Annotated in this window: 38 protein-coding genes and 1 pseudogene; 16 read left to right on the top strand and 23 right to left on the bottom strand. The window is 57.5% G+C overall.

Features of this window, described 5'->3' with window-relative positions; all coding sequences use genetic code 11:
- The 4 genes from P0D96_RS40585 to P0D96_RS40570 form a co-directional block, all read left to right on the top strand.
- A partial coding sequence (locus P0D96_RS40585; RefSeq protein ID WP_408319484.1) for a tyrosine-type recombinase/integrase occupies window positions 1–468 on the top strand: 468 nt, incomplete at its 5' end.
- Window positions 469–487: 19 nt separating this feature from the next.
- Complete coding sequence (locus P0D96_RS40580; protein WP_408319482.1) at window positions 488–1,657, top strand: IS91 family transposase; 1,170 nt, start codon at window positions 488–490, stop codon at window positions 1,655–1,657.
- A 660-nt stretch (window positions 1,658–2,317) separates the two neighbouring features.
- On the top strand, window positions 2,318–3,601 hold the full coding sequence (locus P0D96_RS40575; protein ID WP_408319480.1) for a hypothetical protein: 1,284 nt from the start codon (window positions 2,318–2,320) through the stop codon (window positions 3,599–3,601).
- A 914-nt stretch (window positions 3,602–4,515) separates the two neighbouring features.
- A complete protein-coding gene (locus tag P0D96_RS40570) occupies window positions 4,516–5,280 on the top strand; it encodes a response regulator (RefSeq protein ID WP_408319478.1) in 765 nt (254 codons plus the stop codon).
- A gap of 1,597 nt (window positions 5,281–6,877) precedes the next feature.
- On the opposite strand, the gene P0D96_RS40565 is transcribed toward P0D96_RS40570, so the two are convergent.
- Window positions 6,878–7,069 carry a hypothetical protein gene (locus P0D96_RS40565; protein WP_408319476.1) on the bottom strand — a complete coding sequence of 64 codons (192 nt, stop codon included), beginning with the start codon at window positions 7,067–7,069 and terminating at the stop codon, window positions 6,878–6,880.
- Window positions 7,070–7,441: 372 nt separating this feature from the next.
- Between P0D96_RS40565 and P0D96_RS40560 the strand changes: the two genes are divergently transcribed.
- From P0D96_RS40560 to P0D96_RS40545, 4 genes and pseudogenes are all read left to right on the top strand, one after another.
- Window positions 7,442–7,813: a hypothetical protein gene (locus P0D96_RS40560; RefSeq protein WP_408319474.1), complete on the top strand. Its 372-nt coding sequence runs from the start codon at window positions 7,442–7,444 to the stop codon at window positions 7,811–7,813.
- A gap of 305 nt (window positions 7,814–8,118) precedes the next feature.
- Entirely contained in the window at window positions 8,119–8,304 is a 186-nt protein-coding gene (locus P0D96_RS40555; protein ID WP_408319472.1) for a hypothetical protein, read from the top strand.
- Between the two features lie 173 nt (window positions 8,305–8,477).
- On the top strand, window positions 8,478–11,330 hold the full coding sequence (locus tag P0D96_RS40550; protein ID WP_408319470.1) for an AAA family ATPase: 2,853 nt from the start codon (window positions 8,478–8,480) through the stop codon (window positions 11,328–11,330).
- 197 nt (window positions 11,331–11,527) lie between these two features.
- Window positions 11,528–11,782: pseudogene (locus tag P0D96_RS40545) on the top strand (integrase core domain-containing protein); the annotation flags it as partial.
- Between the two features lie 421 nt (window positions 11,783–12,203).
- On the opposite strand, the gene P0D96_RS40540 reads toward P0D96_RS40545, so the two are convergent.
- The 12 genes from P0D96_RS40540 to P0D96_RS40485 all read right to left on the bottom strand — a co-directional run bounded on the left by P0D96_RS40540 (window position 12,204) and on the right by P0D96_RS40485 (window position 27,357).
- A complete protein-coding gene (locus P0D96_RS40540) occupies window positions 12,204–14,690 on the bottom strand; it encodes a phospholipase C/P1 nuclease family protein (RefSeq protein ID WP_408319468.1) in 2,487 nt (828 codons plus the stop codon).
- Between the two features lie 642 nt (window positions 14,691–15,332).
- Window positions 15,333–15,986, bottom strand: coding sequence for a hypothetical protein (locus P0D96_RS40535; RefSeq protein ID WP_408319466.1), 654 nt, complete (start codon window positions 15,984–15,986; stop codon window positions 15,333–15,335).
- A 1,199-nt stretch (window positions 15,987–17,185) separates the two neighbouring features.
- The gene (locus tag P0D96_RS40530) at window positions 17,186–18,394 is read right to left on the bottom strand and encodes a radical SAM protein (RefSeq protein WP_408319464.1); all 1,209 of its coding nucleotides are present in this window, start codon (window positions 18,392–18,394) and stop codon (window positions 17,186–17,188) included.
- Window positions 18,391–19,323: a glycosyltransferase family 2 protein gene (locus tag P0D96_RS40525; protein ID WP_408319462.1), complete on the bottom strand. Its 933-nt coding sequence runs from the start codon at window positions 19,321–19,323 to the stop codon at window positions 18,391–18,393. The genes P0D96_RS40530 and P0D96_RS40525 overlap by 4 nt, the downstream gene beginning before the upstream one ends.
- Window positions 19,316–20,884 carry a carbamoyltransferase C-terminal domain-containing protein gene (locus tag P0D96_RS40520; RefSeq protein ID WP_408319460.1) on the bottom strand — a complete coding sequence of 523 codons (1,569 nt, stop codon included), beginning with the start codon at window positions 20,882–20,884 and terminating at the stop codon, window positions 19,316–19,318. Before P0D96_RS40520 ends, P0D96_RS40525 begins: the two co-directional genes overlap by 8 nt.
- Complete coding sequence (locus P0D96_RS40515; protein WP_408319458.1) at window positions 20,881–21,546, bottom strand: hypothetical protein; 666 nt, start codon at window positions 21,544–21,546, stop codon at window positions 20,881–20,883. The genes P0D96_RS40520 and P0D96_RS40515 overlap by 4 nt, the downstream gene beginning before the upstream one ends.
- A complete protein-coding gene (locus P0D96_RS40510; RefSeq protein WP_408319456.1) occupies window positions 21,533–22,660 on the bottom strand; it encodes an ATP-grasp domain-containing protein in 1,128 nt (375 codons plus the stop codon). Before P0D96_RS40510 ends, P0D96_RS40515 begins: the two co-directional genes overlap by 14 nt.
- The gene (locus P0D96_RS40505) at window positions 22,653–23,681 is read right to left on the bottom strand and encodes an NAD-dependent epimerase/dehydratase family protein (RefSeq protein WP_408319454.1); all 1,029 of its coding nucleotides are present in this window, start codon (window positions 23,679–23,681) and stop codon (window positions 22,653–22,655) included. The genes P0D96_RS40510 and P0D96_RS40505 overlap by 8 nt, the downstream gene beginning before the upstream one ends.
- 71 nt (window positions 23,682–23,752) lie before the next feature.
- On the bottom strand, window positions 23,753–25,075 hold the full coding sequence (locus P0D96_RS40500; protein ID WP_408319452.1) for a hypothetical protein: 1,323 nt from the start codon (window positions 25,073–25,075) through the stop codon (window positions 23,753–23,755).
- A 24-nt stretch (window positions 25,076–25,099) separates the two neighbouring features.
- A complete protein-coding gene (locus tag P0D96_RS40495) occupies window positions 25,100–25,273 on the bottom strand; it encodes a hypothetical protein (protein ID WP_408319450.1) in 174 nt (57 codons plus the stop codon).
- A gap of 13 nt (window positions 25,274–25,286) precedes the next feature.
- Entirely contained in the window at window positions 25,287–25,424 is a 138-nt protein-coding gene (locus P0D96_RS40490; RefSeq protein ID WP_408319448.1) for a hypothetical protein, read from the bottom strand.
- Between the two features lie 889 nt (window positions 25,425–26,313).
- On the bottom strand, window positions 26,314–27,357 hold the full coding sequence (locus P0D96_RS40485) for a transposase (RefSeq protein WP_408319446.1): 1,044 nt from the start codon (window positions 27,355–27,357) through the stop codon (window positions 26,314–26,316).
- Between the two features lie 288 nt (window positions 27,358–27,645).
- On the opposite strand from P0D96_RS40485, the gene P0D96_RS40480 reads away from it, so the two are divergent.
- Complete coding sequence (locus P0D96_RS40480) at window positions 27,646–28,542, top strand: GIY-YIG nuclease family protein (RefSeq protein ID WP_408319443.1); 897 nt, start codon at window positions 27,646–27,648, stop codon at window positions 28,540–28,542.
- 319 nt (window positions 28,543–28,861) lie between these two features.
- On the opposite strand, the gene dcm is transcribed toward P0D96_RS40480, so the two are convergent.
- Complete coding sequence (gene dcm / locus P0D96_RS40475; protein ID WP_408319441.1) at window positions 28,862–30,196, bottom strand: DNA (cytosine-5-)-methyltransferase; 1,335 nt, start codon at window positions 30,194–30,196, stop codon at window positions 28,862–28,864.
- A gap of 183 nt (window positions 30,197–30,379) precedes the next feature.
- Here dcm and P0D96_RS40470 point away from each other — a divergent pair, with 183 nt between their 5' ends.
- Both P0D96_RS40470 and P0D96_RS40465 read left to right on the top strand, forming a co-directional pair.
- On the top strand, window positions 30,380–31,231 hold the full coding sequence (locus P0D96_RS40470) for a DNA adenine methylase (protein ID WP_408319439.1): 852 nt from the start codon (window positions 30,380–30,382) through the stop codon (window positions 31,229–31,231).
- 109 nt (window positions 31,232–31,340) lie between these two features.
- Window positions 31,341–31,616 (top strand): HU family DNA-binding protein, encoded by a 276-nt coding sequence (locus P0D96_RS40465; protein WP_408319437.1) that lies wholly within the window; start codon window positions 31,341–31,343, stop codon window positions 31,614–31,616.
- 172 nt (window positions 31,617–31,788) lie between these two features.
- On the opposite strand, the gene P0D96_RS40460 is transcribed toward P0D96_RS40465, so the two are convergent.
- Window positions 31,789–32,214: a hypothetical protein gene (locus P0D96_RS40460; protein ID WP_408319435.1), complete on the bottom strand. Its 426-nt coding sequence runs from the start codon at window positions 32,212–32,214 to the stop codon at window positions 31,789–31,791.
- 211 nt (window positions 32,215–32,425) lie between these two features.
- Window positions 32,426–33,520, bottom strand: coding sequence for a hypothetical protein (locus tag P0D96_RS40455; protein WP_408319433.1), 1,095 nt, complete (start codon window positions 33,518–33,520; stop codon window positions 32,426–32,428).
- 658 nt (window positions 33,521–34,178) lie between these two features.
- Here P0D96_RS40455 and P0D96_RS40450 point away from each other — a divergent pair.
- Window positions 34,179–34,688 (top strand): GNAT family N-acetyltransferase, encoded by a 510-nt coding sequence (locus P0D96_RS40450; RefSeq protein ID WP_408319431.1) that lies wholly within the window; start codon window positions 34,179–34,181, stop codon window positions 34,686–34,688.
- Window positions 34,689–34,820: 132 nt separating this feature from the next.
- The gene (locus P0D96_RS40445) at window positions 34,821–35,291 is read left to right on the top strand and encodes an ASCH domain-containing protein (RefSeq protein ID WP_408319429.1); all 471 of its coding nucleotides are present in this window, start codon (window positions 34,821–34,823) and stop codon (window positions 35,289–35,291) included.
- Between the two features lie 197 nt (window positions 35,292–35,488).
- On the opposite strand, the gene P0D96_RS40440 is transcribed toward P0D96_RS40445, so the two are convergent.
- Together P0D96_RS40440 and P0D96_RS40435 are read right to left on the bottom strand one after the other, a co-directional pair.
- Complete coding sequence (locus P0D96_RS40440) at window positions 35,489–36,214, bottom strand: SDR family NAD(P)-dependent oxidoreductase (RefSeq protein ID WP_408319427.1); 726 nt, start codon at window positions 36,212–36,214, stop codon at window positions 35,489–35,491.
- Between the two features lie 625 nt (window positions 36,215–36,839).
- On the bottom strand, window positions 36,840–37,082 hold the full coding sequence (locus P0D96_RS40435; protein WP_408177956.1) for a hypothetical protein: 243 nt from the start codon (window positions 37,080–37,082) through the stop codon (window positions 36,840–36,842).
- 226 nt (window positions 37,083–37,308) lie between these two features.
- Here P0D96_RS40435 and P0D96_RS40430 point away from each other — a divergent pair, with 226 nt between their 5' ends.
- Both P0D96_RS40430 and P0D96_RS40425 read left to right on the top strand, forming a co-directional pair.
- Window positions 37,309–37,695: a response regulator transcription factor gene (locus P0D96_RS40430; protein ID WP_408319425.1), complete on the top strand. Its 387-nt coding sequence runs from the start codon at window positions 37,309–37,311 to the stop codon at window positions 37,693–37,695.
- A gap of 565 nt (window positions 37,696–38,260) precedes the next feature.
- A complete protein-coding gene (locus P0D96_RS40425) occupies window positions 38,261–40,117 on the top strand; it encodes a SagB/ThcOx family dehydrogenase (RefSeq protein WP_408319423.1) in 1,857 nt (618 codons plus the stop codon).
- Between the two features lie 357 nt (window positions 40,118–40,474).
- Here P0D96_RS40425 and P0D96_RS40420 read toward each other — a convergent pair whose 3' ends face one another.
- From P0D96_RS40420 to P0D96_RS40405, 4 genes are all read right to left on the bottom strand, one after another.
- Window positions 40,475–40,846, bottom strand: a complete 372-nt coding sequence (locus tag P0D96_RS40420; protein WP_408319421.1) for a YciI family protein — start codon at window positions 40,844–40,846, stop codon at window positions 40,475–40,477.
- A gap of 670 nt (window positions 40,847–41,516) precedes the next feature.
- The gene (locus P0D96_RS40415; RefSeq protein ID WP_408319419.1) at window positions 41,517–42,608 is read right to left on the bottom strand and encodes a hypothetical protein; all 1,092 of its coding nucleotides are present in this window, start codon (window positions 42,606–42,608) and stop codon (window positions 41,517–41,519) included.
- A gap of 550 nt (window positions 42,609–43,158) precedes the next feature.
- Complete coding sequence (locus tag P0D96_RS40410; protein ID WP_408319417.1) at window positions 43,159–44,148, bottom strand: fucose-binding lectin II; 990 nt, start codon at window positions 44,146–44,148, stop codon at window positions 43,159–43,161.
- Window positions 44,149–44,322: 174 nt separating this feature from the next.
- Entirely contained in the window at window positions 44,323–45,099 is a 777-nt protein-coding gene (locus P0D96_RS40405; RefSeq protein ID WP_408319415.1) for a fucose-binding lectin II, read from the bottom strand.
- Between the two features lie 645 nt (window positions 45,100–45,744).
- Here P0D96_RS40405 and P0D96_RS40400 point away from each other — a divergent pair.
- Complete coding sequence (locus P0D96_RS40400) at window positions 45,745–46,929, top strand: hypothetical protein (protein WP_408319413.1); 1,185 nt, start codon at window positions 45,745–45,747, stop codon at window positions 46,927–46,929.
- 421 nt (window positions 46,930–47,350) lie between these two features.
- On the opposite strand, the gene P0D96_RS40395 is transcribed toward P0D96_RS40400, so the two are convergent.
- A partial coding sequence (locus tag P0D96_RS40395) for an alpha/beta hydrolase family protein (protein ID WP_408319411.1) occupies window positions 47,351–47,826 on the bottom strand: 476 nt, incomplete at its 5' end.

Here is a 47,826-nt window from a genome sequence, read left to right as displayed (position 1 = left end):
GGGCTACGCGCCAGCGAAGTGGCCGCGCTGAAGGTCACCGACGTCGACAGCGAACGCATGACATTGCGTATCAAGCAGGGCAAGGGTCGCCGTGACCGCTACGCAATGCTCTCGCCGGTGCTGCTCGAGCGTCTGCGTGTGTGGTGGCGCGTGGCCCGTGCGCAGGGCAAGATGCCCGAGGGTGGGTGGCTGTTTCCCGGGCTCGATCCACTCGATCAGCTGAGCACGCGGCAACTGAACCGCGCCATTCATGCCGCCGCCGAAGCCGCGCACATCGACAAGCGTGTGTCGATGCACACGCTGCGTCACAGTTTCGCGACGTACCTGCTCGAACAGAAGGTGGACATCCGCGTGATCCAGGTGCTGCTCGGCCATGCGAAGCTCGAGAACACTGCGCTCTACGTCCAGGTGGCCACCGACCTGCTGCACGAGGTCACCAGTCCGCTGGACCGTCTGCCTCCCGGGTAGGCCCGCGCTGTAGCGCCTCATGCTGGAGGTTGCGGACATCTTCCGCAGCCACGGGCCAGCGTGGCGAGCCACGGCACACCTGAGCCTGGGGCAGCTGAAGGTCATGTCGGCCATCGAACGGTGCCGCACGGCGGCACTGGGCGGACATGTGCTGCGCTGTTCAGGTTGCGCAAGCTCAGAGGTGTCCTTCAACTCGTGCCGGGACCGGCATTGCCCGAAGTGCCAGGCCAGCGCCGCACACCGCTGGCTGGAGGCGCGCCAGGCCGATCTGCTACCCGTCGAATACTTCCACGTCGTCTTCACGCTTCCCGCGCCCATCAGTGCGATCGCCTGGTACAACAAACGGATCATCTACGGCCTGCTGCTCGACATCGCCGCCGACACGCTGCGCACGATCGCCGCCGATCCCCGGCACCTCGGCGCCCGGATCGGGGCCACGCTCGTCCTGCACACCTGGGGCTCCGCACTCACGCATCATCCGCATGTGCACGGCATCGTCCCCGGCGGCGGGCTGTCGCCTGACGGTGAGCGCTGGATCGCCTGCCGGCCCGGCTTCTTCCTGCCCGTGCGCGTCCTGTCACGCCTGTTCCGGCGCCGCTTCCTCGAGGCACTCCAGTCGGTTCACCGCCGTGGCGACCTGCAATTCTTCGGCGAGTACACCGGGCTTGCTGACCCCGCCACCTTTGCCCGCTGGCTTGCGCCGCTGCGTAGCTGCGAATGGGTGGTCTACGCCAGGCGCCCGTTCGCCGGACCAAAGGCGGTGCTCGAGTACCTCTCACGCTACACGCACCGCGTCGCCATCTCCAACCAGCGCCTGGTCGCCTTCGATGAGCGTGGCGTCACGTTCCGCTGGAAGGATTATCGCGCGAAGGGGCGCACCCGCTACAAGACCATGACGCTGGAGGCCGGCGAGTTCATGCGCCGCTTCCTGCTGCACGTGCTGCCCGGCGGCTTCCATCGCATCCGTCACTACGGGCTGCTCGCCAACCCGGTGCGCCGCGCCAGTCTCGCCAAGGTGCGTGCGCTGCTGCACGTCACGCCCGAACCTGACACGCCATCCGACGACACCGGCATCCAAACCCGGCCCGTCTTCATCTGCCGTCACTGCGGCGCACCGATGATCGTCATCGACATCCTCGCGCGCAGCGCTCCGATCCGCGCACCGCCGATGTGCCGGGGTCCGACATGAGCACAACGGTTCCGCGATATCTGAACCGACCGTCGGCTTTGCGGCAACGCGGCCCACGAGCGGACGTTTGCGCCTGGCGCTACGCAAAGCGCCTCCCACGTCCGCTTCACCATCGCGATCGCACGAGAGCATCGCTTCGCTACGGCGTCAGCGCCCGTGCAGCATTCCGCCCGGCCGCACCGCATCCGACATCGCTGGACATCCTGATCTACCAATCGCCATAGCGGCGCGTCCCGACCACATCGGAGCACTCCGCAGTTTCCTCCATCGGGCTTATTCGACGCCTGCCGACACGCGCGGAGGCATGCACATTCCTGCGGCCGATGGCAGGCATCGAATAAACCTTAACGGGAGTGCGCGTTGGCGACCGGCCGCTTTCGGGAAGCGAAATACCAATGACCGGTTTGCGGCGATGAGTTCGAAGCGCGGACGGACTCAGCCCGACCCCAATCCGCCGTTCGACCGGGGTCCGCTCCTGCGGCAGCTTCCAAGGGACACCCGCCGCTCTGCAATTGCGGCCGCTGGCAGAAATGAACGCATATATCCTCACTGTCGCCTATATTTCCATTGCATTGCGCGTCGTGTTTGCCATGCCCTGTTGAGAGGCCGTAAGCGGTCGGAACCGCGGTTTCCGCCAGTAGAAGATGAGCGAGGCTTTTGATGGAGGAATTGGTAAAGGCGGCAAAAGTGGTACATCTCTCGCTGATTGCGATTTGCGCGGCGTTCCTCGCGTTCGCCCTCGCGCCGAACGATGCCGAAAACTATCGACTCGCGAAAAGCGAACTTGACGCACTTCGGACCCTACAGTTTGATCAATTCGCAGTGTGGGCAGCTAAAAATGTTGCGTTACCGGACGTTCAAAAAAGCGCATCGTCGCTGCGGAACCTGTTAACGGTGTCAAGTGCTGTTGTGAAAGTCTCTACCGACATCGCAATTCGACAACCGTTAGTTGTTGACCGCCCCGATGCAAAATGGAACTTACAACAAATCCTCGATTTTATAGAAAAACCAAACTCAGTCGGCATTCTGAGTCAATTATCGGATGATCAAGTTGTCACGGCCATGCAACGGCTTTTCCAAAGGCCAGCCGGGATTTGTTCGACGTACGGTATTGGTCCCGACACGCCGTGCCCAGAGCTGTCAAGCGATTTCATACTGTCAGCCATACGTCTTGAGCTTGAACGGCCCGTTGATGGAAAGTTGGTCAGCGGCGCCAAGGACGCTTATCGCAGTGTTCCGGAGACACCTTACAATCTAGGCGTGATGCGGTTCGAGTTTTATAAGGACACCAAACATGGTCGGGATCTTCAATACAGGCAGGCGAATCTTCGCATCAAAAACAAACGAGTCGCTGAGGGGTATTTTGCGCGAACTTGGATTTTGTCACACAAGAATGCTCTCGGTCTCGTTTCACAAGGCTCGAATCCCGTGGCATTGCCGCACCTCCGGCGGATTTGGGACGAGGTTGCGCTCATGACGCCACAAGATGCCGCGCGTTTTATAACTGCCCGAGAAAGCGCTAGTCGTCGAACGTTCTCCGCATTCGGTATCACCGTCGACGAGGCGATTCTCGCCATTGCCGGCCCGTCAATCATATTTTTTATTTTGCTTTATTTGCTAGCGGAGCTTCGGCACTTGGACAACATTTTTGACCGAGGCAGTCACCCGGGCGGTACGTTGGCGTGGATAGTTGTATATCCCGAGGCGCTCGCCCGAATTATCTCATTGCTCTCGGTATCGCTACTTCCCGTGATCACAGTTGGCACACTTCTTTCAGTGACCGCGCGCAACTATGATGGGAGGTTGCTTACTACTGCAATGATTTCCTTGGGCGTGTGCGTTGTCGCCGCCATGACTGTTCCCTTACTCAATCGGCTTGGGACACGCGGGGCTCCCTCAAAGGAAAAACTTGATCCAGACGGTATTCACAGTGCAAGTAACTAGCTGCCTTATCACCGCGAGGCGCCGACCGTACTACGTGTCGTAGAATTCAAGCGGGGCTTGTCGGGAGAGAAACTGCCGAGGAGTCGACGATGAACTGTGTTCCCTGCTATGCATTTGTTGCCTGTCTTGCAGTATTGGCCCCTGCCAAGGGATACGCGCAGGCCAGTGAAGTTGTGGTCGGAGAGGGTGGCGGCGCTCCTGCGTTTCAAGGAACGGCCTACCCGTGCGGCGCGAACCTTGAGAGCATTGGAAGGGAGTTCTGTGCTCAACATTCTCCGTCGGGCTCGATGACGGGGGAGTTCTTCCTTAGCGCGCTATCGCAACAAGCAGGCGGCAAGTGTGGTTGGACGAGATATCGCGTCGAGTGCAAAAGATAAAAACACGAATGGCTGCTTCGTAATTTGGCGCAGACGCGCGAGTGGTCGAGCCACACTGTTAGCGGATGGGGGTTCGTGGCCGCCCCCGGTCCGGAATTCAATGACCAGCGCGGCTGGCGATGGGCGGCCGCGGTCGGCTACTAGCAGAAGGCCCGTCGGTGACGGTGGAATCGTCGGCACGAATGGCAGGTACTGCGGAATATGGAACATCGGCTATTGGCCTGTCCCGGCAATTGCTCTCGCGGGCGCCACTATACTAGAAGGAGAATCGAGGCGACGCAGTGGCCTTAAGCGGATCGCTTGCTAGCCGTAGGCGAAACAGGACCACCGTCTGAAAGGAGCGCCGATGCCCGAGTTCCAACGCAGAAAGGCTACGTCGAAGCACCGACATTCCCCCGTTGAGCGATACCTGATCTACGTCGATGCGGCGCGGAAAACGGGAATTCTCCTGCTGGCGGTTTTTGTCGTAGCCGTCATTGCGATTAATCGGAACGACCTCGCTCCGTCCTCTGGTATTGGCTTAATGACATCACCCACTTGAAGATTCTTGGGGTGGAAATCGATCGGAAAAAGGCAGAGAGTGAAGTCAATCTCTTGATCGAAAAATATGGCCGCAATAGGTCGGAAAACCAGATCAGAATTGATGGTCCAGCAGCCCGTGGTGCTTTAGCGAGAGCACTCAATTCCGCGCAATCGATCGTTGGCACCCGACTTTTATGGGTTGATCCGAATCCAAAAAACAACGCGCAGGAAGCAGAATTTTTTAAGTCGATCGGTATCGAAATAATTGAGGTCGGTTCAACGAGCAAGGCGCTCGAATTTATTCCGGTCGTTCGGCCGGACGTCATCATCAGCAACATATCCCGCCCGAACGATGGATCGGGAGAACTCGTGAAGTGTCCGGCTCATTATTACCAGCTACCTTCATGGGCCAAGGGATATACCAGTCTTAATCAACTGAACCTCGATGTGAACAGTGGGAAAACCGACACGAAGGGTTTCGCGCTTGCGGAGGAAATTTCAAAACTGCCGAATCCCTACAATGCGCTCGCCGACAAGGAAGATTCGAAAATCATTTTTTACACAGCTCGGAACGGCGGAATATCCTCAAGCCAGTGTGGACGTATAGTCACGAACCGGACAGACGTGCTGCTAAATACAGTGATCAGTGTGCTCGAAGAAGCAAATTGGCGAAAGCTCGGGACTCCGCGCGATCCTCGGCGTCAGTCTGAGGGCCTTCGTTTCGAAGGCTTTCATTTAGAGACCCCTCGTCCAGATGGTCTTCGCTTACCGTCGCAGTGAGAAAATCATAGGCTACGAGCCAAGTAAGTGGGTTTTTTCAAGAGCCTGAGGCCCGAAACCGGCGACGAGCTCGCGCCTCGCGAATTGGGCGGGGACCGATGTAGGGCAAGCAGCGGCCGTTCGAGCGTCGGACATCGGGTTAGCTGGATGTCCGTCCCTGGCCGATTGGGTGAGATCACCAACGGCTGCTTAGTGGCACTCCAGTTTGCTAAATCTGGATCGTGGCCGACTGACCGGTTTGTAGAAAGTTGTTTGACCGGAGTGGGTCGGGAGCACTCATTCGCTGAGAGTGCGACCTGACATTCGCGGCCATGGGTGTGCGAACGGTTGAATCCGCCATAACTTTCCCGACATTCGCGTTTCGTCAGCAACGAACGTTAGCTTCCACGGCATCGAAACGATTGAGGATAAGTTATCAATTCTGGCTGGTCGTCTCTCGTCCACCTCCTCCGGGGGAAGGCGAAGGCGTCACGTGCTTGAAGATACCGCCTCAAAACACCACGATATTTCGGGCGCCGACTGGATTCACGCTGTAACGACAAACTTCAAGTCAGCAGGAATGGTCACGGAACCTCGCAGTCACCGGCATCTGCTATACAGAGGAGATGGCGCAGCAAAACCGGAGGTGGATGCTTTTCGCCAACGGCTTCGCTATGTGATATTCGGTTCGCGCGGCCACTACCCAGCGCCTTCGTCTGCAGAGCCAACTTCGTCCACCTCAGCCGCACCGTCATCGATTTCTTCAAGGCCCGGTTTTGTGGTCGACGGACAACTGGTGTCGGGAGCTTCCGTGCCGACGTCGCCAACACCATCCAACCGACCGGTGTCGAGAGCTCCGTCAGGTCCGTCGCTCAGCCGGGGCTTGCATGAGTTGGAGACCCGGTAAGCGATTGCCTTTCCTTTCCGCACACGGCCAATGCGCTTGATTGAAGATCCCTCTCGGTTTTATAGGTGACAGGCATTTATCAGGGGCAGCGTAACCATCAATTCGGACCTGCTTCGATCTCAAATCGTCGAACTTTAAGGATTGCTGGTCGAGCAGACTTCGGCGAGGCAAGTGGACTAGCGCACGCGTGGTGGGAAAAGTATTGGCCACGGTGCGGCACATCGTCCTATCATCAAATTTCCGCTACGTCGTGTTTCCATTGTCACTGTTGCCGTAGTTGTGGGGCATTTATGAACGTCAGTTGTGACGCATAGCGCAGAAATTTTCAAGCTAGTTGTCGCCTCAACGAATAAGTTTCAGGCGGCCTTTCTCTCCTGGTTAGAGCGTTGCGGGGCGACACCCTGGTTGTCGATGCGATCCCGATTCAGATGCACGGCACCTATATGCTGCCAGTTGCGCGTGCGGGACTTCCATCGAAGCGGATTGCGCTGCCGGGCGCTCTCGTAGAACGCCGCGCGTCGGTCCAGGATGCCCTGATCGAGATTCGCATGGCTGAGCGGAAACCTGAAATACCAGCGTACCGCGCAACCGATGACCGCCGCCGGAACGCGATGACCGTGCTAGAGCGATTTTGCATTCCCCATAACCCGACCTTACTCGACCATCTCTACAACGTGGCGGTGCCCGCCATTCTGCTGGAGGTATCTCGGATCAAGAAACTATCCGTATCTCGACGGTTACATTGTTCAGACCAGCGATCGTGCCGCGCTCGCCCGTTACTTCTCCCATAATCCACTTTATATCTGCATCCGCAACGGTCGATTGCGACGTTGCATTCCTGAGTGCAGCGGTCAACGCTTCGTCAAGCGTCTTTCCGGTTCCCTTAACGCTAACGGAATCCATGACCATACCTCCCTATTCATGCCGATGTACGACCGATAAAGCATAGGTCTTGACGACGCAATTGCAAGTTCACTAAACGCTGTCGGTATAGTACCGGCGAATACATCACCCCAAAACTTAGTCATGTCATTAAGGATTGCATCGGAATAGTATTCTGTTTTAAGTAAAAGCCTCATCTGAAAGCGGCACGCTGCATTGCACGCTCACCAAATTTCACACCCTTCTTACAAATTGTTTGCGCTAACCAAGGGTAAGCGACAATCCTTCTACAACCTTCTTCCTTGTCGCAATGTGCGCTATGCAACATACCGTGTTGTGTAACGTACTATCCTTGACCGGCAGTTCATTCCGATCACGATTTGGGAGCCAAAAATGACAGATGCCCGGGAATTGGGCCAGTCAGTTAAGCCCTATCAGCTTAACTACTCCGCCATCCTTGATAAGGATGGCAAACGTTTTACTGTCCATGCCACAGGACTAAACCGGACAGGTGGCTACAGGCCATTCTTTCAAGTAGACCCTGCACTAATTTTGCCGCCCCAAGTCGACTTCATAAACATTCCTCCGACCGGCATCACCAATGAGATGATCACGCATTTTCACGCCGAGCTGACCATGGTCGCCGCTTCTGTGCTGGGACAGCAGCAATGGAGTGTCGTGGTGCACGATACAGAAGGTCAACACATCGTTGAAATCGAAGGGGCCAAGAGGCCCGAGATAGATCCGTTGCCCAACGCAAACTGATTTGCCATTTACACCCGGATGAATCTGTACGAAATCCATGTCGATACAGATCTGGTTCACTCGACGATACAAGCCGCTCCAGATCAAGCCTAAGCCATCCTCCGGGTGGTGATATCTTCGTTTCCTGCGGCGACACCCTGAAACTCAATTCTGCTGACCGGTGCCAAAGTCCACGTCTGACCCGCCCGGATGATGCACAGATTCAAGCCGTAGATGTGCAGCCATGTGAGCGCAGCGCTGGAAGCATGATTTGCTCTGTGGCTTGAATCGCATGACAGTAATCACTTAAAGCGATTGGAGAGGACATGAAGGTTGAGATCGACCTGCAAGCCACGGACGCTCACGGCCGGTCGTTCATCCCAGGCTTTCAGGAAATCCGGCATCTGTGGGTTAGCGAACATACGCTTTTGTCGAAGGGGCTAGGCTTTAGTCCGATTCATCTCATCGGCTCCTATGCGAGTTCGACAGAATCGGTAGTGTTGGTCAGCTAATGAGTTCGTTTACGCGACCGCCGGTGAGAATTTGGCTGATTATGGTTTCAAACTCAGCACCGGCCAGGAGCTGCCGATTTTTATGCGGCTCACCTCGGATCGCGGATACCAATGAGCGGAATCTCCGGGCAACGTTATTCAAACGTGCAAGGGCGACCCCGTACGGAGACATCATGACTAAATCGATCGTACAGTTGTCCGATTCCCTCCCAGATGACGGAGTTAGAAAGGACGGCGCTTCGCATGACCTGGAAGCTCACATGGAAGAGCTCAAGTTAATTGATAGAGTCAGACGCGATAGCGCCGCGCTCAGAACTGCAGGGCATCAAGCTCTGTTGAAATTGGGAGGGGCAATCACAACGGATTCGGATCGCAGCGCCAATACGTCCGACGGAAAATCTCCACATCGTGGTAGAAACAAACTCACGAGCCGGAGGCGAACCGCTGCCATCGCGGACGGCCGCGCTGACGAAAGCGAGTATCAGAAACATAAAAGATTACGAGTCGAATGGCAGTTTTCCAAGAAGGAACCCGATGAGAGAGCCAGGTTGGTCGCCCGCATTGAGGAAGCCCGTCGGGAATTTACCATTGAGAAGATACAGGCAGACTATGTACCTGTTCTGGCCGCAGCCGAAGCAATGCGTGCGTTCACCTGCTTAGGTCATGGGGCAGTTGGCGAAGAGACAATGCAGGCATGGTATCTGGTCGTTAGAGAGCTCTTCACTGCAGCGAAGCCCGATTGGACCATCGGCGGGGCCCGCGCCGGAAACGGCGGTTGGGTCACAGCATACGTCACGTCTCAATGCGTCCAGGCCATCTGTGATTTGGCCGGAGTGCTCGAACGGACAGCCGATCTACTGCTCTATCTTCAGGGCATATCACGGCAACTCAGATCGCTTAGCTTTGAAGGCATCCCGGAGAAATGGCGAGAGCGAGATGAAGCGCGATTGAAGCAAGACGTGCTGAACACCTTGGCACTCGCGGAAAATACAACGGCGTTTAATATTAAAATGCCATCGAGCGATACCTTCGACGTACGAAAGGCAGTGTTGGACGAACTCCAGATATTTGTCTCCGAATCTCTGACGGATCTGAGTGGACGGTTCGACTCGGCACTTAAAGAAATCGACGTGTTTCGCGAGGCCGAATTGGGTGCCGTCGCGGTCGGCGAGACGGCGATCGACGAAAAACGAAAGATGTTGGCTGAGTCTGCGACGGGGCATGCGATTGCCAGAGAGGCTGTCGACATCGGGAAGAAGACCACCGATCAGGCGATTTCCGCCGTGATCGGCTCGGGACTTTGGTCGAAAAAAGGGATAAGGAAAATCAGATCGAATCGAGACTGGATGGAGGATGTTGCGAACTGCCTGAAGGACGCCGCTCGCGGGGTAAGGAGCGGCGCGGCAGTCTCGAAGGGATACTTGTCGTCTGTAATTGATCATCAAATATCAGCAAGTAAAGAGAGTGATAATCGGCTTTGGGAGCCGGTCGAACTGGCGTTTGCGGTACCAGCTTACATTCTCGCCGCTGGCGAAGCACATGAAACTAGCGAGCGCGAGCGATTTAGGCACGCAGCTCGACTAGTCTGCCGGGATCTCTCCGCCGACGGGACGATTGCAAGCCGAATTCCTTTCCACGCCTATGATGACTCCCAGTATTTTGCTCACACAGAAGAGCTACTCGGCGCTGTCTCGGAGCTCGTGAGGGCGGCCCGCTATCCGCTCGATGAGCGGATAGCTTCCAGCATGTACTACTACTTTGACCGCCAGTGCGCCCGGTCTGAACACGCTAGAGATGTTGAAGGTTGGTATGCGGAGTTTGACCACCATCGGAAAGAACCGAACGTCATGAGTACCATCGATACCGTCGAGGCCCTTGGCTCATTTAACCGAATGCTTGATGAAGGTATAAACGAGACAATTTTGGACCACTTCTCCGTCAGAAAGCCAAGCCATGATGGGGTGCGTCTCGAGAACCTGTTCTATCCTGACTACGGCTTCTCCTCTGTTGGTCTAGAAGGCAATCAGGAGGAAAACGTTGTCCAACGCGAATCTGTCGCTATTACACTCCAAAGAATGCGTGCGCATGTCTTACGCGCGGGAGGTTCCGATCTGTATTCGTTGGTGTTACACGGTCCGGGTGGAACAGGCAAGACGACACTCATCGAAGCACTGGCGAATACCTGCGGGGTGCCGTTAGTAGAGGTTACGCCAAGCGACATTGCCAAGACTGGCGAGGCTCATATAGAACGGCGAGCGCGCGCGGTGTTCGGGGCGCTTTCAATGCTGTCTCGGGTCGTCATTCTTTTCGACGAGTTCGATCCAATATTGAGGCGGCGCGATTCATCTGGGAAGAGCGACATGAACTTCTTCGCGTTCTTGACTCCCGGCATGTTGCCTAAACTAAAGGCGCTTCACGAAGACGCGAAGGATCGACGCGTTGCCTATGCACTGATAACCAACCTTATAGGCAGCCTCGACGTTCCAGCAGTACGGAAGGGCCGGTTCGACGAAGCGGTCGGCATCTACCCTGCAGACCCCTTGTCAAGGGCCGGTTACATGGCCCGGATGTGCTGTGACTATGCATCTCAGAGCAAACTCGGATGGAGAGGGGCAGGATTCAATAAGAACCGTTTCATAGACGTGGTAACGGGTGCCGCTGGTCTCGGCATGACGCCCATAACGGCCAAAGGGAAGTTCCGAATGAGCGTCCCTCCCAAACTGGACAAGGGTCCGGTTGGATGGATCTTGGGCCGCCCTGGAAATTGGAAGGAAACGGAAAAACCCGAAGAGAAGTTCAAGGAAATGAAAGGCGAAGGTCTGTTTGCGGAGCGTGAGAGCGTTCAGTGGGGATGGCTGAGCGACTGGGAACAAAATTGGAAGACCAAGGATCCTGGAGAAAGCGTGGAAAGATGGCGTAAGTGGCTGGAGCACGTCAACCGATGGCCAATGAGCAAGGACTCGGAGCAGTCAATGAAGCAGCAACTGGACGCCGTGAAGGCCATTCTCGACGCCACCGATGATTGAGTGCGAAACCGGTGTGGTGTTCGATGAATCGCGGATCGGGACATTGATACTCGCAGCTTTGGCTCGCGGCAGTTGCTTGTAGCCGATTCACCAATCTTCCGGACGACGTCGAGGGAGGCTGGTAATCAGGAGAAGACAAACATGGACTATTTCAAGTTCGTGGGCGCGCAGGACGTAGTCCGAAGCAGCAACGCGCAACAGCGAACCGCAAGGAGTCCGCCAACGGCATCGTCGAGCGACTTCACAAGACCATGCTCAACTAGTTCTATCGCATCGCCTTCCGCAGAAAGATCTACGACTCGATCGCCGCGCTGCAGACCGATCTGGACGCATGGCTTGACCAGTAAAACAATGAGCGCGAACATCAGGGATGATGATGCTACGGCAAGACGCCTATGCGTACCTTCCTCGGCTCACTCGAACTTGCCAGGGAGAAGCTGATTCCTCACTGAATCGCCTTCCTTAATTCGCTTCCGCGACTACCTGTCAGGCCCGGTCCAGGCTAATACAGCTGAACCCGTTGAAGCGTCCTAAGCGACACGAACGCCACCCTTCTTCCGCGCACGCTGGGTTTTTGCCAGACCACCTTCGAGCCTTCAGTGTGTCGGTGGGGCCAACCACGTGTCCAGCGCTTAGGGTAGAGCGCCGCGAAGCTCCATTTCACGTCGGACACATCAGTCGGATAGCCAATTGCGGTTTGTTCTTCTCATGCCGCCAGGCTACCAGGTCTAAAAGAAAGTGCCTGACGCCTTCTAGTTTCCCGTCTCCCGCGACGGCGGCCGCCCAGTGCGGAGGCTGAACAGTCGATGGCGGCGATTCGTGAAAGCCTCGCCGCAAAATTCGCTTCTCGGCGACTCGCGCGATCGGCGTAGGTCAAAGGCTAGACCAATCGACGTTCGGAGCGTCCGGGTATTTGTTAAGAGCAATTGATCTAACGACATTCGCATCATTGTATAGCGCCATGATGATGTTTTCATCAACCTTCAGTTTCGCCTTCGCGACGCTCGCCTTCGTTAGCAGATCGCCGCCGCCTTGTGTCCATGCTGCTTGCCACATCGCAGCCAGGTAGCGTGTGCCTCGTGCCATGCACGAAACCGTCCGCGTCCCGAAGGTTTCCCACATTGCAGCCGACTTGTCAGGTCGGGACTGCCCCTTGAGCTCGATCCACTTGTCTACGATTTCTCGAGGTGCGATCTCGCTTTGTGTGGCACCGATAAGTTCTATCACCCGCTTTGAAGCATCAAACCCGGATTGAATAGGTTGAATCCGCTCTGTCGCGACTGTTTTCTGACGAATAATCTCAGCTGCGATGAGATTGGCTAATTTCCCCTGCTGGTAGCCATACCCGATCATCTCGTCTTCATAGCCGCTGTGAACGCCGTCCGCAGCAAGCATCATCTTTTCGGAGCGCGGCCGCTTGACTACCTGGGCAGGGTCGCCCTGGGACAGGTACGAGGTGTGCAAGGGCTGGCATGCGTCACCCATGTAATGTATGAGAACTCCACCAGCCGTGAGGTATAGACCTAGGCCAGTTCCGTTCTTTTTGGTCTTTTCGTCCCGCAATGCAGAGACCATAGCGTCATAAAGCTGATGAACGCGAAACGGCAGTGCACCCCAATGATTACCCTTGTTTACAGTATTGAGTAGAGCCGCCCACTGGTCGTATAGGTTTTTTTGCGCGGCGTAGTACTTGATCCATTCAGACGGTTTAAGGTACGTGTCTGGCTCGGACAGATTGAGTTCCAGAAAGGATTTCTGGTCGTCACCATAGGGAAGATCCATGTCCGCGAAGTGATTTGGATTGTCGTTTTGCCCGCGAGAGCCGGGGCCTGCCTGATGCTTCATCGTGCCGTCATCCTGCACGACCATTTTGAAATTCACATTGCTTTTCCAGACGTTATCCGGGACATCCGCCAGTGGAACGAACATCGGTGCATCGCCTGGACTGATTTGAACGCGTGGGTCATTACTCAGTGCGTCATCGGGATCGATTGCAAGTACGTCTTTATTGATTTCAATGAACGTGCGCAGGGTGCCTGACGTCACCAGGTCAGTGGGAAGTCCGAGGCTTCGCCCAATGACATAATGTCCAACCCATCCCCAGACATACGGTTGGTCATTAGCGAGATTTGTGACAAAGTCGAGGTTAAGACGATCCAGCGCAGTGCTCAGCGACGTAGCGAGGGCGAACGGATGAGTGGTCAGGTGATCGTCCTCAAAGAACTCTTCCTTTCCCCACAGAAGAGCGAAGGGCAAGTACGTCGTTGTTACTTTTGTCTGTCTCGGTTTCTGTTCCGAGAACTCAAGCAGGAGCAACGTCCCAGAGTCGCCGTGGTGCACCGCGAACGCTTTGTTGTCACCGGCAGCCTCTTTCTTCGGCTTGGAACCTTCGCCTTTGTCACTCGCGCTCTCAGGGCCAATGAGGAAGTCGCTGATGTACTCAAAGCCTCCTATCGTCTTGTGCCGATAGAAGATCCCCTGAATCTCTCCACGAATCTGACCACTTACCGCCGATTGACCAACGACCTTCATGCCCAAAAGTTTCAGTGTCAGGCTGTTGTCATAGACGTCCAGCACCGGTCCCACTGGACCGATGCCCGGAATGGCGGTTTTCCACGCCAGGATGTCGTCGAGGTCGACCAATCCAATGTCCATTGTCAGACGCTGGCGAACAGAAGAGAAGTTGGGATAGACAAGTCCAAAGTCAAGGTGGTCAATTCCCTTCTCCGCGGCTACCCCAACCCGCTCAGTGCGATTACCCTGTAATGCGCAAATATCTGATCCTCGCGGACCAAGCGCATGACGATTGGTCATCACGTAGTACCGCTCTCCGTCGCGAACGATGCACCCCGCAGTCGCCAGCCGCGGCATGCCTTGGCCGTCCTTGTCGAGAAGCGCCGCCCCGGGGCTCATCAGGTTCCGAGCGGTGTTAGCCTTCGCGTTGACCTGCAAGTCCTTAGCCCACGCCTGACGTTTTGCCTCGATTACGCATACGGGCACGCCCCGCCCGTCAGGGAGGAACAGGCATTTTGGAATTACATCGGATGGAGATGCGGACGCAAGTGCCGCCTCATCTTCCCAATTCGAGACGAAGGCATAGATGCAGGGCCATGAGTATGGGCGAATTTCGGAATTGAAGAGCGTTCTCCGGGGACTCTTGAGTTTGTGTACGCCAAGGTTAGAAGGCGGTGACTTCGCCGACGGCCATGGGTCTCCCGTACGTATGCGATACAACCCCAGCGCAGTCGCTACGACGTTTTTCTTGTCGATGAGGCTATAGTGAAAGAGGTCACGAGCTTCGATGAGATCCCTGATAGACAGGGACGAAAAGTTTGCGCTGGCGCTGAATAACGAGTTCATGATGTTTTTCCCTACTCGCGGTTAATAGCGTGGAGCGCCGGTGCGGCATGTATGTGCAGGGTCTTCGCTGGTTAGCGAAGACGTGACCAGAGTGGTCAGCGCTCGAAATACCCACTCCTTTCGGGAGCCGTTGTCCAAGACTGTCAGAAGCTTTCCGTGAATGTCTTGGATGCTGAGATACCGATTGCGTTTGTGCTTGCCACCAAATGATCCAGGCCTATGGCGGAGTTCCTGTGAACATGACCCATGTTCGTTCTGGCATGGAGTGCCACCACCGCATTCGCGTTTTGACTACTACCTCCTTGCGGCTGGTTGGTGGTCTCTCCCTAGCTACAACTTCGTTTCGGCGAAGTACGACAAGTTGGCGGGTCAGGACCAATGGAATATGCGCTTGTGACGTCATACCATGCAAACTACGTCATGGGCTTTCTGTGCTCTAGCCCACATACCGAGCTGAAAATTACTGATTTCGGATTCAAAGTTAGTACGATACCTGCGCATAAGGTTTTCGATGACTGCGTTCATCGAGGTAGCGGCTCGACTGTGTGAAAAAAAAGGAGGCATGAGCCTCCGTAATCAGATTGTCGAAACAAGTCCTGTCGCATTCTTCCGTACTGTCTATAGTCTGAAAGCTGTCGAACACTAGCGCAGACTTTTTGTCCTGAGCTTCGTCGCGCGCGTCGTTGAGGCGATCCGCAACCTGACAAGCGTCGAGAACTCCCGGTTGATTTCATCGTGGTAGAAGTATTCGCATAGTATCTCCATGCTCCAATGATTCACCAGATTTACGAGTGCGGTCGGCGCTTCCGTATTTAACGACTGTAGCTTGTCTGTGATGGCCCTCGCTATGAAGTCAAAGACGTTGGTCAGATGGACAGGTTCGCCGCCGCTGGAAGACAGGAGCCGCTTTGCGAACGTCCCAACAAACATCGACGCCTGTTCGTCGTTGGCCTTGCCAAGAGCCGGTACCCCAACTGTCCAGGCGACTGCGACCGCACGGCTGTGCGGGGACTCCAGGTACGCTGGCAGAACTTCCCAAAGGGCTTGCCGCGCTTCTTCACCGACTGGCATCTGCTTCTCGAATATCGACTGCGCTCGCAGGACTGCCGAGTCAACGTTGAATGTAACTTGGTCGTTCGCGCTATGTTCGTCGGCAAGCGCTTCGAGATACCGCGTGCCCAGTGCATCAGCGACTGTGCCGTCGTCTTTCGCTAGCCAATTTCCGAGATTCTGATAAGGCGGCTGGATACGATTGCCGTCAGCTGATTCAACGTGGCGGTCGACCAGCCACTTCAAACTGCCGCAGGAACTCTGCCTTGTGTGCACATTCCGTTCGGGATTCGGAATCAATCTCTGTAGAAAAGTGACCGGTAGCTTAACGGCGCACAAACCGGCACATGATGGTTGTCACAGGGAAGAACGATAGTTTCTGGTGAAAGATGCGGCGTTACTACGGCCACTCAGTTGCGCTCTGGCGCAGCTTTCCGCCCCCGAGTGGCGAGCGGACCCTCGTACTCTACGCATAAATACGCTGCATGGATGCTGTGTAATGCGGTCACAAAACTTCAGCTAGTTCTGCACTGGGCGAGGGGCATGATTCCCACGCACCGGAGCACAGACGGTGGTGCCGGTACACAGCAAACATTCACTAAACTTGCGCCCGCTCCGGGCGATGATGCTCGCCGCAACAGCATGCACACTCCAGTCGCGTCACACTCCGCTTTGCACTTGGCCGATGGTTCATATCGTGATCCGCTTTGACTGCGGCGCGGCCGTCGTAGCATGTGGCATCGGCAGAACTGTGGTAGCGAAATGATCGGATTTTCCTGACGTCAAGCCGCGGGGGATGCCTGCGGACCACCGCGCATACCGCACGGCGTTGCAGTTCTCGCCGGACGAGCTGTACCGGTCAGCCCGGCCTTGCACGCCCTTTCAATTTGATGACAGCACATGTTAGGTCAGCGAGACTGGGCAATTCGATGCCCACGTTTCGCGTGCGTCGGGCGGTGTGACAGCGTCCGACGACGGTTTAGTCGCTGCATTGCGGGTCGGATCCAGTGCCTAGTACCATCGAACCTGTAACGCGCGGTATTGCGCAAAGCAGCAGTATACGAATGTATCTTAAAAGTCAGAAGATGCATGAACACAACGCGGCTCGGCGCGTATTGCATCAAGCGCAGCATGGATATACAGGCTTTCCGTACGACGCTTGGCGGCAGTCCGCTGCCTGCTATCCGTGAGCCATTCGGGCTGTACCGACAACGTCAAAGCGAGCGGCAATCCGAACCAGCCGAGGTGGAATGGTCCCTATTTCAATAGGCCTGCAATTGGAGCAGGCTCTACAGGGCCGCGCCGGTAGTCCTCTACTTGTGTCGCATCAGTTCAACCGCCGCGATTGAGGCGGTTGGGTTTGTGGCCCCAAGTCGACGTGTCGTCGAACTTGACGGCGATTAGTGTCCACGCAAGCGAACACGACCAAACAAGGTTTGAATTTGCTATACCCAGCGCCCGTCCTGGAATTCGTTGGACAGGCTGGTGCGCAAGGCCTTGGCGCAATAGAAGGCATCGAAGCCATTGCGATGATTGATCTGGGCCAGCTCGTGGAAGAAGCGGATAACGGTCTCTTTGGTGGGTGGGTCGCAGTCGAGTCGGCTGCCCTCGTCAACGTGCAGTACGTTGGCGCTAGAGACGATGCCATGCCTCGCCAGTTCCTCGCAAAGCGCTAGCAATTCGTCCACCGGCTCCAAGCCCAGCACAAAGTTAGTCCAAGACTTCCCGCGACCGAATACGGTGGCGGCGTGCTTGAGCCGATCGATGAAGTAATCCCGACCCAGCGCACTCTTACCGGGGCAGTACTTGGTGAACCAGGGGTCGTTTCCTACCTCCAGATTGAACACGACGATTTCCACACCGGCTTGCTTGAGCTTGTCCAGCCGACCCAGGTCGTGCGGCGGCGTGATGACTGCGACGATTCCCTCGGTACTTTTCGGCGCAACCTGGTCTTTGATATGAGCTGTGATGTCGCAATAGATGTCGGCTTGCTCGTCAAGTTGGCCGTCAGGCAGATTGCCCGAGATCAGGATCACGTGCATGTGCTCCGAATAACACTCGGCCTGTAGCGCCAAATCGATGGACTCCGACAGGTTGCCCAGGTAGGATGTCCGCGCCGCTTCCCAGCCTAAGGCGCCAGGCCGTAAGTGCGCCGCATGCAAGGCGTCGCTGGGATTTTTCACGGCCACGCTGTTGACGCCGCAAAACCGGCAAACGCTGGAAATGAGGCAGCCTTTCCAGGGAATAATGTTGAGTTCGTCATAGCCGCAGGCCGAAATGTACTTCTGGGCCAGGTCGCCGCTGGCGAGGCGCTGCGCGTAATATTCCGGCTGTTTGACGAAGCTCACCTTGACACGGTCGCTGGCGGCCTGTTCACCGATGCGGCACACCAGCTCGCCCGACGCGGCTACGTCCACGGTGACGGGTTCACGCTTGCCGTGGGCGGACACGCAGGAGACTACGGTGCGATAGCCGTCCTCGCCCTCCAGAAACAATTCCTGTGGCCGCTCTCGGGCAAAGCCCTTCGGGGCGTTGTAGACCAGGTTCTGGCCCTTGGCACCCATGCGCGAAGCGCAGTCGATCGCGGCGGGAGTGAAGACGACCCCGCGCGTGAGAATCTCGGCCTTCAAATCGGTTTCAGGTGAAAGGATCATGGTTTGACGTTAAAGAAATGGAACCACCATCCCAAATGGAATAGCGGAAAGAGGATTGGGTAAGCGAGCGCCGCACCCAGCGCTCGCGGGCGACTCCATGCGATGGTGAGTGCGAGTACGCCGAGCCAGCCGGCACATGCCAACGGCGCCATCGCCGCCAGTGCCACGAGCGCCAGCACGTTAAGGATGGGCAGCAGGTGATAACAAAAGGCGTGGATCCACAGCAGCCGACGGTCCTGGCGGGTTAGAGTGGCGCAGGACAAGGACTGACGAAAGCCCCTCGCCCAGCGCGAGCGCTGCTTCCACAGCTCCATGAAGGAGTAGGACGGTAACTCGAAGGCCACTACTTCCTGCGCATAGTGATAGCGCAGGCGATGCTTGGCCGCATGCAGTCCAATGGAGAGATCATCGAGGAAGGTGTCCGTGCCCGGCAGGCTGTCCTGGAAGCTGGCCGCCTTCAGCAGGAAACACTGTCCGGGAATCGTCACCCCGAGATGTAAGCGCCACAGCGCGGGCCGCAGCACGGTGTGAGAAAGCAGCTTGTCCACTTCCACCTGTCGCGAGATGAAGCTCGAGACCTTGCGAGAATGGATTCGGCCCCAACCCAGGTCGAAATCGCCGTCCACAGTTTGTGCGATCAGGCGCAGCAGACCGGGGATGTCGGCAGCGATATCGTTGTCTAGGCTCAGCACGTAGCGATGGCCGATACCCTGCAACGCATGCAGCAGCTTGCGGTACTTAGTGCCTTGGACATAGGTGATGCGGATAGGGAAGTCAGCACCCGGAGCAGGTACCGGCCTCGTCGACTCCACGTAGAGATTCATGACGAGGCCGGGATATCGCTGGTGTAACTGGTTGCCGATGTCGATCAATTCTGGCGTCAACCGTTCCTGGCCGCGCAGATAAGTGACGATGGCCAGTTCAGGCATGCACTTTCTCCACCGCGCCGTGCGCATAGAGATAATCCAGTCCGATGGCCGCAGCGCAGGCACGGGCTTCAGCCAGCGTTTCCACGATGGGTTCGTCTCGACCGTTAAAGGAGGTGTTGATCAGCGCAACACGGCCGGTCAGGTTCTCATAAGCGGCTAGCACCAAATGCAACAGGCCGCCATCTTCTTCCACCACTTGTAGCCGGACAGTGCCATCGACGTGAACCAGTGCCGGATGCCGGGCGCGAGACGTTTTAGTCATCCGCGCCGCCGACAGCATGTTGGGGCCGGCCAGCGCGTCGTCGGTGAGCTGGTCCAGATTGGCGCGCAGCACGATGCCACCGAAAGGACGGAAGGATTCACGGCGCTTAAACTCCGCGTTGAGCCGGGTCTTCAAGGCCACGTCGGCCGCCGACGACAGGATGGAGCGGTACCCTAGCGCGCGCGGCCCGAATTCCGAGCCGCCCTGGAACACGCCTACGGCGTGGCCGTCGGCCAGCAGGCGGGCGAGCGCCTGTGCAACCCGCGACCCTTGTGTCATTGGCGCGCCATAAGAGGCGCCCTGACTGACCTCATACACGATGGGGCGGTAGTCGCCGAAGGTCTCACGCAGGGCCATCACGGCAGCCCCCACCGACAGGCCGTCGTCGCCAGCAGCGGGGAAGATGTCCACCGAGCTCAGCCAGGCGGCGTTGGCCAGCAGCCCGTTGTTCCTGCAGTTCAACGCCACACCGCCGCCCAGCAGCAGATCCCGGCAATGGTAGGTCCGCGCAAGTTGCTGTGTGCGAAAAGCCAGGTAGGTTTCCAGGCCCTGTTGGATCGAGTTGGCCAGGTCAGCCGCCAGCGGCGTGTCCCAGTCGATACGGTCGGGGCAGGCTTGGACGTAGGCCAACCAGGCCGGGTTGACGCCGAACGCCTGGTCCCCGCCGTAGCACAGTGGTGCGGGAATCTCGTGCGCGCGCGTGGCCAGCGCCGCCAGCGCCATGACCTTGCCAGCGGCATGGGACGATCCGAAGATCTTCTTGCTGACGGCGGCATAGGCATAGCCCAAGCTGTCGATGTGGCTGCCCCAAACGTAGCGCTTGCTGTAGTAGGGGCGATAGGCTTTTTCAAGCTCGGTGAGCCTGCCGTCTTCATGAAGATAGACGGACTCGACCTCGAACAAACCCGGGTCCATTCCGTCCACCCCGTTGTCTTCAGGGCGGCATCCACGGCCGTCGGCGACCAGCACCAAGGCCGGACCGGCCGACGCCGTCACACTCGCCGCGTAGGCATGGAGCAGATGATGACGAGGCGTCTTTTCCACGCGTGCAAACCGGCAATACCGATCCTCGCGCAACCCGGTGGCGTCGTGCCAGTCGCTGCATACGAGCAAATCGATGTCGGCCGGCGCCAGCCCGAAATGCGCAAGCAGGTAATCGACGCATTCGACCGGGTCACCCTGGTCGTGCTTGCGGCGGGTCAACCGCTCACGGGCGATGGCGCCGACAAGGACGTTGTCCACCAACAGGCAGGCCGAGGCGTCGTGGCCGCTGTGCACGCCGATGATGCGTGTGCTCATCCGAAAATCTCTCTCGAATCGGCCAGGTCAAGGTTCAATAACTGGCGAGTGTTTTCAATCACATCGGGGCAATGGAACGCCTTGATGACCCCGTTCATCACTTGACCCAGTTTCTCGCGGGGAACGACAATTTCTTCCGCCAGGCAGGCGCGGTTATCGTTCTTGTAGGCGATCAGCTCTTGCAGCGCTGCATGGGTGCAGGGTGCCAGCGGCAGGATGGTGGCCGGTCGGCCAATGTCACCCCGGTACTGGCAAGCCGCAGCGTAGGCTGCATGCCAAGGGTAGCCACCATACAAGCCGCAGATTAGCCGGGGCGTCAGTTCGCGAGTAATTGGCTCGCCCGCCGACCAGCGCTGGCGTAATGCGTCCTGAAGCTGCGGCACGATATGGCCATGGGCGGGATGCACGAAGACGAAGGATTTGCCGGCCGCTTGCCGGGTTTCGAACGCCTGGAAAGCCGCCAGCCCGAAGCGATGCATGATGATCTGCGGCACGACGCGCCACAGCGGATCGTCCAGGTCTGCGTCGATGGCGGCGAGGTCGTCCAGCTTGTTGATGTCGCGCAGGCGGCGCGTTAGTTCGGCTGCGGTCGGGCCACCGCCCAGCAGGGCGAAGTAGCCGGACAGCAGACGAGTCAGTTCTTCCGTATCAGTCGATGACATCGATGCTCACCTTGTCGTCTAGTGCTTGTGCAATTGCTGTTGCATCGCTTAGGTCGCGGGCCACGAAGCAAACCTCGGCGATCCGGGCGTTGGTGCTGCAGATGTTTTTCGGCAGCAAGTCGCCGGCTTGTTTGTGGACCGTCACCTGGTACGCCGGCGGCAACCGGTAGGCAAAGTTCGCCAGGCGGCCGGATCGACGCGCGAGCACATTTTTCTGCACCGTGAACGGCGCGAAAGACGGCGTGCGACCTGCCAGCGCCAGGGCGGCGTAGCTGGCAATGCCCGAGAAGCGCTTGATCGCGCCCAGGCCACCGCCGATTCGGCAGGAAAAATCCACCGCGACGGCACGCCCGTCGACAACAATGAAGTCAAACTGGCCGAAGCTGGTGCAGCCGGCGCTGTACAAGGCTGCGCACCAGTCTCGGATGACCGTGCACAAGGAAGGGTCGTGCGGCACGGCGATGTAACTGTCGCATACCGGCCGGCCGCCGATCCAGGTGACGATCTTGCGGAATAGACGCAACACGACCGGCCGGCCCTGGTGCACGAACACATCGGCGCTGTACTCTTCGCCGTCCAGGTAGTCTTCCACCACCACTCGGGCGGCATCCTCGTCGAGCACGGCGCGCATGTCGCGGCCAGCGTCGGCCTGCACCGCCTGGGCGATCGCCATCGGGTCGAAGCTTCCCGCTTCGTAATGGCGCACGATGCCGTAGCCAGAATAAGCCGCATCCAGCCGGGCCAGATAGCGATCGGGATAAGGCGCGGCGACGTCTCCCAGGTAGCGCCGCGGCAGGGCATGTAGCCCGCAAGCGGCGAGGCGAGCGGAGAGGTCGTGCTTTGAGCGGCTGGCGCGCAGCGCGTGCGGCGCAATATTGGCCACGCCGGCCCGGATCGCCCGGCTCACCCAGAATTCATTGAGCGGGACCACGGGTGCGTGAGTGTGCGGGATGTCCTCGCTGCAGGTCACTAGCCCGCGATGCTCCTTCGGAATGTGTCCCAACATCGCTGCATTTTCCAGGAGCAGCACGGCCATGCCGGCTTGCCTGGCCACTGCCATGAACTGCGGAATCACCTCGATCGAGGAGGCACCTGCCACCACATAATCAGGCATGGCTATGCTCCTGCGTTCGCGCGAAGAATGCGGCCGTCTTCAACAAACCCATCTCTAGCGACGTGGTGGCTTGCCAGCCCAGCACGCGGCGGCATTTTTCCAAATCTGGCTGGCGCTCCCGCGGGTCGTCGACCAAGGCCGGGGCAACGCGCAAGGTGACCGGTTTTTCCAGCACACGGCCGACAAGATGCGCCAGTTCGACGACCGAAACTTCGCGGTCCGCCCCTAGGTTCATGGGGGTGACACATTCGCTGGTCATGAGGGCGATCAAGGCTTCGACCATGTCGTCCACGTAACAGAAGCAACGCGTTTGGCGGCCATCGCCGTAGATTTCGATAGGTGCGCCGTCGAGGATGCGGGTGACAAAATTGCTGACCACGCGGCCATCATCGCGCTGCATGCCGGGCCCGTAGGTGTTGAAGATGCGCGCGATGCGCGTATCTACCTGGTGTTGCGTGTGGTAGGCCTGTACCAGTGCCTCAGCGCATCGTTTGCCTTCGTCGTAGCAGGCGCGCGGACCGGTAGTGTTGACATTGCCCCAGTAGTCTTCACGCTGGGGTTTCTGTTGGGGGCTGCCATAAACCTCACTGGTCGATGCCAGGAGAAAACGGGCGCGGGCAATCCGGGCCAACTCCAGCAGATTGCGCGTACCGATGACATTGGTTTCGATGGTCTTGACTGGGTCTTGCTGGTATTGCCGCGGCGAGGCTGGGCAGGCCAGGTTGTAGACCTGTTCGACCGTGCCCACCAGACCGGCATCCAGTGGCTGCGCGATGTCCTGGTGGAGGAAGGTGAAGGCTGTGAACGCGCCCAGCCGGTCGACCACTTGCGCGCTGCCTGTCTGCAACGAATCGACACACACCACAGCGTGTCCCAGCCCGAGTAATTTTTCGCACAAGGCGGCCCCGATGAACCCCGCCCCGCCAGCAACTAAGATGCGCACGATCTCGATCCCCGATGATGCTTTGTTATAAATGTTGTTGCTGCCCGCCTGAGCTAGGCCGCTATTGCCTTTTGTCACTCAGTGGCATGCGCCTTGTCTGCCCGGCATGCTCGACGCCGATGGGCCAGATGGGTGCCCTTTTCCGCTCTTCAAGGGGTGGAGGTCGTGATCACCCCGAGATAGGTGGCGTCATGGATCTGCGTAGGTAAGACCGCATCTAGTTCCTGCTGCAGTGCGTGGTAGACAGTTACCCGCTGATATAGCCCGGCCGGCTGCTTCATATAACACTCAAGGTACGTCTCGTAGAGCGAACCAGGCTTGCAGTCCAAACCGTGCTCGTTGAGGTTCTTGCAAACATGCTGCGTGACGGTTTCTTCCTGCTCGGCAAGATCGCCGGACTTGCTATGGTTGTTGCCGTTGCGCGTGATCTTGCGTTGCGAATCCACCAGCGAGTGGTAGGCCCACATCATGCCGGCGCCGACGACTCCGGTCCAGGATTGCTGCGGGCCGGTCCAGAAGCGACTGCGCCAATGGTTCCCGGCGAAGCGTTCCAAAAAGTCGTGCAGGTAGGCCTCGTCTGCCAAGCGCGCCAGGTTGAAAGTGAGCGTACCTGGCTGGCTTGCCTTGTGGCGGTCCAGGCGCATGTAGAACTCGTTCTCTTCCTGCAACTGCATCCAGGCGGCCTCTGACATTTTGTCCCCCAGTTCTTCCTGCAGGCGGCAAATACTCTTGCGGCGGGCCGTGTTCTTCCCGGGCAAGCGCGCCATGAAATCGCGCATCAGCGTGAATTCGCAAAGCAGGCCGACACGGGCCTTGAAGTCCTCGCTAATGTCGCGCGTGACACGCGCAGCGACGAATTTCTTGCTGGTGAGTATGCCAATGCGGTACATCCACGACAGGAACTTGACCGGAGCATTCATGAACTCCAGGATGAAGACACGCTCGGCGAGGCGATACCTGACCGCAGTGGGCACATCACTGAACGCCGTGCCGACCGTGGCTGCAATGGCAAACGCTGTATCCGTACGGACGTCGTGGGCCTTCTCACCGAAGGCGGCGATGAGGGCCATAAAGAACTGCTGCTCGTACTCGTGAACGCTTGCAGCCTTGGCCGGGTCGAGGGCCTCGGCCAGCTTCGAGATCGGTATGCCCCGCTCGTCAGCTAGGTCGAAGCGGTCCACATAGCCGCTGCGACCCTTTTGCACGAGGTCGTCGCTGAAGCCCGCCTCCAGAATGCAGTAGACGATGTGCTTCAGGGCTTGGGCGGCGATGCCGGTGGCCCCGATATTGGCAACTTCCTCGTTGACGCGCAGCATGATCTTGTACAGAGCGACGAGTTCCCCGGCCCGCGGCGACCCTTCATAGAGCGTTTCATCATCTTCGGACAGCCGCAGGAACCAGGTTTGATTGAAGAACAACCAGTCAAGGATGTCGAACGCTGCGCGCCTTTTGGGAGAAATCCGGGGCATCATTGCCTTTCCGTCGTTGTGGCAAGTTTATTTGCCGCTGTCGTCGCGGGTGCGCTTCAAGTCGCCCTCGCGCTGCGCAGCGTTGCGGTCGCCGCCGCGGTTTGTGCGGTGGTCGTCGCTGTCGTCCCTCTTGGTGCGGCCATACGGGATGACACCCACGCGCAAGGGCTGTGCGGTTTTCTTCGTCAGGGAATCGAACATGGCGGTCTCCGGCCTATTGGGGATCGTTGTCGGACTGGACCATGTTTTCGTAGGCATCCTTGGTGGCTAGGACTACCACGGCGCCCACGGCGGCCGTGACGACCGCCTCGACCAGGGCGGCAATCGGAGGGATGGCAAAGAAAAACATCATGAACTCCTCTGGGGAAGCACCCGCTGGCCCATCCGGCGGTGTCCCTGGAAGAGGATAATGACCGCTGCGGCTGCGGCAGGCTAACGGTTTATTTTGTGTACTGTTATCCGAACTTTTGCGCCGCTCGCGAGCTTACAACAGTTCACGGCGCTGCGCTACCGAAGCGAAAGCGGTCAGGATGCGGCTATCACGTACCTACGGCAAGACCAATCTCAACGCGGGCGTACGTGGCGCGCCAGCGCGAGGTTGAACGAGCAATCTTGCGGCTACCTGCGTTGCTCGGGCCGCCGCACCATGAGCTTTTGATGCATTTGAGTAGCAATTTCAGGTGAACCGCGAGGTCGGCTTTACGGCATAACAAACAAAGTTGACTTGAACATCGCCCACTGTCTTCGACGAGAGACGAACGAAGCCTGCTCTGGCCGCGGAGCCGGGTTGACATCATGATTGGCCTGCCAATTTACTGAGCAAGCAAAGCTTCAACAAGCGCGTGCCCAAAAGAGGCGGGCCGCCCCACACAGTGTAGATATGGCTTCGCGCAGATCCGTCCCGACCGCAGATGGCCTTTCGGGATAGAAATGATTATGGGACCTCGGCGGCTGCAATATTTCGATCCGTCGCGAACGGTGGAATGCATGAACTTGGAGCCACAATTTCGCGATAGAAGAACGAGCTAGAGTGAGGGACTCCTCCGGAACGCGGTTGCGCTAATTGAGAATCCCGAAGTAGTTGATGCAGCACCAAGAATTCCAGCGCCAGGCCGTTGCGTATGGAAGACCACGCCGAATTGAGACCGGACATACATGCGCCTGTAGGGCCACATCCTGCGTGAACAGAAGATTAGTGTGATCGCCGCCCTCACGGAAATGCAGGGCCGTTGTTTTGTCATTCAACTAGAGCAATGTAGAGAGGTCTTCTGTCTGCTAGAAGCAAGGACCTCAACAATCTGGTCCCATCGACCATCTGCCTTCATTCGCCTGTAGAGCATCGGGCTTGCTGAGAATCCTTTGCGTTGATTCCACACTTCGCTCCAGGCAATGCCCGTCCCCATCTTGAGTATGGCGCCGTTTACCACGTCCCGAAGCGCATATCCGGACGGTCGACCGGGGCGGTCTGCGACCGAGCGATATGAGGCGATTGGCGCAATGAGACTCCATTCCTGGTCAGTCATGTCCCATTCGTTCTTGATTGGCATCAAGCGGGGATCGCGTGTCTTGCTTGCAATCATGTACTGAATATTTCCGCTCGAAAAGACATAGCGTTCCCGGTCAATTTTTGCCCACTCAAGGGGACGTTCGAGCGGATTGAGTTCAAGAATGTCAACGCTGATAGCGTAGAAAGTATCTCCCGCATGCTTTCCGTGTACGGAAAGCAGCACTTCGGCACTCGGAAGCTCGAAACCAATTCTTCCCGAAGATGCGAAGCGATAAACGCTGTTCCATGCGCGGTATGCGGTCGGATAGGCATAGAGCCACTCCATTCTCTGCGCAAGTTCGGTTGTATTCCTTGCTCTCCCAAATTCTTTTCGCAGGGCAAGCCCTACCGAAAATTTATTGCCGTTGAGAATCGGTGAACACAGCTGTTCCAGCCCATTCTTTGCGTAGAGGAATTCCGTGATGCAGTAGTAGGGGCCGAACATGGCACGTTGAAGTAGCCATGCAGGAAGCACAATTCGCGTGCGAGCAGTCAATATGAGATGTGTTTCATGGTGCTCTGTCACGTCTGATTCGATATCAAAAGCTGCTGCGTATTCGCGCGGCGACGCTCGTTCCCAATCGCACAACGAAGTCCTCAGCGTTATTGCAGCGGAAAGGCTATTGCCTGGCCTAGATTTATACGGCTCACTCGGGGAAAGATATTTGGCCTGACCTGACTTTTCAAGGCCGACCAGTGTCAGGTTATTGTCAAACCGCTCAAAGCGATCTAGCCACATAGAAACTCTCCTGTGATGTCAGAACACGTGTAGGCACCTGGTTTAGCTCCACTCGGGGGTGGGACGACAGATTCAGGGTTTCCTTGCATCGGAAGCGGCAGTTGCTTAGGCGCTGTTCGATTGACCGTGCGAACCCGGGTGAAAATGCCAACATCTCCTCAGGCTCCCAGAGCGCCCAAAGTCATCCTGGTCTCATAGTCTCGTTGGATGTGACTGGGCCGAAGGATAAAAGTGGTGACTATTCGACTGTATTGACACAGAAGCATCGCTTCGGTGCTTGTACTGGGAATGTCCCAGCTAATCAGTCTGATCACCGCAATGACCCATCGACCGCAGACCATCCAAATCTTCTTGCCCGGCGGCGACCCGCGAGGCATCCGCATCGCGGAAATCACAACGCGCATCGTTCAGGTAATCGAAGTTCCCCGTAGCAGGTTGTCGGATTTTCTTGCTATGAGAGAGAGCGAACAGCTTGCGTTGTATTTTTTGGTAGGTGAACGTGACGACGGGTTAGGTAAACGTCTCTACGTTGGCCAGAGCGGAGACATTCGTAAGCGCCTTGCGGCGCATAACAAAGAGAAGGATTTCTGGGAAAAGGTACTCGTACTGACAACGCGAACAGAAAGCCTCACCTCCACGCACGCGCTTTATCTTGAGGGTCTATTTATACAGGAGGCAAAGAGAGTTGGTCGATACGACACCGAAAATGCAAATGAAGGGATGCGTTCACATACTCCGCCTCCGCTAGTCGCCGATTGCCTTGAAATTTTCGAAACTGGTCGCGCGCTACTTGCGTGCCTTGGCCACCTCGCATTTGAGCCACTGACCAAGCTCACATCAGATACATCATCGAGCGACATCCTGTTTTGCAGACGCTCCGGAACTTCAGCGCAAGGGGCATACACGGAAGAAGGTCTTGTCGTTTTCAAGGGTTCGATGGGCAAGGCGGAAATCGGGAAGGGATTTCAGGGACACGCGTTCGCAAGACTTAGAAATGAGCTACTCCGCCAGGGAAAAGTCATGCTTGAGGATGGAGTTCTGATTTTCAAGGAAGACGTTCTCTTTTCGTCGCCGAGCGGTGCGTCTGCCGTCGTTTGCGGGGCGGCATGCAATGGTTGGCTGGATTGGAAGGACGCCGCTGGCCAGACATTGCATGACCTGAAAAGAAAAGACATCGCGTCATAACCGATTGTCCACAACTACGGTAAGTCTCTTTGCTGACAGCTTGATTGTGTATTCTGATGACAACATTGTATTTACCTTTAGGATTCGGCAGGGGCATGCCAGGCAAGAAAAGAATCTGTGTATCGATCGTTTTTAGCCGTTCGGTCGATTTCAAGGCTTGCGGCGACGGGTGACTCGAGGAGCCGTCCGGCGTCCACGGGTCTTGGGCCATACGAGGTAGCGAAGAACAAAGGCGGGCACGGAGTTGGCGTGTCGTCGCGATTCGAATGAGTTCGCGAGGACGGTCCGAAAGGCAGCTGTCCATGCTGCATTCCTGCTGCTAGTCCTGGATAGCCCTGTATAGGGCCGTGCCGATTCGAGTAACGATGCCGACTACGAGCGCATTGCCCATCAGCATCGCGCGAGCGGTTGCGGCGACTCTCGGGACGTCGGTGAATCCGCGAGGAAAACCCATCAGTTCCTCGAGCTCTTCGGGTGTGAGTCTGCGCAGGAGCCCAGACTTCTCGCGAACACAGTGTTTAGTGCGCGATGGCGTGCTGCCGCCTTCTGAGGTAATGATGGTCCGTGCAGGTTTGCTCAACGTGTCGGGAAAGAGCATGCGTCCTTCCGAGTAGTCGTAGGTGAAGCCATTCTTTTCTCGGGCGATGGTTTTGGCGCCTTTGGCTGCACGCCAGGCCGCTTCCGATTCTGATTTGACGTAGAAATCCGTAGGGACTGGGCCAGTCTTGTCAATGACGTCTCCTAACGTGAGCGGGGTGACACTGCCCGTAAATTCTGTGAAGTCCAGGATGTCCGACGCACGTGTTGCACACGTCCACACTTGACCGTCGCACATGAACCCGGAGTTTGCGAAGCGGGTTTTGCCATTCGAGAGTGGACGGTAGCTAAGCTGCTCGTGAAACGGTTCGTTTTGAACAGTTAGGGCAGGCGCGTACGCATCGAGTCCGTCCGTGAGGACGCTTGGAAGGGCGGCATTAAGAACCCCGTCAGAGTGCCACTCGCCTTGCTGTTTGTTTGCATCTGTCCTCATCCGACCGTAGAGTGCGGTAGATGCGTGGTAGGCGACGATGAACACGCGACGGCGCCGTTGGGGATGTCCGTAGTCTGCGGCGTTAATCACACGCCATTCCGCGGCGTAGCCCAGGGAATAAAGGGCAGACAGGACGACGGCGAAGTCTCTTCCGCGGCAGGACGCGGGCGAGGAAAGCAGTCGGTCGACGTTTTCCAGGATGAGATATGGAACGGGCTCACCGTCTGCTGAACGTTGCTCAAGCAATTTAGTAATTGACCAGAAGAGAACTCCCTTTTTACCTCCGAGCCCTTGTGACTGCGACAACGGTCGAGCCACGCTGTAGTCTTGACAAGGAAAGCCGCCGACGACAAGGTGTGGCTTCGCGTCTCGAACAGCCTGCTGGCCGACTGTCGATTCGAGCACTTTAGCGATGTCCTCGTTAATGTGCACGTCGTGCGGCCAATGAGAAACATAAATCTCGCTCGCATGCTGCTTTTTCTTCGATGGCTCGAACTGATTGCTCAGTGTGATTTTATACGGGCTGCCGTGAACTGCTTCAAGGCCCAACCGGAATCCTCCTACGCCTGCGAAGAGTTCGACGACATTGAGTTCGTTTTGCTTGTGGCTACCTTGCGCTGACATTCTGTTTCCTCGTTGAAGTGGAAACAGGTGTAAGCAGCAGGTTTTATCCGCGGCACCTAACGAAATGCGTCGGCAGTAAATGCATTGACACTGCTGGTTGATCCCGCATAGACGCGCGCATCGCGGGCTGATGCTGATAGATATCGGGGAAGAAAAGGCTAAACCCGATTTCCTTGACGTTGGATGCAAATCCATCCAGCGTCACACACAGAAAAGTCCGCCGAGGCCGCCAAGCCCCTCCTGAGGTGGGTGGGGGGCAAGTCTCGGCTTCTAGCGCAACTCTTTCCCGTGTTACCGCATGGGAACAGGCTCGTCGAGCCTTTTGTCGGAGGTGGTGCGGTGTTCCTTGGAACGAATTTCTCTGACTATCTGCTTGGCGATAGCAATTCACATCTGATTGAGCTGTATCGCATGGTGGTGGAGCGGCCTGAGCAGTTCATTGAGATGGCGTCACCGTTCTTTAGCGAAAGCTATCGCTCCCAGGAACGGTTCCTTGAGATACGCAGCGCGTTCAACGACGCGAACGAGGGTCTTCTTCGGGCGGCACAGTTCCTTTACCTGAACAGATTCGGCTTTAACGGACTGTGCAGATACAACCGGTCAGGTCAATTCAACGTCCCATATGGGCATCATGTCCGCGTGCCGAGCTTCCCCCGAGAGGAAATTCTGAGTTTCGCGAAAAAGGCACAGCGAGCGACGTTCGTACATGCTGACTTTGCTTCTGTGATGCGGATGGCGAGACCCGGCGATGTCGTCTATTGCGATCCACCGTATCTTGACCGTGATGGTGTCGCGAGTTTTCGAGCCTACAGTCCAGGAGATTTCAGCTTCGACCGGCAGCGCGAACTCGCCGACCTCGCGAGGGAGCTAGCGGACAGAGGTATCCCCGTAGCAATATCGAACCATGATTGTGTCACGGCACGTCAGCTTTACTCCGGTGCGAAAATAATGGATTTTTCGGTACGCCGTTCAGTGAGCGCCTCCAGTGGTGCGAGAGGCAAGGTTGCGGAGCTCCTGGCTGTGTTTGGTCCGTAATCGGAACGGAGTGATTTTCCCTGCCTCAGCGTGATGGCCGAACTGCAACGCGGTGATGTACAGTACCGGTTGGAGTACGTATGTTTTCTCTCAAAATAGGATTTTTCAAATGAACAAACAGGAACTCATCGACGCAGTCGCATCAGCAACCGGCGCAAGCAAGGCCTCAACTGGTGAGACGATTGACGCAGTCCTTGAGGCTGTGAGCAAAGCTGTAGCCGCTGGAGACACTGTGCAGCTGATCGGATTTGGCTCGTTTAGCCAAGGCGCGCGTGCGGCACGAACTGGACGCAACCCTGCAACCGGTCAGGAAATCCAGATTGCGGCCGCGAAAACCGTGAAATTCACCGCAGGCAAGGCCTTTAAGGATGCAGTTAATCGTTGAGGAACACCTTTTCCTGGCCCGACGTGAGGATGCAAGCCCGCGCCGGGGCCATAGCGATTTCGCTTTTGTCTGGAGCAGGTGTTCGCTTCTTGTCCCGACGACGAAGCCTCGCCGTACGCTAGCCACCTGGAAACCGTGGCGCGCTTCTTACCGCGAATGACGCGACGTTTATCTAGAATGGAATACTGAACCGGTCGTCCAGAAGACGTTCTACTATAGGCGCGATAGACATTATTAGCGAGTAGAACGCCGGATTCGACTCGTGCCACTCGTCGGCGTCCAGTACGTAAAGAACGTCCTCAAAGAATACTTTCCTGTGTGATTCAAGATATGTTTCCAGGTCTAGCCGCTCTGGGGCGATTGTTCGCACGTGACTGTACACGCCGATATGTGCCAGGAATTGTTCGCGAAGACCTCTGTGGATGACGTCGGCAATCAACAGTGGAGCGAACTGCTCCAGCTTCGTCACAATTTCCTCCGCTGCGACTTCCGCGCAACCGTAGTCCAGGGCGTGGTCCATTTCAGCAATCAACAAGATTGCTGAAATCATTGCGGATTTGAGGGCCGCTTCGTGGTCGTCAAGTTCGGTAACGTTCATCTATTAGTTCTCCGGCTAGGTCGTATGTGTTGAAGACCTATAGATTCACGTTTTAGCCTTCGTCTGGATTGTTTGCGCGGCTGGAGGGCAACCGTTTTCGGGCGACCAGATGTTCGGTCAACTTCTGCCCGCGACGTGCGACAACGCCCGCCGCAGCAGCATGCACACTTCAGCCGCGTCGCCATGCGTACTGCTCAAAGCAATGTGCCTATTAGAACGGAATGGGTTCATCATCCGGGTGGGAGAAGGGACGACGGCTTCGCTGCGCAGGTTGAGGCCCTGCGAGCAAGGGCATCGAGCGAATTTCGGATATCCAGATGACGTCTGGATGCATTGCTTTGAAATCCGCCGGGGCAGGGCCTATGATGTCACCGTCAGGAGGACTGTCCATATAATCGTTTTCGGACATGAAAGCCGTAAAGTCCGTTACGGGCGTCCAAGGATATTCAACGAGAATGGCATCATCCCCTTGTAGATACAGCACCGTCAGGTAATTTCGGAACAGTGAGAGTGCCTCCTCGTTTGCGGACAGTGGTATAAGAAATGGACAGCTCGCGAGGCCGACGAAGAGTTCGTATTGGGAGTTCGGGGTTTGCAGACTAACCGCTTGGATATGACGAGGTGAGACGAGCGACGATGGTGATATCGTTGTCGGCACGTTGATGACCAAGGCGAACTCTTCGCTCGTATAACTGAGCATTCCACGCGGAAAGTGCTCTCGAGATAGCACATGTGCAACGTCGATGCTCGCGGCCTTGAATTTAATTATGTCGCACTGCGACGACAAATTTTCAGGTTTCCAGATTTCGGTATGACGGGCGACTGAACGCAGGGAGTAATCGTGGCCTTCGCCTAGCAAACGGAACCGGTCGATTAATAGTGCCACCAGTAGCGTTTCCTCGTCGGCTACCTCAATATTGCTCGTGGCAATGCGTGACGCTAAGCCGGAAAATATGCGGTGGCCAAGAGAGTCATCCTCCAAAGCGTCGCATGAGCCATGTTCAATAATCTGTTCGGCGCTGCATGCTGCAGAAAACAAAACTTCAAGATACGCGTCTAGCCGATTTCTGAAGTCTTCGTATGAATTTTCTGCCTGCAGCTTTTGAACAACCTCAGGAAAGCTTTCGTTCATCCATCTTTCGACCACGGGCGTCCTGATGTCCCGATAGAAATCGGGGGTATTGCCGAACCTATTGAGAAGATATGCGGCGGTGCTCATCGCTTTTTCGACGAGCGAGCGAGGGTTGTTCTCCTTTGCGCTAACTTCGGAAGTGCTCGGTTGCAGACTATTGTGATTGATGCTCATGCGTGTGCTCCTGATCAAAACACAGTATTGATCCCTGGTTTTATTCCTGGGCCACGTCGGCGCCTTCCCACTTGAGGATTGTCCGGAAGCCGTGATCTCTTCACACCTCCTGAAATCGCGCTCGTGCATGCTCCAGCTTGCTGTCGCTCCGGGTGCAGGCAAACGGAATTCGTTGGACTGCGCGTCCTCAAAAATCAAGGACCTGCCAACAAATTCGGTCGCGCTTCGAGACGACGCGGGACCGAATAAGCTGGACTCTCCGGATTGGTGACGCGAATTCGTTGGATTTGCCGGAGTGTGAGAGCGGCCCATGTTGCGCCAGTCCGAAAGGCTGCGTGCGGCCATGAACGGCCGGTCGGCAGCGGCGCGGAGATTGTCGACAATCGATGATTTGTGGCGGTTGTTGGGGTGCCCACGAGCGCGCCCTGGCTGTCGGGTCACGTCCGCGGGTTCACAAATTTAGATTAGTGTGCCAACATGAGCCAAATGGAACCCCATAACGTCCCTAACCAATCTCATCACCACGGCCACAAATCAGTGCGCCGTGGTTCGTTACGTCCATAGCAGGGAATTCGACCTCACCGGTCCAACTCCATGTGCAAACGACCAAAGGCGCCTACGGCGCCTTTTTTATTTTTTCCACTACGAAGAGCCGAATATGACCGAGCCGATAAGCTATCGACGCGCAAGTATCGACGACATTTTGACTGTCTGCGAACTGGGGCAAATCTTGAACGCGGTTCACCACCAAGTACGTCCCGAGATCTACGCAAACGCCACTGTGGAGTTCGCTCGAGACAAACCGCACTGGCTCTCTAGCCTCCAGGGTGAAGATCGAGCCATGTTCCTTGCCGAGCATAGCGGCACGGCGGTCGGCTTTATCACAGTTCAAGTGATCCAGCCGATTAGTCCATTGTTGCAACCGTTGATCGTCGGCCGCATTGGCTCAGTCGCTGTTTTGGAGCGACTGCGGGGACGCGGCGTCGGGAGCACGCTGATGAAACTTGCAGAAGAGTGGGCGCGAAAAAACGGTGCCAACGATATGAGACTGACCGTGTGGGCGTTTAATGAACAGGCGGTCGGTTTGTACCAGGAACTTGGCTACGAACTTCGTGCGTTCGAGATGGGAAGGCAACTCCCGATCGCCGGAGATATGCCCGACGCATGAGGTGGCGCTCCTGCCAGTTTCGGTGAGTCGACAGCGCCGCCCGAATCGTTAACAATCTTGCGGTTAGTACCGTCGGATTCGGAAAAGACGGCTCCTCATGGTTGGCTGCAGCTCTATCGCACATGCGATCAAATGAAATTGACCGTAGAACATCTTATCCGGGAGTTGTCCGCCCATGGTGTTTCGCTGCCCACCGGCGATGTTCGAATCGGCAGTTTTGGCGATTCGGAGGAGCAGTCAGCTTCACTCATTGCTCTTATTGTGGCCGGTACCAAGCGCGGAACCTGCAGTCTTCTGTGGTCGTGGCACTACGAGAGCGCGGTAATTCCAAAGGTCGGAGACATCGAGATCGTACTTGATTGGCATGAGCGTCCGGTCCTGGTTCGACGAACTATCAACCTGGAGATCGTGCCCTTCGATCGCATAACCGCGAGTTTCGCGGCGAGTGAAGGCGAAGGAGATCTCTCGCTACAATATTGGCAAGCGGAACACTGGCGCTTCTTTACCGAAGAATGCCGCCGTATCGGCCGGGTTGCCGATCAATCGATGCCCTTGGTATGTGAGAGCTTCGAGGTGCTTCACGTATTAGCTCCAGCAGACTAACCTTCTCGAACCTAAGGCAGGTGCCGGCCATCAGCGGTCAGTCGACGATCCGGGTGAAATCGTCGACAATCTTCGAGGCCTCGCTTGGTTGCGCGAGGTCGCGAACGCGCTTCCACCATCGGCCAACCTTTCCTCGGAAGTTGCCATGCCACTACCGCTCGTCAATGGGCGAAACCGCCGGGCGAGAATCGGCCTTATTACGACCAGCCACCCGTCACCATGACATCCTCCGACGTGATCATGCGGCTATCGTCGGCCGCGAGGAAGAGCGCCATGCGCGCGAGATCGCCGGGCTCCATTTCCTCGTCGATGCACTGGCCGCGTCGTATCTCTTCGCGGCCTTCGTCGGTGAGCCACAGGTTGCGCTGCTTCTCAGTCAACACCCAGCCCGGCACGAGCGTGTTCACGCGGATCCCATACGCGCCGAGGTCCTTGGCGAACCCGCGCGTCAGGCCCTGTACTGCCGCCTTGCTCATTGCGTAAACCGGGAACTGGCTGCTTTTGAGCATCCAGCAATGCGAGCCGAGATTAATGATCGAGCCCGCGCGTGCGGCCTTCATGTCCTCGACCACGGCCTGCGCTGCGAACAACTGATGCCGCACGTTAACTGCAACGCCTGCATCGAACGACTCGGGCGTAACGTCGGCGAGCGCGTGGCGGCGATCGTTCGCCGCGTTGTTCACGAGCACCTCGATCGGTCCGAATGCTGCCCGCACTTCGGCGATGGCCGCGTGCAACGCGGGAATGTCGGTGACGTCGCAGGCGACGAAGAACGGTTTATGGCGCGCGTTACCGAGCGATTGCTCGACGAACGAAGCGCCAATGCCACTCGCGCCGCCGGTAATGAGCACGACCCGGTCTACTAGACTGGGATAGCTCGCGTAACGTGCTTGTCCCGAAGATTTTTCGCTAGAGGTTGCCATTCACATCCCGTATTGATTAATCGCTGCGACGACCAAACGACTGTGCGCCATGGAAGTTTTCTTGTGAGCTAGGCAGGTCCGGCTTCCTAGCGCCCGCCCGTCTGACGCCCAAATGACGCATTGTCTACGAGAAGGTGGCGATCCGCAAAGACGTGCTCGTCGTCGTGCGTTTCCAATACAATGCCGCCGAGCAAGCGACATGGGGGCCAGTCATCAAGCTGATGGACGACCCGCTGCGCCGCGGGGCCGGCCGGCAGCCCGCGAAGGATGGATTTTCAACCCGAAGCGGCCTTTGTAGGCTCTCTGGCTATCCAAGAGACCGCGTCGCGTCTTGCGCTCTTGCACGGGGTGCAGTGAGTGCACCTCGGCGTTGTCATGAGGTCGTCCCTTGGCAAACAGTGGCGGCGCTTGAACGACCGCTTTGGAGAAATGTGGCCGTCGGCAGTGGGTCGTCCATGGAAGTTCGGAGCTGAGTCGGCGAGATCGATTGTCGACTGACGACGAACTTCCGGGTTCGGCCATGAGGCGACCGTCGCTGCCCTAACCCGAAGGGCCGCTACGCTAGCACTGCCGGCCCATCGCGATTGGCCGCTTGAACTGCTCGCGAGGCGGGGAGACCCGCTAGTTACTGCAGATTTTTCGCGAGCTGGCCGCGCAAGGTATCTGCCATCTTCTGCAATATGTCTGGCAAGAGTACCTGCGCTTCAAGCGGGCCCATCACGGAATAGCCCGATCCCAACTCGCCGTCGATAACGATCACGGCTGCGCAGCGCGCTTGCGCCATGTTACGCACATAGTCGCACGCGGCGTCGAATTGCCCGGCCGATTCTCCGCCTGGGACGACTGTTGCCTCGAAGTCTGATGTCATTGCGTCCTCGCAAAACGTATAAACAATCTTATCGGACGAAGCGTCATTCGCAGACGGGTTTAACTCGCACAACAGTTTACCCGTGGCGCGTAAGGCGTCTGTCAGACCTTTGGAATATAGTCGATTGAGTTGCGCTACCGGTTGTGCTGGCGGTGCATCAAAGCCCTGGAGTGCATCGACTGATCCCCAGTCACGCTGCAGCTACAAACGGCTATCGCGACGTTAAATGGTCAACTTCAATCGAATCGTAGCGGTGGTCGACGATGACGAATCAGTTCGCCGCGCCCTCAAGCGTTTGCTGCACTCTTTCGGGGTAGAGGCGGAGACTTTTCACAGTGGCGAGGCATTTCTGAGCACGCCATCGTCGGGACCTTCGTGCCACCTCGCCTGCGTGATCGTGGACTTCCAGATGCCAGGGATCGACGGGCTGGAGTTGCAGCGCCGCCTGGCTCCGACTGGTGTGCCCATCATCTTCATGACCGGGCACGACGATCCGGCCGTCCGCAAGAAGGCTTTCGCGAGAGGTGCGGCAGGCTACCTGAAAAAGCCGTTGGACGGCGCCGCATTGATTAGGGCTGTGGAAAAAGCGCTAGAGCTACCCGTACTGCCATAAAGCGCTTCGCCCAGCTGCGGCTGAATGTCCGATACAAAGCTTAATCCAACCATACATGCCCAGATGGCGGCCGTCCGAAAAGGGTCGGGTGCAGCCGATCGCCTGCTCACCGGTTTCGAGCTACCCCCATCGCATGAGCCAGCAACTGTCCAATTTCTGCCTTTCGACTTTGCGCGTTGAACGGCCGGAGTCCGTGCAACACCTGCCGCTCGAGGCGTTGCTCGGAAGTTTCGAGAGCGGGTCGGACCGTTGGCATAGGTTCTGTACATTGGCTCACCAACAATGCTGTGCCGGTATCAAATCGAGTGAGCGGCTGGACGCCACGAGTAGCGCCGGTCTACCGGACTTCATTTTGCTTTGCATTTCCCTGCGCCGCTTTTTCGGTACGAATAACCGACGTAACGATTTCCCACGTAATCGTGAACAGTTCAGCACGCGCTCGTCGAACGCAATTTTGGCTGGATCAATCTCTTTCGGCGGCTTGACAGCCTGTAGCCTAGCCAGGCGGACAAGGATAGAGTTTAGGCTCCGTCGCGTTCCACATTCCAGCAAGGCGTGTCAGGACATGGTTTCAAAGATTATTTGGGTCCTATTGCCGCTTTCGATGTACGCACTGTATGTCACCGTGTCGACGTGGCGCGGACGGACACCGTCGCGTCAGGCGCTCAATGTGCAAACCAGCCTGCTGTTGATCGCCTACCTGTTGACGACGGCAAGTCTCGGTGTGTTCTGGGTGGCCAATCAGCAGTTGCCGGTGTTCGACTGGCACTACCTGTTTGGCTACTGCACGCTGCTGCTTGTCTCCGTGCACCTGGTTTTCAACCTGCCGGCCGTGTTCCGCTGGCTGCGGCTCGCACCGTCCCAACCAGCGCAGCAGTCCACCCGCGGTGGCTGGCACGGCCCGGTCGCGGTCGGCAAGGTGCTGACCGTCCTCGCCGCTCTCGGCATGGCGTTCTTCCTCGGCACGCGTCACGGCGCCAGCGAAGTCGCCGTCCGCTGGACCAACGCCGCCGAAGCCGGATCTGGCCCGGTCGATGCCGTGGCCCGTTATCACGAATTCTCGTCCGAGTCGCGCAGCCGCGTGTTCCAGCGCGCGCCGGGGGTCGAATGGGGTGCACCGCCGCCCGCTTTCAAGCGCTACCCCGACGTGCCGCACATCGCCCTCGCGCGCGACAGGACCCACAAGCGCAGCCTGAGCGACGCGCTGCGCGCGCCCTCGTGGCGCAAGCGGAGCCTGAGCGTTGCCGAGTTGGGCGAGATGCTATACCTCTCGGCCGGCATCACGGCGTGGCGCGGCGGCCTGGCGTTGCGCGCTTCGCCATCTTCCGGCGCGCTGTTTCCCAGTGAGCTCTATGTCCTGGCACACAAGGTCGAGGGCTTGCCGGCCGGGCTTTATCACTACGACCCGGAGCACAATCGGCTCGACGCGCTGGGCGCTGCTCGGGCCGCGCTCGGCGCGCCTCAGGCAGACGGCGCCGACGCGGTCGTGGTGTTGACTGCGGTGTTCCGCCGCACCGGCTACAAGTACCGCGACCGGGCCTACCGCTATGCGGTTGCGGACGCTGGCCACTTGCTCGAGAATCTACGGCTCGCGGGGCATCAGGCAGGAATGCGGGCGACGCTCGTCGCGCGCTTTGACGAGATCCTGGCCGCCAAGGCCATCGGTGTTGATGGCCTCGAGGAAGGCGTGCTCGCCATCATGGATCTGCGGCCCGCGGCCAGCGCCGTGGACTCCACCGGCGAAGCTTTGCGCGCGCGCTTCGCAGCGCCGCCGGTACCCTCCGGCCTGACAATCGGCGTGACAGGCATGGTGCACCGGGCCACGTCGCTGCAGCTATTGCCCGACGAGGTGGGCGCCGGGCACATCGCGCTACCGGCGCCTGAGCCCGCCGCCGCAGGGGTGACCGACACGATAGTCCAACGGCGGAGCCAGCGGCGCTTCCTCGACGATGCGGTGCCGCTCGCGACGATGTCATCGATGCTGGCCGACATGGCGCTGGCGCCCCAGCTATCGGGCGCCATCCACATCAATCTGGTCGTCAATCGTGTCGCAGGGCTCCGGCCGGGCGTGTATCGCTACCTGCCTGAGCACGCGCTGGTACGCGTGCGCGACAGCGATTCCGCCGCTGCGGCTCAGGCGGCCGCGTTGTCGCAGGATGTGATCGGCAACGCCGCAGTAGTGCTGGTGCTTTCCGCCGATCGCGCACACATGCTGGCGGAAGGTGCGCGTGGATATCGCCATGCCTTTCTCGAGGCGGGGATACTGGGCGAGCGCTGGCTGCTAGGCGCGGTTGCCCACGGCTTGGCCGCCTGCCCGGTGGGCGGGTTTTACGACGACGAAGCGGCGGCTCTGATCGATGTCGATGGGCAAAGGGAATGGGTGTTGCACTTCGCGGCGCTCGGCGCATCGACGGGAACGTAGAAGGAGGCTCGCACATGCTGACGGACGCGCTCGGGCCCACGCGCAGGTGCACGAAGCGCATTTCGAGGGTATGACGGGAATCGCTCACACGCGCTGGGCGACACACGGCGCGCACTCCCCGACATGCGAGGCACGCCGGAAAGCGCTTCATAAGGTGATCAGCGAACGACCTTGATCGATGTTGGCCGTCACTTTCGAGCCCGACACGCGACGTTCGCGCCAATCTCCCGGCTGGCAGCTTCGGGTCGATTACAGGCGTTGCCGCTCGGACAGAAGTAGTCATCGCAATGACGGCTCCCGCCGCCGTGAAGATGTTTGTGGCGCGCCAACGCATTCTTGAGAGGGGCGTCCAAGCCCTCAACGGGCCAGGTAGAAATCCAAGGGGATAAGCTCGACGGCCCATCCGCCTTCTTCGCCCAGCGTAGCGGCCGGATGCATGGACGCGAGGCGCAACGCCTCGTCGCGGCCATCCGCCTCAATGACGAACAGGCCGCCCACCACTTCCTTCGACTCGGTGTAAGGTCCATCAGAGACGTGTGTCTTGCCGCCGCTCGGGCGAAGCGTCTGCCAGTTGTCCAAATCACCAAGCGACGCGGAAATCAGAACCTTGCCGGTAGCCCGCATCTTCTCGTCCAATGCGGGGCATTGGCTCACCAATTCCTTGACGTCGTCCGGTGCCATGGCGGCGAATTGTTCAGGGGTGAAGTAGGCCAAGCCGAGGTATTTCATAGGAGCTCCGTTGGGTAGGCATACACTGACGACGAAGCTGATGATCGAAAATCGACATTTTTCTCGAAAAGATTTTCGCGGGTCTCGCCAGCCTGTTCGCTTTGAACCGCGTAATGCCGACTGCCGAGGCCGGTGCCGCCCATGCGGGTAGCGTGAGGGCGTATTCGGCCATGAGCAGTCGGTCACTGTCAGCACGACACAGTCATTTGAGTGGTCGCTCCGCATCAAACAGCGGACCTAGACCGGTAGCCTTGCCGCTGGGCGCGTCGTGGTGCTGAAGGGGATCTGCGCAAAGCGAGGGGCGCCATTGGTTGCAGCCTATGGTAACGGCCATGGACTTGGCCGCTTCAGCTTGATTGGTGCGCCAGCCAGCTGAGCATACTGAATCGCAGTTTCGTTCGACTTGGATGCGACGCGCGAAACGCCAAGCTACGTGCCTACTATGAGTCGCTTGGCTTCATCCGTGTAGGCACGAAGGCAATGCCCGAGCATGGCGACTATATCGATTCACTTTACGAGAAACCGGCGCATCCGATGCGAGAGCGGCCCTCGGCCAGGCTTCTGATCAGAATTATCGAACACCAACGGAGCTGCAGTCCATCGCGCGACGGTCGCGGAAACCGTCGCGCTACTGGTGGCACCAGCAGACAAGTCGCTACCCGAGCGACCGTCAGCGTGCCCAATAAACACAAACCGCCGCGTCGCTATAGCCGCTTTCTTGCTGATAGTCTTTCTCAGCGCCGATGTTCACGAAGAGACCCTTGCCGATGGCCACCGGCGGATACCATTCCAACAGCATCTGGCCAGTCTGGCTGTCCTCGACACTGATGCAAAATCCATTTTTGCCATTCGACGGCGGAGTCTGCCCGGTCTTGTAAACGCGAACCAGGCCGTTGCTGCCCGCTGGCAGCGAGATCGGCTGCACTTCCTTTCCGTCAATGAATACATGCACCGTCCTGGCCCATTGCTCGGTATTCGCGGCGGCAACATAAAGCGTGGTATTCGCAGGTACATCCCAGCAGCATTGCCGTCCGGTCCGAGGAGTGTGCGTCGGGGTCGGGGTCGGGGTGGGCGTCGGGGTCGAGGTCGGGGTCGAGGTCGGGGTCGAGGTCGGGGTCGGGGTCGGCGTCGGACCGGCGACAGCGGACGGGTTTTCGAAAACCCACCAGCAACTCACGTCCCTCGTCATCAGATCCGGGCTGAAATATAGTGATCCGGCGAAGGGTAGGTCCGCCTTGAGCCTAATTGGCAAGCCGTTTTGAAAGGTAGATGGACTAACAAGGCAGTTGGGATCGTAAGTAATCGGAGAGCCGGCACCCTCTATCACTCTGTTGCCGTTGCCATCTATGCTTGTTGAAGAATTGATCTGCGCCGGCCATCCTTCCGATCCACTTGGGGTTGGAGGGTAGAAGCTCTGAAGCATGGCATATCCGCTGTCAGGCCCTAGCCTATTCTCGCCAGTCGTCACGCACCCGGCAGTCCATGAGTAATAAGTTTTCCCATTGATAGTGGTGGAAAGAAAAAATACGTCGCCCGCTTCGATTGGCATGCCTGGCAATTTAGGCGTGTGACGTGGGTCCGGAGCGGCCTGAAATAGATAAGACGCATCTGGAAGGACTCCCAGCGCTACTGGCTGGAGTGGGTAGTTGATTACTTCCCCAGATCCAATCGGGCGGGAGATATCCGGGGCGAGGTACAGATTCTTCGCACCGGACAAGTTTTTTAATCTGAACGTGTCGCCATACTTAACGGGGGTAGTCATGTCAATCTCCGTGCGTTGGGCAAAGCAAGCGGGTTGTAGTGGATAACAGCGACGTTTCGGAACCGCATTCGCTGAGAATATCGGTGCGCCCGGGACCACATTACGTGAGAACGGGCTCACATTAATTGAGAACGGCTCGATAACGGCGAGCGGGATGCACATTCGCTGAGAATGGCGAGGACCATAACCTTACGAACAAAGTTTCGAATACTCGTTGCTGCGGGATAAATCGAACGCTGTTTTGCGAAACGGGTATTCTGCACAGGCGACGGCCCGCCAGTCGGGACTCCCGGGCAGAGAACGGCTCCAGCGCAGGCGTTCGGCCGCGAATGACTGCTGTACTTCGGAGCGCGGCGCTAGCGCGCGATGCGGCGACTGGCGCATCGGGTCGAACTGGGACGTCCGAAGTTGTTTTGCCAGCGTGAAGGTCGAGCTGGGTTGACCCGGCCTAAACGGCTTGCAGGCCGAATCAACCCATTTAAATTCAATAACTTAGAAATACTAACCACTCCGATTAACCACTTCGGGACGCGCTGCCTAGGAGCCTATATCAACCAAGCGGCCAATTCAGTATTACAAGACCATCGTTGTAGTCGTTGTCGGTCCCATCTTCGGACGCAACCAGCCCGAAATAGGCCTTCTGAAAAATATCGACCTGCCTTGATCCGAGCTTGGACTGCTTCCCGTTAGCTTCCACGATAACCCGGACACTCCCTTTCCCCGAGTTCAGAATCTGGGTCTGGAGGTTTCGGTCCTTCGTGCCCGAACCCGTGAATGTAGCGCTGGGCTTCGAGGCGTCATCCACAAAAACGCTGACCGTCTGCACGACAACTGAATTCACGAGCACTGTTACGCCAAACGCTGTGTTTGGCGGCAGATTAAATATCCCATTCCGCTCCCCCCCATCACCCTTGCCGTCACCACCGGCCTGTTCCGATGCCGCCTTGATGACCTTCCATGAGGTGGTATGGTAATTACCGACGTATGTTCTGGGTAGCGTCGACGACGTCAAGACGCAATAAGCCTCGCCCTCAACACCAGCGCGGTCATATGAGTCGAGGTACCCGTTGTCCGCACAGTTGGACAGGTAGATGGTATCGCCGTCGTTCAGCGGCGTACCTTCATCATTCAGCGCGGAGCCATCTTGATTCGTATGTCCGATTTTCCACTTCGATCTCGCATCGATTGAAGTGTTATTTTTTTGAACTGCGCCTACCCAATGGATTTCATTTACTGGGACAGTCTTGCCATCAATAGTGGCAAGGACGGCTTCCTCATTGTCTTCCAGCATGCTTCGCAAAACGATTGCGTCGCCCGACTTTACTGGCTTTCCGTTTTTTGTTTGGTCGACAGGCTGTATTTTCCAAGTGACAGATTTTCCGCTTCGCTTCGATGGTTGCGCGGCGTATACAGCGCCGACTCCGCCATCGGATGGCAGGGCCCCATAGACGTCCAAATAATAGCCGGGGGCCTTCGGGTCGTCAAAGGTGGCTTGATTTGATAAATACAGTGTATCGCCATATAAGAGATTGCCAGACATTTTGCACCCACAAGGTTGTTGAAAGGAGAATGATGTGAATGTTATGGCACGGTTGATGTTCCATTCGGACGCCTGTAACTTGGCGTATCGATGCCAATGCCATAGCTATCAATGTTGATATTTGCGCCTAGGCCGCCTTTGCTATGAATGGAGCCACGTTGCGAGCTTGGGTGACTACCCAAGAGGCCAGTTGAGAATCGCGAGACAGTCGTTGTAGTCGTTATCGGTGCCATCCTCCGATCCGAGGAGGCCGAAGTAGATTGTCTGATTCAGGTCGACCTGACGCGACATCACCTTCGACTGCCTGCCGTTTGCCGTCACGGTAAGGCGAACAACGCCGGTACTGTCGGATTCGAGGATCACGGTGCCCATCTGACCATCCTGAGTCCCCGGCTTGCCAGTCAGCGTGTAGGGCTTCGGATTGTCGCCGATGAAGACGGCGATTTCCTGAGCTGCGGCCGAGTTCACGAGCCCGGTCACGCCAAACCTCTTATTCGGCGGAAGTTTGAAGGTACCGTCCCGGACGTTGGAGCCGGGAATGGATCCAATCAACTGGAAGTAGCAAGATGGATCGATATCCTTCTTTCCCGGAATGAGGGCGTTATCAACGTCCTGATTTGACCCAACGGAGATATAGAGTCCGTTATCCGCCTGCAGCACTAAAGATGGAGAGGCGGGGGCGTACTGGTATGAGAACACGCAAAACTCATCGACGCTCTTTTTCTTGGCCAGAATACAGTCGTTGCTTGAATGTGGAAATAGGCCGCTGATCCTCGAGAGATAAAGCCCATTATCCGCAAGCAACGTGATCTTGCCCGGCGCTACCACTTGCACCGTGAACTTGCAAAAAGAATCCACGCCTGGCTTTGTGGCCAAGATCATGTTCGTGCGTTCATCTCTGCCAACAAATAATCCGTTACTTGCCTTGAAAGAAATAGTGCTCGAATCCATATCCATCTCCTGATTAGTGAATACACGCGGAGGCTGACTTTTTGAGTTGAAAAAAGCCTGCCGTGCGATTGCTGTCACGCCATGAGTGAAGTTGCAGATCCTTTGATCGCGAAGATTATCGTATTCGTCTGACAAAAGAGCCTACCTGGATTGATCGCTTGTAATTGCCAAAAAGTGGTATATGGAAGCCGGTACGGGCGGAGCGCGTCGTGACGTCGTCTACACCGTACCGCGCGAAGTAGATCCCGCCCAACGCCATCGATAGGCGGGGTGAGGTACAGACGGAAATCGCCCGCCCAGGACAGCAGGGCGTCAGGATTCGAATTAGCTCGGTCGTGATCGATGACGCGCATGACCGCTTCAGTGCAAGAAGAGACAAAGCGGCACGCTGTCGTCGAACGGCAGAGATGGGTCGCGTGCTGCCGATCGCAGCCTTTGGGAGTTCTGGCTGCGTATGTCTATTGCATAAGGCGGCACCCGGCCAGCTTCAGTCCTTCGCGCGAGTGCTCAGGGGGACAATTGGACGTCGCTTCCTTCCTCAACATCGGCCGCTCGCAGATTTGGCTCGCCAATAGCGTCATAGACCAAACGATTAGTCGGATAAAATTCCTCTCCAACGATACCAAGCCGAGTTGAGGGGAATCCATGTTCGAACACGTTGTTCTGCGAAGGGCTGAAGGGGGGGCACCGGTAACAGCTGGTCAAATAGCAGAGTCGCTACTTTACTATCAGAAAGTGCATGTCGTGATCGACCGCGGCACGCTGTTCCAATTGGTCAAACAGATCAGTATCGATAATCTCAAGTTGCTGTTAAAGCGGCCGGAATTGTCAGCTGTCTATTGCGAAGAGAATCTCGGCACGCATACTAAGTCTGTGGGGGTCACCCAGTTTCACGACTATGTCGCGTTCTCGCTAAGTGGCGACCAAAGCACGAAGCTCAATTCGCCGGAAGAACGAACGGCATATGAGCTCGAACGCCAAGGCACGCCGAGAAAAGTCGCTAGGGAGTTTTCGAAGTGGTTCACTAGCCGCATTCCTATGCGCAAGTACACCGGAAACCATTTTGTAAAAGGTGGCATTCCGGCAGCAGCGAGGCTCGACCTATCCGACACAGATTTCGTACGGGATGCAATTCGGCAAGCGATCGCCGCTTCGTCAGATGGACAAACATTAGACGACGGTTTGCAGTTCGAGCTAATGCGCACGGAGCAAGGTTATTGCGCCTTCTCGAACATTGACTTCGATGCGATTAACAAGCGGCGGGCAGATATGGTGCCGCCATTGGAACCCGTCACCGTTGCGCACCTTTTGAGTAACATTCTGGATGCTCGGGCGGATCTCGCGATGGCCTCATACTACGGCGGCGACTTCGTTACCTCGGCTGTCACGTCAGCGATCATCCGTACGCGGTACTCAGAAGTGTTGCGTCGTTCGCAACTAAACGTAGAATCGCGTCAACAATTTATTGACGTCATTCTCCCCGATTCCCCAAGTTTGTCAGAAGCCATTGATGCAGGAGAGCGGTCGATCGATGACTTCTTTCGTTTGCTTGACAAAGGTGGTCGATTCAGAAACTGGCTTGGAGCAGTGAATCCCGACGAGAATTTGGTCCGCGCTTACGTTCGCGAAATTACATCGGAACCTTTAATTCAAGGCACTGCCGGCAAGACCCTACGATACGCTTTGACTACTGCGCTAGGGTTTGTAAATCCCGTCGCCGGCTTAGTCGCGGGAGGCGCGGACAGCTTTGTTATCGACAAGCTTTTCTCTGGGTGGCGGCCGAACCATTTTGTGGTCAAGAAACTTGTGCCTTTCGTGCGTGGCTATTGACCGATGAAGTCGGCGCGACCGACCGTTGTAGAGCAAAAGACGGCCGCCCGTCCAACAACGCGAAGAACGGCGCAAAGGGGTCGGTTTCGGGCGACCGCGTCGGGCAGTGACCGGCCAATGCGCGTCGGTCGACGCTCCGCCAGTCTGGCTCCGCCCGCATCCCAAAGCGGTCACTCACGGATCGGCGCCGGCCAAATCAAAGCAGATGCTCTCCGCGATCTCCGGGGGCGGATCACCACAGGCGTTTCTGACAAATTCACTCACTCGGCACTGGGAAAACGTCGCTGACGCGACAGGCGTCGCTTATCGTGGCTATGCGACAGACCATCTGCGGATAGCGAAGGGATTGAGCGGGCGAGTGCAGCACGGCGAATTCGCCGGCTCGCCGTCCCGACTCTCCTACAAGCATTCCTGCGCTTGCTCAGGTAACGGGCATGAACTCTCCTTCGGCGAAGAACCACGCCGACATCGTCCGTGCCAGTTCGAGCACGACCTCCGCGTCGGTCCGGCCGGAGGACGCGCGCACGTGGAACGAATGATCTGCGTCGTCCACCACATGCAGCGTGGCGCGTGGCCCCAGCGTCTCGACGACCGACCTCAGCAGGTGAAGCTCGGCCAGCTTGTCGCGCGCGCCCTGCAGGAAGAGAATCGGCACCGTGACGTCCGCCAGGTGCCGTGCCCGCTCCACGCCGGGCGCGCCCGCGGGGTGCAGCGGGAACGCGACGAAAGCGAGGCCACGCACGCCGTCGAGCGGGGAGATGGCATGGGCCTGGGACGTCATGCGGCCGCCGAACGACCTGCCGCCCGCGAAGAGCGGCAGGGCTGGCAGCCGCCGGCGGGCCTCTGCGACGGCTGCCTGCATGGCAGCATGTGCCACGGCCGGCGAGTCCACCCGCC

This window comes from Paraburkholderia sp. RL17-347-BIC-D (assembly GCF_046027915.1).
Classification (GTDB): Bacteria; Pseudomonadota; Gammaproteobacteria; order Burkholderiales; family Burkholderiaceae; genus Paraburkholderia.
Note: the sequence above shows the minus strand (reverse complement) of the source record. Positions and strands in the feature narration are given on the sequence as shown.

Excerpts from the sequence above, each read along its gene's own strand:
- P0D96_RS40410 (WP_408319417.1), bottom strand. The coding sequence starts at position 44,148 with ATGTCTGGCAATCTCTTATATGGCGATACACTGTATTTATCAAATCAA.
- P0D96_RS40515 (WP_408319458.1), bottom strand. The coding sequence starts at position 21,546 with ATGTCATCGACTGATACGGAAGAACTGACTCGTCTGCTGTCCGGCTAC.
- P0D96_RS40490 (WP_408319448.1), bottom strand. The coding sequence starts at position 25,424 with ATGATGTTTTTCTTTGCCATCCCTCCGATTGCCGCCCTGGTCGAGGCG.
- P0D96_RS40455 (WP_408319433.1), bottom strand. The coding sequence starts at position 33,520 with ATGAGCATCAATCACAATAGTCTGCAACCGAGCACTTCCGAAGTTAGC.
- P0D96_RS40415 (WP_408319419.1), bottom strand. The coding sequence starts at position 42,608 with ATGACTACCCCCGTTAAGTATGGCGACACGTTCAGATTAAAAAACTTG.
- P0D96_RS40520 (WP_408319460.1), bottom strand. The coding sequence starts at position 20,884 with ATGAGCACACGCATCATCGGCGTGCACAGCGGCCACGACGCCTCGGCC.
- P0D96_RS40480 (WP_408319443.1), top strand. The coding sequence starts at position 27,646 with ATGTCCCAGCTAATCAGTCTGATCACCGCAATGACCCATCGACCGCAG.
- P0D96_RS40495 (WP_408319450.1), bottom strand. The coding sequence starts at position 25,273 with ATGTTCGATTCCCTGACGAAGAAAACCGCACAGCCCTTGCGCGTGGGT.
- P0D96_RS40435 (WP_408177956.1), bottom strand. The coding sequence starts at position 37,082 with ATGACATCAGACTTCGAGGCAACAGTCGTCCCAGGCGGAGAATCGGCC.
- P0D96_RS40560 (WP_408319474.1), top strand. The coding sequence starts at position 7,442 with ATGACAGATGCCCGGGAATTGGGCCAGTCAGTTAAGCCCTATCAGCTT.
- P0D96_RS40540 (WP_408319468.1), bottom strand. The coding sequence starts at position 14,690 with ATGAACTCGTTATTCAGCGCCAGCGCAAACTTTTCGTCCCTGTCTATC.
- P0D96_RS40445 (WP_408319429.1), top strand. The coding sequence starts at position 34,821 with ATGAAATTGACCGTAGAACATCTTATCCGGGAGTTGTCCGCCCATGGT.
- P0D96_RS40460 (WP_408319435.1), bottom strand. The coding sequence starts at position 32,214 with ATGAACGTTACCGAACTTGACGACCACGAAGCGGCCCTCAAATCCGCA.
- P0D96_RS40550 (WP_408319470.1), top strand. The coding sequence starts at position 8,478 with ATGACTAAATCGATCGTACAGTTGTCCGATTCCCTCCCAGATGACGGA.
- P0D96_RS40580 (WP_408319482.1), top strand. The coding sequence starts at position 488 with ATGCTGGAGGTTGCGGACATCTTCCGCAGCCACGGGCCAGCGTGGCGA.
- P0D96_RS40465 (WP_408319437.1), top strand. The coding sequence starts at position 31,341 with ATGAACAAACAGGAACTCATCGACGCAGTCGCATCAGCAACCGGCGCA.
- P0D96_RS40470 (WP_408319439.1), top strand. The coding sequence starts at position 30,380 with ATGCAAATCCATCCAGCGTCACACACAGAAAAGTCCGCCGAGGCCGCC.
- P0D96_RS40530 (WP_408319464.1), bottom strand. The coding sequence starts at position 18,394 with ATGATCCTTTCACCTGAAACCGATTTGAAGGCCGAGATTCTCACGCGC.
- P0D96_RS40425 (WP_408319423.1), top strand. The coding sequence starts at position 38,261 with ATGGTTTCAAAGATTATTTGGGTCCTATTGCCGCTTTCGATGTACGCA.
- P0D96_RS40500 (WP_408319452.1), bottom strand. The coding sequence starts at position 25,075 with ATGATGCCCCGGATTTCTCCCAAAAGGCGCGCAGCGTTCGACATCCTT.
- P0D96_RS40430 (WP_408319425.1), top strand. The coding sequence starts at position 37,309 with ATGGTCAACTTCAATCGAATCGTAGCGGTGGTCGACGATGACGAATCA.
- P0D96_RS40565 (WP_408319476.1), bottom strand. The coding sequence starts at position 7,069 with ATGGATTCCGTTAGCGTTAAGGGAACCGGAAAGACGCTTGACGAAGCG.
- P0D96_RS40405 (WP_408319415.1), bottom strand. The coding sequence starts at position 45,099 with ATGGATTCGAGCACTATTTCTTTCAAGGCAAGTAACGGATTATTTGTT.
- P0D96_RS40420 (WP_408319421.1), bottom strand. The coding sequence starts at position 40,846 with ATGAAATACCTCGGCTTGGCCTACTTCACCCCTGAACAATTCGCCGCC.
- P0D96_RS40400 (WP_408319413.1), top strand. The coding sequence starts at position 45,745 with ATGTTCGAACACGTTGTTCTGCGAAGGGCTGAAGGGGGGGCACCGGTA.
- P0D96_RS40450 (WP_408319431.1), top strand. The coding sequence starts at position 34,179 with ATGACCGAGCCGATAAGCTATCGACGCGCAAGTATCGACGACATTTTG.
- P0D96_RS40485 (WP_408319446.1), bottom strand. The coding sequence starts at position 27,357 with ATGTGGCTAGATCGCTTTGAGCGGTTTGACAATAACCTGACACTGGTC.
- P0D96_RS40575 (WP_408319480.1), top strand. The coding sequence starts at position 2,318 with ATGGAGGAATTGGTAAAGGCGGCAAAAGTGGTACATCTCTCGCTGATT.
- P0D96_RS40440 (WP_408319427.1), bottom strand. The coding sequence starts at position 36,214 with ATGGCAACCTCTAGCGAAAAATCTTCGGGACAAGCACGTTACGCGAGC.
- P0D96_RS40510 (WP_408319456.1), bottom strand. The coding sequence starts at position 22,660 with ATGCCTGATTATGTGGTGGCAGGTGCCTCCTCGATCGAGGTGATTCCG.
- P0D96_RS40555 (WP_408319472.1), top strand. The coding sequence starts at position 8,119 with ATGAAGGTTGAGATCGACCTGCAAGCCACGGACGCTCACGGCCGGTCG.
- dcm (WP_408319441.1), bottom strand. The coding sequence starts at position 30,196 with ATGTCAGCGCAAGGTAGCCACAAGCAAAACGAACTCAATGTCGTCGAA.
- P0D96_RS40525 (WP_408319462.1), bottom strand. The coding sequence starts at position 19,323 with ATGCCTGAACTGGCCATCGTCACTTATCTGCGCGGCCAGGAACGGTTG.